The sequence below is a fragment of the Streptomyces sp. NPDC001380 genome (assembly GCF_042895785.1).
In the GTDB taxonomy this organism is placed as follows: domain Bacteria; phylum Actinomycetota; class Actinomycetes; order Streptomycetales; family Streptomycetaceae; genus Peterkaempfera.
Window position 1 is genome coordinate 1 of the sequence record NZ_JBIAWP010000001.1, and the last position, 55,084, is coordinate 55,084.

At 76.8% G+C, this 55,084-nt stretch carries 53 protein-coding genes (1 of these 53 cut by a window edge); 26 read left to right on the top strand and 27 right to left on the bottom strand.

The features are described 5' to 3' along the window. A partial coding sequence (locus ACFY07_RS00005) for an alpha amylase C-terminal domain-containing protein (protein WP_390866598.1) occupies positions 1-271 on the top strand: 271 nt, incomplete at its 5' end. A gap of 83 nt (positions 272-354) precedes the next feature. On the opposite strand, the gene ACFY07_RS00010 is transcribed toward ACFY07_RS00005, so the two are convergent. Genes ACFY07_RS00010 through ACFY07_RS00025 form a run of 4 tightly spaced genes read right to left on the bottom strand, consistent with a single transcriptional unit; the run spans position 355 to position 5,671 of the window. Beyond that, positions 355-2,400, bottom strand: coding sequence for a beta-galactosidase (locus ACFY07_RS00010; RefSeq protein ID WP_390866599.1), 2,046 nt, complete (start codon positions 2,398-2,400; stop codon positions 355-357). Then, complete coding sequence (locus tag ACFY07_RS00015) at positions 2,397-3,308, bottom strand: carbohydrate ABC transporter permease (protein WP_390866600.1); 912 nt, start codon at positions 3,306-3,308, stop codon at positions 2,397-2,399. Before ACFY07_RS00015 ends, ACFY07_RS00010 begins: the two co-directional genes overlap by 4 nt. Next, positions 3,305-4,246, bottom strand: coding sequence for a carbohydrate ABC transporter permease (locus ACFY07_RS00020; RefSeq protein ID WP_390866601.1), 942 nt, complete (start codon positions 4,244-4,246; stop codon positions 3,305-3,307). The genes ACFY07_RS00015 and ACFY07_RS00020 overlap by 4 nt, the downstream gene beginning before the upstream one ends. A 60-nt stretch (positions 4,247-4,306) precedes the next feature. After that, on the bottom strand, positions 4,307-5,671 hold the full coding sequence (locus ACFY07_RS00025; RefSeq protein ID WP_390866602.1) for an ABC transporter substrate-binding protein: 1,365 nt from the start codon (positions 5,669-5,671) through the stop codon (positions 4,307-4,309). A gap of 389 nt (positions 5,672-6,060) precedes the next feature. Here ACFY07_RS00025 and ACFY07_RS00030 point away from each other — a divergent pair, with 389 nt between their 5' ends. Further along, positions 6,061-8,148: an alpha-galactosidase gene (locus ACFY07_RS00030; protein WP_390866603.1), complete on the top strand. Its 2,088-nt coding sequence runs from the start codon at positions 6,061-6,063 to the stop codon at positions 8,146-8,148. A 201-nt stretch (positions 8,149-8,349) separates the two neighbouring features. On the opposite strand, the gene ACFY07_RS00035 is transcribed toward ACFY07_RS00030, so the two are convergent. Beyond that, positions 8,350-8,940, bottom strand: a complete 591-nt coding sequence (locus tag ACFY07_RS00035; RefSeq protein WP_390867035.1) for a TetR/AcrR family transcriptional regulator — start codon at positions 8,938-8,940, stop codon at positions 8,350-8,352. A 361-nt stretch (positions 8,941-9,301) separates the two neighbouring features. Here ACFY07_RS00035 and ACFY07_RS00040 point away from each other — a divergent pair, with 361 nt between their 5' ends. The 4 genes from ACFY07_RS00040 (at position 9,302) to ACFY07_RS00055 (ending at position 12,942) form a co-directional block, all read left to right on the top strand. Then, entirely contained in the window at positions 9,302-9,865 is a 564-nt protein-coding gene (locus ACFY07_RS00040) for an NADPH-dependent FMN reductase (protein WP_390866604.1), read from the top strand. Positions 9,866-10,069: 204 nt separating this feature from the next. Beyond that, positions 10,070-10,696, top strand: a complete 627-nt coding sequence (locus ACFY07_RS00045; RefSeq protein ID WP_390866605.1) for a lipocalin family protein — start codon at positions 10,070-10,072, stop codon at positions 10,694-10,696. Positions 10,697-10,862: 166 nt separating this feature from the next. After that, positions 10,863-11,957, top strand: a complete 1,095-nt coding sequence (locus tag ACFY07_RS00050) for a PP2C family protein-serine/threonine phosphatase (RefSeq protein WP_390867036.1) — start codon at positions 10,863-10,865, stop codon at positions 11,955-11,957. An 82-nt stretch (positions 11,958-12,039) separates the two neighbouring features. Further along, positions 12,040-12,942, top strand: a complete 903-nt coding sequence (locus ACFY07_RS00055; protein WP_390866606.1) for a hypothetical protein — start codon at positions 12,040-12,042, stop codon at positions 12,940-12,942. Positions 12,943-13,018: 76 nt separating this feature from the next. Here ACFY07_RS00055 and ACFY07_RS00060 read toward each other — a convergent pair whose 3' ends face one another. The 3 genes from ACFY07_RS00060 to ACFY07_RS00070 form a co-directional block, all read right to left on the bottom strand. Beyond that, positions 13,019-14,014, bottom strand: coding sequence for a universal stress protein (locus tag ACFY07_RS00060; RefSeq protein WP_390866607.1), 996 nt, complete (start codon positions 14,012-14,014; stop codon positions 13,019-13,021). Positions 14,015-14,237: 223 nt separating this feature from the next. Then, complete coding sequence (locus tag ACFY07_RS00065; RefSeq protein ID WP_230646982.1) at positions 14,238-14,639, bottom strand: pyridoxamine 5'-phosphate oxidase family protein; 402 nt, start codon at positions 14,637-14,639, stop codon at positions 14,238-14,240. A gap of 289 nt (positions 14,640-14,928) precedes the next feature. Continuing rightward, positions 14,929-15,489, bottom strand: coding sequence for a MarR family winged helix-turn-helix transcriptional regulator (locus ACFY07_RS00070; RefSeq protein WP_390866608.1), 561 nt, complete (start codon positions 15,487-15,489; stop codon positions 14,929-14,931). A 106-nt stretch (positions 15,490-15,595) separates the two neighbouring features. Between ACFY07_RS00070 and ACFY07_RS00075 the strand changes: the two genes are divergently transcribed. The 3 genes from ACFY07_RS00075 to ACFY07_RS00085 all read left to right on the top strand — a co-directional run bounded on the left by ACFY07_RS00075 (position 15,596) and on the right by ACFY07_RS00085 (position 19,064). Further along, positions 15,596-17,272, top strand: coding sequence for an MFS transporter (locus tag ACFY07_RS00075; protein ID WP_390866609.1), 1,677 nt, complete (start codon positions 15,596-15,598; stop codon positions 17,270-17,272). Positions 17,273-17,446: 174 nt separating this feature from the next. Further along, positions 17,447-18,076, top strand: coding sequence for a DUF6328 family protein (locus ACFY07_RS00080; protein WP_390866610.1), 630 nt, complete (start codon positions 17,447-17,449; stop codon positions 18,074-18,076). A gap of 292 nt (positions 18,077-18,368) precedes the next feature. Further along, the gene (locus ACFY07_RS00085) at positions 18,369-19,064 is read left to right on the top strand and encodes an NADPH-dependent F420 reductase (RefSeq protein ID WP_230646986.1); all 696 of its coding nucleotides are present in this window, start codon (positions 18,369-18,371) and stop codon (positions 19,062-19,064) included. A 123-nt stretch (positions 19,065-19,187) separates the two neighbouring features. On the opposite strand, the gene ACFY07_RS00090 is transcribed toward ACFY07_RS00085, so the two are convergent. Then, on the bottom strand, positions 19,188-19,472 hold the full coding sequence (locus ACFY07_RS00090) for a DUF427 domain-containing protein (protein WP_390866611.1): 285 nt from the start codon (positions 19,470-19,472) through the stop codon (positions 19,188-19,190). 293 nt (positions 19,473-19,765) lie between these two features. Between ACFY07_RS00090 and ACFY07_RS00095 the strand changes: the two genes are divergently transcribed. Continuing rightward, the gene (locus tag ACFY07_RS00095) at positions 19,766-21,238 is read left to right on the top strand and encodes a hypothetical protein (protein WP_390866612.1); all 1,473 of its coding nucleotides are present in this window, start codon (positions 19,766-19,768) and stop codon (positions 21,236-21,238) included. 266 nt (positions 21,239-21,504) lie between these two features. Further along, positions 21,505-22,503 (top strand): ABC transporter substrate-binding protein, encoded by a 999-nt coding sequence (locus tag ACFY07_RS00100; protein WP_390866613.1) that lies wholly within the window; start codon positions 21,505-21,507, stop codon positions 22,501-22,503. An 81-nt stretch (positions 22,504-22,584) separates the two neighbouring features. Here the strand turns inward: ACFY07_RS00100 and ACFY07_RS00105 are convergent, their stop codons facing one another. The 8 genes from ACFY07_RS00105 to ACFY07_RS00140 all read right to left on the bottom strand — a co-directional run bounded on the left by ACFY07_RS00105 (position 22,585) and on the right by ACFY07_RS00140 (position 30,264). Continuing rightward, positions 22,585-23,460, bottom strand: coding sequence for a MurR/RpiR family transcriptional regulator (locus tag ACFY07_RS00105; RefSeq protein ID WP_230646993.1), 876 nt, complete (start codon positions 23,458-23,460; stop codon positions 22,585-22,587). A 137-nt stretch (positions 23,461-23,597) separates the two neighbouring features. Beyond that, entirely contained in the window at positions 23,598-24,893 is a 1,296-nt protein-coding gene (locus ACFY07_RS00110) for a cyanophycinase (RefSeq protein ID WP_390866614.1), read from the bottom strand. Positions 24,894-25,235: 342 nt separating this feature from the next. Then, positions 25,236-26,468, bottom strand: a complete 1,233-nt coding sequence (locus ACFY07_RS00115; protein WP_390866615.1) for a M20/M25/M40 family metallo-hydrolase — start codon at positions 26,466-26,468, stop codon at positions 25,236-25,238. Further along, positions 26,465-27,229: an amino acid ABC transporter ATP-binding protein gene (locus ACFY07_RS00120; RefSeq protein ID WP_304944741.1), complete on the bottom strand. Its 765-nt coding sequence runs from the start codon at positions 27,227-27,229 to the stop codon at positions 26,465-26,467. The genes ACFY07_RS00115 and ACFY07_RS00120 overlap by 4 nt, the downstream gene beginning before the upstream one ends. Positions 27,230-27,234: 5 nt before the next feature. Next, positions 27,235-28,203, bottom strand: coding sequence for an amino acid ABC transporter permease (locus ACFY07_RS00125; RefSeq protein WP_390866617.1), 969 nt, complete (start codon positions 28,201-28,203; stop codon positions 27,235-27,237). A 1-nt stretch (position 28,204) separates the two neighbouring features. Then, the gene (locus ACFY07_RS00130; RefSeq protein WP_230647001.1) at positions 28,205-29,176 is read right to left on the bottom strand and encodes an ABC transporter substrate-binding protein; all 972 of its coding nucleotides are present in this window, start codon (positions 29,174-29,176) and stop codon (positions 28,205-28,207) included. A 263-nt stretch (positions 29,177-29,439) separates the two neighbouring features. Further along, positions 29,440-29,694: a hypothetical protein gene (locus ACFY07_RS00135; RefSeq protein ID WP_390866618.1), complete on the bottom strand. Its 255-nt coding sequence runs from the start codon at positions 29,692-29,694 to the stop codon at positions 29,440-29,442. 210 nt (positions 29,695-29,904) lie between these two features. Then, the gene (locus ACFY07_RS00140; RefSeq protein WP_230647005.1) at positions 29,905-30,264 is read right to left on the bottom strand and encodes a hypothetical protein; all 360 of its coding nucleotides are present in this window, start codon (positions 30,262-30,264) and stop codon (positions 29,905-29,907) included. Positions 30,265-30,584: 320 nt separating this feature from the next. On the opposite strand from ACFY07_RS00140, the gene ACFY07_RS00145 reads away from it, so the two are divergent. Both ACFY07_RS00145 and ACFY07_RS00150 read left to right on the top strand, forming a co-directional pair. Then, the gene (locus tag ACFY07_RS00145; RefSeq protein WP_390866620.1) at positions 30,585-31,292 is read left to right on the top strand and encodes an SDR family NAD(P)-dependent oxidoreductase; all 708 of its coding nucleotides are present in this window, start codon (positions 30,585-30,587) and stop codon (positions 31,290-31,292) included. Positions 31,293-31,796: 504 nt separating this feature from the next. Beyond that, entirely contained in the window at positions 31,797-32,096 is a 300-nt protein-coding gene (locus ACFY07_RS00150) for a hypothetical protein (RefSeq protein WP_230647009.1), read from the top strand. Positions 32,097-32,211: 115 nt separating this feature from the next. Here the strand turns inward: ACFY07_RS00150 and ACFY07_RS00155 are convergent, their stop codons facing one another. From ACFY07_RS00155 to ACFY07_RS00165, 3 genes are all read right to left on the bottom strand, one after another. Next, positions 32,212-32,607, bottom strand: a complete 396-nt coding sequence (locus tag ACFY07_RS00155) for a hypothetical protein (RefSeq protein ID WP_390866621.1) — start codon at positions 32,605-32,607, stop codon at positions 32,212-32,214. 323 nt (positions 32,608-32,930) lie between these two features. Continuing rightward, entirely contained in the window at positions 32,931-34,595 is a 1,665-nt protein-coding gene (locus ACFY07_RS00160; protein ID WP_390866622.1) for a glycerol-3-phosphate dehydrogenase/oxidase, read from the bottom strand. After that, on the bottom strand, positions 34,592-35,191 hold the full coding sequence (locus tag ACFY07_RS00165) for a TetR/AcrR family transcriptional regulator (RefSeq protein ID WP_390866624.1): 600 nt from the start codon (positions 35,189-35,191) through the stop codon (positions 34,592-34,594). Before ACFY07_RS00165 ends, ACFY07_RS00160 begins: the two co-directional genes overlap by 4 nt. A gap of 215 nt (positions 35,192-35,406) precedes the next feature. Here ACFY07_RS00165 and ACFY07_RS00170 point away from each other — a divergent pair, with 215 nt between their 5' ends. The 5 genes from ACFY07_RS00170 (at position 35,407) to ACFY07_RS00190 (ending at position 40,870) form a co-directional block, all read left to right on the top strand. After that, positions 35,407-36,996 carry an FAD-binding oxidoreductase gene (locus ACFY07_RS00170; protein ID WP_390866625.1) on the top strand — a complete coding sequence of 530 codons (1,590 nt, stop codon included), beginning with the start codon at positions 35,407-35,409 and terminating at the stop codon, positions 36,994-36,996. A gap of 54 nt (positions 36,997-37,050) precedes the next feature. Next, the gene (locus ACFY07_RS00175; RefSeq protein WP_390866626.1) at positions 37,051-37,932 is read left to right on the top strand and encodes a diacylglycerol/lipid kinase family protein; all 882 of its coding nucleotides are present in this window, start codon (positions 37,051-37,053) and stop codon (positions 37,930-37,932) included. A 408-nt stretch (positions 37,933-38,340) separates the two neighbouring features. Then, positions 38,341-39,297: an ABC transporter ATP-binding protein gene (locus tag ACFY07_RS00180; protein ID WP_390866627.1), complete on the top strand. Its 957-nt coding sequence runs from the start codon at positions 38,341-38,343 to the stop codon at positions 39,295-39,297. Then, positions 39,294-40,091 carry a hypothetical protein gene (locus ACFY07_RS00185; protein WP_390866628.1) on the top strand — a complete coding sequence of 266 codons (798 nt, stop codon included), beginning with the start codon at positions 39,294-39,296 and terminating at the stop codon, positions 40,089-40,091. The genes ACFY07_RS00180 and ACFY07_RS00185 overlap by 4 nt, the downstream gene beginning before the upstream one ends. A 182-nt stretch (positions 40,092-40,273) precedes the next feature. Next, positions 40,274-40,870: a TetR/AcrR family transcriptional regulator gene (locus ACFY07_RS00190; RefSeq protein WP_390866630.1), complete on the top strand. Its 597-nt coding sequence runs from the start codon at positions 40,274-40,276 to the stop codon at positions 40,868-40,870. Positions 40,871-40,947: 77 nt separating this feature from the next. Here ACFY07_RS00190 and ACFY07_RS00195 read toward each other — a convergent pair whose 3' ends face one another. From ACFY07_RS00195 to ACFY07_RS00205, 3 genes are all read right to left on the bottom strand, one after another. Further along, positions 40,948-42,186: a hypothetical protein gene (locus ACFY07_RS00195; RefSeq protein ID WP_390866631.1), complete on the bottom strand. Its 1,239-nt coding sequence runs from the start codon at positions 42,184-42,186 to the stop codon at positions 40,948-40,950. 140 nt (positions 42,187-42,326) lie between these two features. Further along, positions 42,327-43,088, bottom strand: a complete 762-nt coding sequence (locus ACFY07_RS00200; protein WP_390866632.1) for a YqjF family protein — start codon at positions 43,086-43,088, stop codon at positions 42,327-42,329. Beyond that, a complete protein-coding gene (locus ACFY07_RS00205) occupies positions 43,085-45,238 on the bottom strand; it encodes a glycosyltransferase family 4 protein (protein WP_390866633.1) in 2,154 nt (717 codons plus the stop codon). The genes ACFY07_RS00200 and ACFY07_RS00205 overlap by 4 nt, the downstream gene beginning before the upstream one ends. 286 nt (positions 45,239-45,524) lie before the next feature. Between ACFY07_RS00205 and ACFY07_RS00210 the strand changes: the two genes are divergently transcribed. Further along, the gene (locus ACFY07_RS00210) at positions 45,525-46,883 is read left to right on the top strand and encodes a glycosyltransferase (protein ID WP_390866634.1); all 1,359 of its coding nucleotides are present in this window, start codon (positions 45,525-45,527) and stop codon (positions 46,881-46,883) included. A gap of 245 nt (positions 46,884-47,128) precedes the next feature. After that, positions 47,129-47,425 (top strand): WhiB family transcriptional regulator, encoded by a 297-nt coding sequence (locus ACFY07_RS00215; protein WP_230647030.1) that lies wholly within the window; start codon positions 47,129-47,131, stop codon positions 47,423-47,425. A gap of 455 nt (positions 47,426-47,880) precedes the next feature. Here the strand turns inward: ACFY07_RS00215 and ACFY07_RS00220 are convergent, their stop codons facing one another. Then, the gene (locus tag ACFY07_RS00220; RefSeq protein WP_390866636.1) at positions 47,881-48,456 is read right to left on the bottom strand and encodes a DUF4383 domain-containing protein; all 576 of its coding nucleotides are present in this window, start codon (positions 48,454-48,456) and stop codon (positions 47,881-47,883) included. A 97-nt stretch (positions 48,457-48,553) separates the two neighbouring features. Continuing rightward, positions 48,554-49,360: an RNA polymerase sigma factor gene (locus tag ACFY07_RS00225; RefSeq protein WP_390866637.1), complete on the bottom strand. Its 807-nt coding sequence runs from the start codon at positions 49,358-49,360 to the stop codon at positions 48,554-48,556. A gap of 141 nt (positions 49,361-49,501) precedes the next feature. Here ACFY07_RS00225 and ACFY07_RS00230 point away from each other — a divergent pair, with 141 nt between their 5' ends. The 3 genes from ACFY07_RS00230 (at position 49,502) to ACFY07_RS00240 (ending at position 51,453) form a co-directional block, all read left to right on the top strand. Then, positions 49,502-50,536 carry a MerR family transcriptional regulator gene (locus ACFY07_RS00230; RefSeq protein ID WP_390866638.1) on the top strand — a complete coding sequence of 345 codons (1,035 nt, stop codon included), beginning with the start codon at positions 49,502-49,504 and terminating at the stop codon, positions 50,534-50,536. A gap of 166 nt (positions 50,537-50,702) precedes the next feature. Next, a complete protein-coding gene (locus tag ACFY07_RS00235) occupies positions 50,703-51,059 on the top strand; it encodes an STAS domain-containing protein (protein ID WP_230647037.1) in 357 nt (118 codons plus the stop codon). Next, a complete protein-coding gene (locus tag ACFY07_RS00240) occupies positions 51,052-51,453 on the top strand; it encodes an ATP-binding protein (protein ID WP_390866639.1) in 402 nt (133 codons plus the stop codon). Before ACFY07_RS00235 ends, ACFY07_RS00240 begins: the two co-directional genes overlap by 8 nt. A gap of 85 nt (positions 51,454-51,538) precedes the next feature. Here the strand turns inward: ACFY07_RS00240 and ACFY07_RS00245 are convergent, their stop codons facing one another. Next, the gene (locus ACFY07_RS00245) at positions 51,539-51,976 is read right to left on the bottom strand and encodes an SRPBCC family protein (RefSeq protein WP_230647041.1); all 438 of its coding nucleotides are present in this window, start codon (positions 51,974-51,976) and stop codon (positions 51,539-51,541) included. Between the two features lie 318 nt (positions 51,977-52,294). Here ACFY07_RS00245 and ACFY07_RS00250 point away from each other — a divergent pair, with 318 nt between their 5' ends. Genes ACFY07_RS00250 through ACFY07_RS00260 form a run of 3 tightly spaced genes read left to right on the top strand, consistent with a single transcriptional unit; the run spans position 52,295 to position 53,558 of the window. After that, positions 52,295-52,507 carry a hypothetical protein gene (locus ACFY07_RS00250; protein ID WP_230647043.1) on the top strand — a complete coding sequence of 71 codons (213 nt, stop codon included), beginning with the start codon at positions 52,295-52,297 and terminating at the stop codon, positions 52,505-52,507. A gap of 56 nt (positions 52,508-52,563) precedes the next feature. Further along, complete coding sequence (locus ACFY07_RS00255) at positions 52,564-53,064, top strand: TspO/MBR family protein (protein WP_230647904.1); 501 nt, start codon at positions 52,564-52,566, stop codon at positions 53,062-53,064. Then, positions 53,061-53,558, top strand: a complete 498-nt coding sequence (locus tag ACFY07_RS00260; RefSeq protein WP_390866640.1) for a DUF427 domain-containing protein — start codon at positions 53,061-53,063, stop codon at positions 53,556-53,558. Before ACFY07_RS00255 ends, ACFY07_RS00260 begins: the two co-directional genes overlap by 4 nt. Before the next feature lie 84 nt (positions 53,559-53,642). Here ACFY07_RS00260 and ACFY07_RS00265 read toward each other — a convergent pair whose 3' ends face one another. After that, a protein-coding gene (locus tag ACFY07_RS00265; protein WP_390866641.1) for a cryptochrome/photolyase family protein crosses the window boundary here: on the bottom strand, positions 53,643-55,084 show its 3' portion. It continues 85 nt past the right edge of the window; the window shows 1,442 of its 1,527 coding nt (coding positions 86-1,527); the start codon falls outside the window, past its right edge; the stop codon is at positions 53,643-53,645.

Below are 55,084 nucleotides of genomic sequence, written 5' to 3' on the forward strand. Positions count from 1 at the left end.
GGTGACCAACTGGTGGTCCAACGGCAACAACGCCATCGCCTTCGGCCGCGGCAGCAAGGGCTACGTCGCCATCAACCACGAGAGCAGCGCGGTCAGCCGCACCTTCCAGACCTCGCTGCCCGCCGGCACCTACTGCGACGTCCAGCACGGCGACCCCACCGCGGGCGGCGGCTGCACCGGCACCACCTACACGGTGGGCTCCACCGGGACCTTCACCGCCACCGTCGGCGCCGGTGACGCGATCGCCCTCTACGTGGGCGCCAAGGGCTGAGGCCCCGGCCCCGGACGTGCCGGACGCCCCTCGCCGAGTCCTGGCGGGGGGCGTCCGTCCGTGCGGTGGGGAACGGCGGGGCGTCAGCCGGCGGCCGGGTCCTCCCGGACGACGAGGACGTCGCCGGCGGGCACCACCGCCGTGCCGTCGACGGGCGTGCCCCGGACCACGTCGGTGCCGCGGGCGGGGACGCGGGCGTCGGCGCCGGTGTGGTTGATCAGGAACAGGTAGCCCGCCCCCGGCCCGGTGCGGCGGACCGCCTCGACGCCCTCGGGCACCTCGGCGACGGGGGCGACCCCGGCCTCCCCGCAGATCCGGCGCAGGATCCGGGCCAGGCCGTCGCGGTCGGGGCGGGTGGCGACGTACCAGGCGGTGCCGTCGCCGTGGGCGTGGCGGGTGACCGCCGGCCCGCCGGGCACCGGCCCGCCCTCCTCGCCCTTGGCGAACGCCACGACCTGCTCGGCGCCGCGCAGCTCGACGGCCTCGGTCCACACGGTGGCCGCGGAGCCGTTGTCGAGCCGCACGGACTCGCCGGCCCGCAGCGGGTGGAACTCGTCGGTGCGCAGCCCGAGCATCTCCCGGTAGGCGCCCGGGTACCCGCCGGACCGCACGTGGTCGTGCACGTCGACCAGGCCGCTGAAGAAGCCGACGGCCGCGTGCCCGCCCCCGGCGACGTACCGCTCCAGCGCCTCGGCGTGGGCGTCGGCGACCAGGTACTGGCTGGGGACGAGCACCAGCCGGTACCCGGACAGGTCGGCGCCGGGGTGGACGACGTCGCACGCGGTGCCGGAGGACCACAGGGCGGCGTACCAGGCGCGGACCAGGTCGAGGTAGCGCACGTCGACCGAGGGGCGGGCGTCGAGCTCCAGGGCCCACCACGCCTCCCAGTCGAAGAGGAGCGCGACGTCGGCGCGGACGCGGGTGCCGCGGACCTCGGCGAGGGCCTGCAGCTCGGCGCCGAGCGCGGCCGTCTCCCGCCAGGTCTTCGTGTCCGTCCCGCCGTGCGGGAGCATCGCCGAGTGCCACTTCTCGGCGCCGGCCCGGGACTGCCGCCACTGGAAGTACATGATGCCGTCGGCGCCGCGGGCGAGGTGGGCCAGGGAGTTGCGGCGCATCTGCCCCGGTGTCTTGGCGACGTTGCGGGGCTGCCAGTTGACGGCCGAGGTGGAGTGCTCCATGAGCAGCCAGGGCGCGCCGCCGCCCATGCCCCGGGCCAGGTCGGCGTCGAAGGAGAGGCCGATGTGGCCCTCGGGGTCGGCCGCGGTGAGGTAGTGGTCGACGGAGACGAAGTCGGTCTCGCGGGCGAAGGCGAAGCCGTCGACCTTCTTCTCCAGCGTGCCCATGAGGTTGGTGGTGAGGGGCGTGTCCGGGGAGAGGCGGCGCAGGACCTCCACCTCGCGGCGGTGGCAGGCCAGCAGCGCGTCGGAGGAGAACCGCCAGTGGTCGAGCTGCTGGGTGGGGTTGCCGATGGCGGGGGTGGCGCGCGGGGGCAGGACCTCCTCCCAGGCGCCGTAGCGCTGGCTCCAGAAGGCGGTGCCCCAGGCGTGGTTGAGGCCGTCGAGCGTGCCGTAGCGCTCGCGCAGCCAGTCGCGGAAGGCCTCGGCGCTGGTGTCGCAGAAGCAGTGGGCGTTGTGGTTGCCCCACTCGTTGTGGACGTGCCACAGCACCACGGCGGGGTGGTCGCGGTACCGCTCGGCGATCCGCTCGACCAGGCGGCCGGCGGCCTCGGCGTACACCGGGCTGCTGGGGCAGAAGCCCTGCCGGGAGCCGTGGGAGAGGCGGACGCCCTCGGCCGTGACCGGCATGGCCTCGGGGTGGCGGGTGGCGAACCACGGCGGGGGCGAGGCGGTGGCGGTGGCGAGGTCGACGGCGATCCCGTGCGCGTGGAGCAGGTCGAGGACCTCGTCGAGGCCGGAGAAGTCCCACTCGCCCGGGGCGGGTTCGACCCAGGCCCAGGAGAAGACGCCGACGGTGACGAGGTTGACGCCGGCCTCCTGCATGAGGCGGGCGTCCTCGCGCCAGGTCTCCCGGGGCCACTGCTCGGGGTTGTAGTCGCCGCCGTAGGCGATGCGGCCGCCGAGGCGGTCGGTGAGGGCGCGCAGGGCCCCGTCCGTGGTGGTGGCGCTCACGACTTCACCGCCCCTGCGGAGAGCCCGGCCCGCCAGTAGCGCTGGAGGGCGAGGAAGGCGATCACGATGGGCACCACCGACACCAGCGAGCCGGTGACGGTGAGGATCTGCAGCTGCGGGTCGCGGCTGACCTGGGACTGCCACGTGAACAGGCCGAGGGTGACCGGGTAGAGCCGCTCGTCCTGGAGCATGACCAGCGGCAGCAGGAAGTTGTTCCAGATGACGACGAACTGGAACAGGAAGATGGTCACCATGGCGGGCGACATCAGCCGCAGCGCGATGGTGAAGAAGGTCCGCATCTCGCCGGCGCCGTCGATGCGGGCCGCCTCGATGACCTCGTCCGGCACCGAGCTCGCCGCGAAGATCCGCGACAGGTAGACGCCGAAGGGGCTGACGATGCTCGGCAGGAAGACGGACCAGAAGGTGTTGGTCGCGTCGAGCTTGGCGAACATCAGGAAGAGCGGCAGTGCGAGGGCGGTGGCGGGCAGCAGCACGCCGCCGAGGATGACGGAGAAGACCAGCTCGCGGCCGCGGAAGGTGTACTTGGCGAGGGCGTAGCCGGCCATGGAGGAGAGCAGGGTGCCGACGGCGGCGCCGAGGCCCGCGTAGAGCAGGCTGTTGAGCAGCCAGTGCAGGTAGACGCCGTCCTGGCGGGTGAAGAGGGCCTTGAGGTTCTCGCCCAGGTGGAAGCCGGAGAACCAGAAGCCGAAGCTGTCGACGAGGTCGCCCTGGCTCTTGGTCGCGGAGACGAGCAGCCAGAAGACCGGCAGCAGCATGTAGACGGCGGCGAGCACGAGGAAGACCGTGGCCATGACGACCGCGGCGCGGTTGTCCCGGGGCCCGCGCGCCCGCCCGTCGGCGGCCGGGCGCGCGGGGTGGGCGCCGGCCGTGTCGGTGAGGATGCTCATGCCTGGGCCTTTCGACTGCTGAGCTTGAGGAAGCCGAAGGAGAGGATGAAGGTGGCGAGGGCCAGGGTCACCGACATGGCGGCGGCCTCGCTGTAGTCGTCCCCGGCGGCCAGCGAGTACGCGGCCAGGTTCGGCGTGTAGGTGCTGGTGACGCTGGTGGAGATGGAGCGGAAGACCTGCGGCTCGGTGAAGAGCTGCAGGGTGCCGATGATGGAGAAGACGCCGGTGAGCACGAGCGCCGGGCGCACGATGGGCACCTTGATCCGCCAGGCGATGGCGGCGCCGGTCGCGCCGTCCATGCGGGCCGCCTCGTAGATGTCGGCGGGGATGGCCTGCAGGGCGGCGTAGATGATCAGCATGTTGTAGCCGGTGTACGTCCAGGTGACGACGTTCGCCATGGACCACAGGATGCTGCCGGATCCGAGGAAGTCCGGGTGGGCGCCGACCTTGTGGAGCACGTCCACGACCGGGGAGAGCCGCGGGTCGTACAGGAAGCCCCACATGAGGGCGGCGATGACGCCGGGGATGCCGTAGGGCACGAAGTAGGCGACGCGGAAGAACCGCTTGAGGCGCGGCACGGTCGAGTCGAGCAGCAGCGCGAGGACCAGGGCGAGCAGCAGCATCACGGGGATCTGGACGATCCCGAACAGCAGCACGCGGCCGACGCTGCGCGTGAAGTCGGGGTCGGACAGGACCTCGCGGTACTGGTGCAGGCCGGCGAAGACGCTCGTGGTGTGCCCGAAGGTGCCGCCGACCCGCTGGGTGCGGAAGAGGCTCTGGTAGGCGGCGTACCCGACCGGCACCACCGTGAAGAGGGTGAAGGGCACGAGGAAGGGCAGCAGGAACAGCCAGTGGCCCCGCTGCCGTCTGGGCTTGGCGGGGGAGGTCCGGGAGGTCGCGGCCGGTGCCGCGGCGGTCCGGGTGGGGACTGCGGTCATGCGGGAACTCCTTGGGGACGGGCGGCTGCACGGCCGGGGCCGCGCAGCCGCCTCGCACTGCTACTCGGCGACCTGCAGGGACTGCTTCTTGAGCGAGTCCACCGTCTTGGCATCGGTGTCGCGCAGGACGTCGGACAGCTTGCCACCGCCGCCCAGGGAGCCGGCGATGCCGTCGCTCATGAAGCGGTAGGTGTCGGTCATGGTCGGGCCCCAGGCCCACTTGGTGTCGACGCCCTTGGACGCCTGGGCGAAGACATCGAAGATCTTCTGCCCGCCGTAGAAGTCCACCGGCTGCTGGAGGGCGGAGAGGCTCAGGCCCTTGGTGGCGGCCGGGTAGAGGCCGCCCTCGCGGTTGAGGATCTCCAGCGCCTTCGGGTCGGAGTTCAGCCAGACGGCGAACTTCGACGCCTCGTAGGGGTGCTTGCTGCCGGCGAGGACGGCGGTGCTGGAGCCGCCCCAGTTGCCGGCCTTCTGCTCGCCCGCGTTCCACTGCGGCATGGGGGCGACGGCCCACTTGCCGGCGGTGGCCTTGGCGTTGTCACGGATGGTGCTGTAGCCCCAGGCGGCGCTGATCCAGGTGGCGACCTCGCCGTCGTTCCACGCCTTGTACAGCGCGGGGGAGAAGCCCTGGAGGTCGGTGGCGACGAGCTTCTCGTCGATCATCTTCTGCCAGTAGTCGGCCACCTTGCGGTTGGCCGGGCTGTCGACGTCGACCTTCCACTTGTCGCCGTCCTGGGAGAACATGCTGGTGCCGCCCTGCCACAGCAGACCGGTGAACCAGTTGGGGTCGGTCTGCGAGAAGTGGGTGATGGAGGCCTTGGGGTCGGCCTTCTTCAGGGCCTTGGCGTCCTGGTAGTACTCGTCCCAGGTCTTCGGCACCGGGATCTTGTACTTGTCGAAGAGGTCCTTGCGGTAGAAGAGCGCCATCGGACCGGTGTCCTCGGGGATGGCCCAGACGCCGTCCTTGCCGTTCGCACCGAAGGTGACCTGGGACCACGTCCAGTCGGCGAAGTCGCCGGAGGCCTGCTTGACCGGGTCGCAGGAGGAGATGTCGGTCAGGCCGTCCTTCAGGCGGAAGCTGGCGAGGGAGTCGTACTCCATCTGCCCGAGGTCGGGCGCCTTGCCGGCCTTCAGGGCGTTGGACATGTTCTGGTAGGTGCCGGCGTTGCCCGCAGGAGTGGTCTTCACCGTCACGTGGATGTCGGGGTTCTGGCGGTTCCACTCGGCGACGGCCTTGTCCATGCCGGGCACCCAGGACCAGAAGGTCAGGTCGACCTTGCCGTTGCTCTTGGTGCACGCCGCGGCCTTGCCGCCGCCGCCGCCGTCACCGCCGCTGCTGCACGCGGCAGCGGAGGCGACGAGCGGGAGGCAGACCAGAGCGGCGGCGAGAGCACGTCTCCGGGAGGGGCGGTGGCGCATGGACATGAGCGACTCCTCGAGTCGTTGCGGCCTGCTTCGTCCCTGCAGGCCGGGATGCGAACACCTTCGACCTACGTTTCGCTAAAGTCAACATCTTCGCGAAGATGAGAACTCAAATGAACATCGGATGTTGCCAAGCTGTGAGGTTCGGAGCCCCGGAGGAGCCGTTGGCGGACTCGCTGCGCGGCGGTAGGCTCACGTTCCGTACGTGCCGGATCGGACGGAGTCGCCCTGAGACCTCCTTTCCCACATGCACGGACGGGCACACCCCCGCCACGGAGGGTCCCCGCGGCGCCGAACGCGGCGAAGTCCCGCGAGCATCGATGTTGGAAATTGTTGATTCACGTTACTAACCCTCGGACCGGCCCTCGGACCGATCCTCGGACGGGAGACCCATGGACGCGGTGACCTTCGACCCCGCCACCCGCACCTGGCTGCTGCGCACGGCGAACAGCTCCTACGCGCTCCGCCTGGACGACGCCGGGCTGCTGCGCCACGTCCACTGGGGGCGGCCCCTCACCCCCGCGCAGGCCGCGGCCGTCCCGCTGCGCGAGGGCCCGGCCAGCAGCTTCGACGGCGCCGTCCGCGAGGAGTACCCGAGCGAGGGGGGCGCCCGCTTCGGCGTGCCCGCGCTGCAGGTCAGGTATGCTGACCGGGGCCGGGGCCTGCAGTGGCGGCACACCGGGCACCGCATCGACGGGGGCACCCTCGCCCTCTCCTTCCACGACGACCACCACCCGCTGGAGCTGGAGCTGCACTACCGGGTCCACCCGGACAGCGACGTGGTGGAACGGTGGGCGTCGCTGCGGCACACCGCCGAGGCCGGCACGGCGCAGGACACCCCCGTGGAGGTCCTGCGCCTGGACTCCGCCTGCTGGACGCTGCCCGTCCTGGACGACTACCGGCTCAGCCACGTCACCGGCGGCTGGTCCGGCGAGTTCCGGCTGCACCGCACGCCGCTGCCCGCCGCCGAGACGACCCTCACCAGCCGCCGCGGCATCACGAGCCACCAGGCCAACCCGTGGCTCATGGTCGACGGCGGGGACGCGGGCGAGGAGCACGGCGAGGTGTGGGGCGCCGCCCTCGCCTGGAGCGGCAGCTGGCGCATCACGGCCTCGCGCAGCCACACCGGGGACGTGGCGGTGACCGGCGGCGCCGGCCACGAGGGGCCGGCCGTCGTGCTGCGGGCGGGCGGGACGTGGGAGACGCCGGTCTTCGCGGGGCTGTACACCGACGGCGGCTTCGGCGCCGCCAGCCGCGCCTGGCACCGGTACACCGCCGGCCACGTCCTGCCGCGGCCCGACGAGCTGCGGCCGGTGGTCTACAACTCCTGGGAGGCCGTGCAGTTCGACGTCACGGAGGAGAAGCAGCGGGAGCTGGCGGCGAGGGCCGCCGCCCTGGGCGTCGAGCTGTTCACCGTGGACGACGGCTGGTTCGGGGCGCGGCGCAGCGACGCGGCCGGGCTCGGCGACTGGACGCCCGCCCCCGACCGGTTCCCCGACGGCCTGGGGCCGCTGGTGGCGGAGGTCCGCCGCCTGGGCATGCGGTTCGGGCTCTGGGTGGAGCCCGAGATGGTCAACCCCGACAGCGACCTGTACCGGGCGCACCCCGACTGGGTGCTGCACACCGCCCACCGCGACCGCACCGAGCTGCGCAACCAGCTCGTGCTGAACTTCGCCCGCCCGGACGTCGCGGAGTGGGCCCTCGGGTGGCTCGACGCCCTCGTCGCCGAGCACCGGATCGACTACCTCAAGTGGGACATGAACCGGGCGTTCACCGAGGCCGGGTGGCCCGGCGCCGCCGACCCCGACCGCCTGTGGCACGACCACGTCCGCGGCGTCCACCGCGTCATGGACCGGCTGCGCGCCGCCCACCCCGACCTGCGGATCGAGGCGTGCGCGGGCGGCGGCGGCCGCGTCGACCTGGGCGTCCTCGCCCGCACCGACCAGGTGTGGACCTCCGACAACACCGACGCCCACGACCGCCTCTCGATCCAGCACGGCTACAGCCAGCTCTACCCGGCCCGCACCATGACGGCCTGGGTCACCGACAGCCCCAACCCGCTGACCGGGCGCCGGCTGCCGCTGGCCTTCCGGTTCCGGGTCGCGATGGCGGGGGCGCTCGGCATCGGCGGCGACCTGCTGCACTGGTCGCCGGAGGAGCTGGCGGAGGCGGCGCGGCTGGTCGAGGAGTACAAGGAGATCCGGCCGGTGGTCCAGCAGGGCGAGCTGCACCGGCTGCGGGACGCCGTGCAGTACACGCTCGGCGACCGGGTCGTGGTCGTCGCCTGGCGGCTCCCGTCCGTGTACGACGGGGCCGTACCCGCCCCGCTGCGGCCGGCCGGCCTGGACCCGCAGCGGCGGTACCGCGACGAGGCGACGGGCGAGGTCCACCACGGCGCGGTGCTGCTCGCGCACGGCCTGCCGGTGCGGCTCGCCGGCGACTGGGCGAGCGCGGTGGTGCGGCTCACCGCGGTGGACTGAGCCGTGCGGGACTGAGCCGTGCGGGACTGAGCCGTCCGGGACGGGGACTCCGGGAGGGGCCCGGTCCCGGACGGCTCCGGCGGCGGGGCAGGGCCCCCCGGGACGGATCCGTCCCGGGGGGCCCTGCGCGTCCTGGGGCGGCCCCTCCGCGCCCCCGGGGGCACCTGGGCGCTCCTGGGCGCTCCTGGGCGCTCCTGGGCGTCAGGCGGCGCGGACGACGCGGGCCACGAGGTCCCGCCAGCCGGCGTCCAGCCGCTCGAACGTCATCCCGCCGCGCCGGCGGAGGTGGTCGACGAGGGCGGGGTCGAGGAAGGCCAGCAGGGCCTCCGCGAGCAGCTCCTCGTCGCCGCCCGCCCCGGCCTCCCGCAGCAGCGCGGAGACGTGGACGAGGCGGACGCGGCGCGGCGCGGCGAAGCGGCGGGCCGGGTCGTGCTCGGCGGCGAGGAGGAGGCCCGCGTGCGCGACGAGGTGGCGCAGGGTGGCCGTCCCGAACGCCTCCAGCCGCTGCACGGGGGGCGCGCCGGGCCCGAGCGGCGGGGGCCCGGCGAGGAAGGACTGCTGGTAGGCGCGCTCGGCGTGGTCCAAAAGGGCGAGCATGAGGCCCGCACGGTCACCGAACCGCCGGAAGACGGTGCCCTTGCCGACGCCGGCCGCCGCGGCGACGGCCTCCATGGTGACGTGCTCGGGCCCGTGCTCGGCGACCAGCCGGGCGGCTGCCTCCAGGAGCCGGAGGCGGTTGCGCACGGCGTCCGCCCGGCACGGCGAGGCCTCGGCCGGGGCCTCGTCGGCCAGGCGCAGGGGCGTCCGGCCGGCCGGGGGGTCCGGGAGGGGCGGCGGGACAGGGAGGCGGACGGGGGCGGCGCCCGGGGAGCCGCCGTCCGGGGAGCCGCCGTCCGGAGGGCAGGTGTCCGGGGGCCCGGGGCGCGGACGGACGCGGTCCGGGTGGTCGGATCCGGGCACCGGCGGGTGCGGCTCGGCGGTGCGGCGGGCGGGTGGGCGTGGTGCGGCCATGCGGCCAGGGTAATGCCAGGCGGGGAGGAAGTGGACCGCGGTCCGCTTGCTGTGCTACATCTGGGAATGCATCCGGACCACGGTCCGTTTGACTGGTCAGGCGTCCTGACCGCCACCGCCGTCCGTACTTTCGGGAGTACCCATGTCCGTCCGCATCCTCGCGCTCGTCGGCAGCCTCCGCGCCGGCTCCCACAACCGCCAGCTCGCCGAGGCCACCGTCAAGCTCGCCCCCGAGGGCACCGACGTCGAGATCTACGAGGGTCTCGCCGACATCCCGTTCTACAACGAGGACATCGACGTCGAGGGCACCCTGCCGGAGGCGGCCGCCCTCCTGCGCGAGGCCGCCGGCCGGGTCGACGCCTTCCTGCTCTTCTCGCCCGAGTACAACGGCACCATCCCCGCCGTGCTGAAGAACGCGATCGACTGGCTGTCCCGCCCGCACGGCGCCGGCGGCTTCATCGGCAAGCCCGCCGCCGTCATCGGCACCGCCTACGGCCAGTTCGGCGGCGTGTGGGCGCAGGACGAGGCCCGCAAGGCCCTGGGCATCGCCGGCGCGACGGTCCTGGAGGACGTGAAGCTGTCCGTCCCCGGCTCCGTCGTGCGCTTCGCCGAGACCCACCCGGTGGACGACGCCGAGGTCACCGACCAGCTCGCCGCCGTGCTGACCCGCCTCTCCGCCGAGGCCGGCCGGTCCGCCGCCGTCTGACCCCCGCTCCTCCCCCGCCGGCCCCGCCGGCGCCGCCCCCCGTGGCGGCGCCGGGGGGGCCGGCCGCGTCGCGGACCACCCGTCCGGGCGCATCCGCCCCCCGCCCCGGCCCCGAAGCACGGGTGCAGGACCGCGCGGCCGCAGCGAGGCGGCCGCGCCGGAAGCGAGGCCCCCGCGACGGGCGGGGGCGGGAGGCAGGTGGACATGTCGAAGGCCACGAGGACCGTCCGCAGGAGCGCCGCCGGTGCGGTCGCGGCCCTGGCCGCGGTCGCCGGGGGACTCACCGGGGCCGGACCCGCCGCGGCCGCGCCCGCCGCGGAGCCGAAGCCGGTCGCGTCGTTCGACGTGCAGCGCTACCTCGGCCACTGGTACCAGGTGGCGGCCGTCCCGGCCCTGTACGAGGTCCAGTGCCTGCGCAACAGCGCCGCCGACTACGGCGCCACGGACCGGGGCACGGTGGCGGTGCGGAACTCCTGCACCTCCCTCTTCGGCCTCACCAGCACCGTCAAGGGGGACGCGAAGCCGCTCGACGCCACGGGCGCGCGGCTCAACGTCTCCTTCGTCAGGCTCGGCGGCACGTGGACCCACACCTCCACCGCGAACTACATCGTGGTCGGGCTGGACCGGGACTACCGGTGGGCGGTGGTCACCGACTCCGCCCGGCGCAGCGGGTTCGTCCTCTCCCGCACCCCTTCGCTGACCGCCGGGCAGACCGGGGCCGCCCGGGACGCGCTGCGGGGTGCCGGCGTCGACCCCTGCTCGCTGCGGACGACCGCCCAGGACGCCACCGCGCAGGGCGCCGGGCAGCGGGGCGGGCAGCCCTTCTGCTGAACCGGCGGACGCGGACGGCCGGGGCCGGCCGGGGTACGTGCCCGGTCCCGGCCGCTCCCGGCCGCCCCGGGCCGCCCCGGGCGCGCCGGTGTGCGGCCGGCGGGCAGCCCGCCGGCCGGACGGCAGCGGATGCACGGGCCGCCGCGGAGGTGTACCCATGATGGGTATGCGGTACCGGCGGCGTGCGAGCGGGGCGGGGCAGCGGCCGCCCGCGGCCCTGGTCGCGGTGCCCGTCGTCCTGGTCGTGCTGATCACCGTCGCCGACATCCTCTCGCCGGACCACATCCACCTGGGACCGCTGCTGGTGGTCGCCCCGGCCCTGACCTCGTCGTTCACCGGGCCCCGGCTGACCGCGGCCGTCGCGGCGCTCGCCGTCGGCGCCCAGATCGTGATCGCCGTCGTCCGCAACAGCATCACCACCTCGAACCACGAGACCCAGATCGCGGCCCTGGTCCTGGTGTCGGCCTTCGTCGTGTTCTTCAGCCGCCTGCAGGAGCGCCGCGACGCGGAGCTGGCACAGGTGCGGTCGGTCTCCGAGACGGCGCAGCAGGTGCTCCTCAGGCCGCTGCCGCGCCGGATCGGCCCGCTGCAGGTCGCCTCCGTCTACCTGGCCGCCGAGGACCACGCGCGGATCGGCGGCGACTTCTACGCGGCGGTCCGCACCCCGGGCGGGACGAGACTGCTGATCGGGGACGTCCGCGGCAAGGGCATGGAGGCCGTGGACCACGCGGCGCTCGTCCTGGGCGCCTTCCGCGCGGCCGCCCACCGCAACCCGGACCTGCCCGCGCTGGCGGCCCACCTGGACGGCGCCGTCAGCTGGAACACCTCCCCGCACACGGGGGAGGCGGGCGAGGCCTTCGCCACGGCGGTCCTGGTCGACATCCCCGACGACGCCCCGGAGGTGCACCTGCTGACCTGCGGGCACCCGCCGCCCCTGCTGCTCCGGCACGGCACCGCCGTCAGCCTCGACGCCCGGCGGCCCGACCCGCCGCTCGGCCTCGGCTCCCTGCTGCCGGACACGGGCGCGGTCGACGTCTACCCCTTCCGCAAGGGGGACGTGCTGCTCCTGTACACCGACGGCGTGGTCGAGGCGCGGGACGCGCGCGGCTCCTTCTACCCGCTCGCGGAGCGCGTCGCCTCCTGGCGCCACACCTGGTCGCCCGACCACCTCGTCGACCGCATCCACGGCGAGCTCACCGCCCACACCGACGGCGCGCTCGACGACGACGTGGCGCTCCTCGCCGTGCGCCGGACGGCCTGACCGGGGCGGTCCCCGCCCGGGCCGGTCCCGGTCAGGGCCGGACACGGCCAGGGCCGGACACGGTCGCGGTAGCCTGTCGGCCATGCTGCTGCCGGGACGACGGGGGCGCGGACGGCGCCGGGCACGGCACCCCGTGGACGGCTGGCGCGCCACCGTGGTGGAGCGGCGCACCGTCAGGGGCGGGGCGCCGTGGGACGACGGCCCCGCCGACGGGCCCCGCACCCTGGTCCGCACGGCGGACGGCCTCACCGTCGCCGCGGACGGCCGGGAGGTGCTCTGCACGGGCCCGGACGGACGGACCCGCTGGTCGCACGCCTGCGCCGGCCCGCCCCGGGAGGCGTACGCCTCCGGCGGGCGGCTGCTCGTCGCGACGGACTCCCCCGACTACCACCCCTGGGGCCACCTCGGCCCCGCGCTGCTGCTGGACCTCGGCACCGGGGCGGCCGTCGCGGAGCTGCGCGGCGAGCACGGCGCGGCCCTGGACGGCGGGCGGTTCCTGCTCGGACTGGCCGGGTACGACGTGTTCGACACCTGGCGGCACGGCCCGGACGGCGCCCTGGAGGACGCCTGGCGCAGCTTCGGCCACTACGTGGCGGGCCCTGGCGGCGACGTGCGGGTGGTGGAGCGGACGTCCCCGCCGGACCGCCCCTGCCGGGTGGTGCGGCTGCTGCCCGGCGGGACGGTGGAGGAGGGTCCCGTCCTGGCCGGCAGCCAGGTGCCCGCTCCGGCGGTCCTGCCGGACGGGACGCTGGTCGTGCTGGACGCGGGGGTGCTGCGGGCCGTCGACGGGACGCTGCACGACGCGGCGCTCGCCCGGCTGCTGCCCCACCCGGCGGGGGAGGCGTGGCGGTTCGACGGCCGGCTGGCCCTCGACGGGGACCGGATCGGCGTCCGGATCGACGAGCGCGACCGGGAGGACCGCACCGGGCGGACCACGCACCTCTGGACGGTCGCGCTGCGCCACGACGGCCGGACGGCCGGCTGAGGCGCCCCGGAACGGCGGGGCGGGCATCCGGGGGCAGGAGCCCCCGGGGCGTCCGCGGGACCTCCGCGGGCGGCTCTCAGGGCAGGACGAGATGGGTGGTGTCGTCCCACTGCGGGCCGCCGGTGCTGCTGTCCCAGTCGCGCTCCTCGTCGAGGCGCTCCTCGCGGTCCCACGGGTACGCCGGCTCCGGGGCGGCGGGCACGACCACCACGTGCGAGGAGGCCCGGTGCACCGCGTGCCCCGCGACCGAGCCGAGGCCGGCGGCCGAGCGGACGATCGAGGACGACACCTCGCCGGAGGCCCGCCCCACGGACCCGCAGACCAGCAGGTCGGCGTGGGCGGCCCGCTCCACCAGGGTCCGGACCGGGTCCGACCGGCGCACCACCTCCACCACGGCCGTCAGCCCGCGTCCGCTGGGGGTGGGGGGCAGCTGCTCCACGGTGAAGCGCATCATCCGCCGCGCGGCGGCGGCGGTCTCGTCCTCGGAGTGGCCGGGCCACTGCCAGGGCCAGACGACGTGCACGACGCGGAGCCGGGCGCGGTGCAGGTCCGCCTCGCGGAACGCCCAGAGCAGGGCGGCGCGCCCGGCCGCCGAGTCGTCGATCCCGACCAGGACCTCGCGGACGTGGTGCGGCAGGTCCCGGACGAGGACGGTGGGGCACGCGGCGGAGACCGCGCAGCGCAGGGCGGTGGCGCCCAGGAGCTGCTCGCGCAGGCCGCTGGTGCCGGCGGCGCCGAGGACGAGCAGCGCGGCCGTCCGCGCCGCCCCGACCAGGTCGGACGCGGGACCGGCCAGAGCGGACTCGGCGGGTACGGCGGAGCGCTCCACGGCGACGGCCGGGTCGGGCGGGACGGGCAGGTGCCGGTCCACGTCGGCGAGCACCGCGTCGTCCTCCGCCCTCGCGTCCCCGGCGGCGCCGAACCAGCGGCGCAGGGGGTGCCCGACGCCCGTCACATGGACGGCGTGCAGCCCGGTGCGGCGGCGGGACGCCTCCCGGTACGCCCAGTCGAACGCGGCCCACGAGAGGTCCGAGCCGTCGATGCCGACGACCACCCCGCCCGGCGTGTCCATCCATCCGCTCCCGCGTGCTCGTCCCGTCCGCCGGCTCCGCGCGGCGCCTCCCTCCAGCAGAGCCCGGCGGCGGGCGGGGCGCGACCGGTCGGGCGCATCGGGGTGACGGGCGGCCGCCGGGCGGAGCCGGTGGCGGGGGTCCGGTGACGCTGCGGCCGGGCGGCGGGGCCGCCGGGGCACAGGGTGGCCGGGTCGCCCGACCGCCGGGCCGCCGGGAGGTCCGTCAGACGCGGCCCATGGTGCGGGTGACGCGGATCTCCAGGACGACCCGCTCGGGGTTGGCGCGCGGCACGCGGTACCGCTCGGTGTAGCGGCGCACGGCGTCGGCGACGGCCTCCGGCTCGTCGCGGACGACGGCCATGCCCTCCAGGGTGGCCCAGCGGGCGCCGTCGACCTGGCAGACGGCGACGCGTGCGCCGCCGGGGCCGGCGGCCAGGACGTTGCGGGCCTTGCGGCTGCCCCTGCCGGTGATGACCCGGGCCAGACCGGCGTCGGCGTCGTAGGTCACGCCGACGGGGACGAGGTGGGGCGTGCCGTCCGGCCGGGGGGTGCAGAGGGTGCAGAGGTGTCGCTCGCGCCAGAAGTCCAGGTAGGCGTCGTCGGTGCGGAGCGGGGCGGTCGTCATGGGGGTCGTCCTCCGGTACGGGAGCGCGCGGCGGGGCCGCGGCGGGGCTGCGGCCCGCGGTCGCTCGGGGCCATCCTCCCGCGTTCGGAGGCGGGGTCGGGCCCGACCCGGGGCACGGCGCGCCACAGGCGGGGTGCGCCACAGGCGGGGTGCGCCACGGGCGGGGTGCGCCAGGGGCGGGGTGCGCCAGGGGCGGGGTGCGCCACGGGCGGGGCCCGGCGCGGGCAGGCCCCACCCCCGGGCGGGACGGCCGGGCGGGACCCACGGCCGGGCGGCCGGGCGGCCGGGCTCAGCCCGGCGCGCCGGGGCCGCCGCGCGGCGCGGCGCCGGCCGCGGGGTCCGCCCCGGCCTCCGCCGCGGAGGCGGCGCGCACCGCGGCGGCGGCCCCGGAGAGGAAGCGGGCGACCGCGTCGCGCTCGTCCGGGCCGAGGGCGGCGACCACGCCGTCCACCGCGTCGATCAGCGGCTGGAGGGCCCCGGCGAGCTCCTGCCGGGCGTGGGCGGTGGTGTGGACGACCTGGCGGCGGCGGTCGGTGGGGTGCGGCGCGCGCGTGACGTGGCCGGCGGCCTGGAGCCGGTCGACCAGCGCCGTCGCGGAGGCGGAGCGGATGCCGAGCCGGTCGCCGAGCTCGACGGGCCCGAGGCCGCCGCCCTCGGCCAGGCGCTCCCCCTCGATCAGGTGCTCCAGGGCGCCGAGGTCGGTGGCCCCCATGCCCAGGCGGCGGGCGAGGGCGTGCTCGGCCTCGCGGTTGGCCCGCAGGAGTTCGCGCAGCGCCCAGGCCACCTCGCTGCCGCTGACCGGCACGGCGGCCCGGGGCTCCCCGGGCGCAGGGGTGTGCTCGCCCGCCATCGCGTTGACTCCTCCCGCATTTCGCTAGAAAATCTAGCTACCAGCTTTCCGAACCATCCTGTCGGTCCGAGGCCGATTGTCGCGCACGGGCCGCGAAGGAGCCATCGTGAGCAGCCTGTCCGAAAGGACACCGCCCGCCCGGCCCGCCGCCGGACCCGACCGCCACCGGTGGTGGGGCCTGGTGGCGATCAGCCTCGGCGTCTCCCTGATCATCGTCGACTCGACCATCGTCAACGTCGCCGTGCCCAGCATCATCGACGACCTGGGCATCACCTCCGGCGACGCCCAGTGGGTCCAGGAGTCCTACACCCTCGTCTTCGCGGCGCTGCTGCTCCTGGCGGGCCGGACGGCGGACCGGCTGGGACGCCGGCGGGTCTTCCTCACCGGCGTGCTGGTCTTCATGGCCGCCAGCGTCCTCGCCGCCACGGCGGGCTCGGGTCCGGCGCTGATCGGCAGCCGCCTGCTGCAGGGCGTCGGCGGCGCGATGATCCTGCCGACCTCCCTCTCCCTGATCAACGCCACCTTCCGCGGGGGCGACCGCGGCAAGGCCTTCGCGATCTGGGGCTCCACGATCGGCGGCACCGCCGCGCTCGGCCCGCTGCTCGGCGGCTGGCTGACGGCCGACTTCTCCTGGCGCTGGGCGTTCGGCATCAACATCCCCTTCGGCCTGCTGGTGCTCGGCGGCGCCCTGGCCTTCCTGCCGGAGAGCCGGGACCGCAGCGGGGACGGCGGCGTCGACCTGCCCGGCGCCCTGCTGTCGGTGGTCGGCTTCACCGGCATCGTCTTCGGACTCATCGAGGGGCGCACCTACGGCTGGTGGCGGCTGGAGCAGCCGTTCCACGCGCTGGGCCTGGAGCTGACGGGGGGCCTGTCGCCGGTGCCCGTCGCCTTCGCCGCGGGGGCGGTCGCGCTCGCCGCCTTCGCCGCGGTGGAGGTCCGCCGCAACCGGGCGGGGCGGCCCGCCATGCTCGACCTGCGCCTCTTCCGCATCCCCACGTTCCGCAACGGCAACGTGGTGGCGGGCGTGGTGAGCCTGGGCGAGTTCGGCCTGCTCTTCTCGCTGCCGCTGTGGCTGCAGAACGTCCTCGGGTACTCCGCGCTCCAGGCGGGCGTCGCCCTGCTGCCGCTGGCGATCGGCAGCTTCGTGGCGAGCGGCCTGGGCGCGGTGCTGGGGCAGCGCGTCGGCACGGTCAACGTGGTGATCGCGGGCATCGCCCTGGAACTGGTGGGCGTGGCCGGGGTCGGCGTGGTCGCCGGGCCGGACACCAGCGGCTGGGCGGTGGCGCCGTTCCTCTTCCTGTACGGGGCGGGCGTGGGCTGGGCCACGGCGCAGATCACCGGCATCACGCTCTCCGACGTGCCGGTGGAGCAGTCGGGCCAGGGGTCGGGCATCCAGAGCACCGCCCGCCAGATCGGCTCGGCGCTCGGCATCGCCGTCCTCGGCACCGTGCTCTTCACCTCCCTGGAGAGCGGGCTGTCGGACTCCCTGACCTCCTCGGGCACGCCGGCCCCGCAGGCGCACGCGACCGCCCGGCTCGTCCGCGACACCGCGGGCAGCGCCATCCCCGCGCTGGAGCGGAGCCCGGAGACCCGGCCGGCGGCCGACCGGGCGCGGACGGCGCTGTCCGACGCGACGTCATGGGCCGCGTACAGCGCGGCGGCGGCCCTGGGCCTCGGCCTGGCGGCGGCGCTGCGGCTGCGCAGCACCCTGCCGGACCACGGCCGCCCCCAGCGGCCGGGCGGGGCGCCCGCACCGTCCCCGGAGGCCGCGGGGAGGGCGTGACCCGCGCGGCGTGCGGACGGGCCCCCGGCCGGGAGCGGATCCCGGCCGGGGGCCCGCGCGCCCCCGGGGCCGGATGCGGCGCGCGGGGCCGCGGACGGACGTGCGCGGCGGTGGCATGCACCGGGCGCCGGGCGGGCAGTGGCGGAGCACACCGCTGTGCAAAGGAGAGGTCAAATGAGCGTACCCACCAGGGCGGGGAGTCAGGACGCGGAGGACCGCGACGGCTCCGGGAGGGCCCGGGCCGCCGCGGACCGCGACGCCGGGGGCGCCCCCGCGGGGGGAGCCGCCGGCGGGGGCACCCGGGCCGCGGCGGGCGACGACGAGGAGACGCCCAAGGAGCGGGCCGACCGGCGGTGGAACGAGCTCATCCAGGAGGTGCGGGTGGCCCAGACCGGGGTGCAGATCCTGCTCGGCTTCCTGCTGAGCGTGGCGTTCACCCCGCGCTTCGCCGAACTGGGCGGCGCGGACCGCACGGTGTACGTCGTCACCGTGGTGCTCGGCGCCGCGACCACCGGCGCCCTCATAGCCCCCGTGGCACTGCACCGGATGCTGAGCGGCCTGCGGCTGAAGTCCGAGGTGGTCGACGTGGCCGCGCGGCTGACGGCGCTCGGCATGGCCCTGCTGGCCGTCACGCTCGTCTCGGCCCTGCTGCTCCTGCTGCACGTGGCCACCGGCTCGGCCGCGGCGGAGTGGATCGTGGCGGGCGTGGCGGCGTGGTTCGGCATCTGCTGGTACGCGCTCCCCGCGTGGCTGCGCCGCCGGGGCGAGCGCCGCAGCGGTGCGGCGGAGCGGGCCGCCGGGTGACCGGGAGGCCGGGTGACCGGGAGCCCGGCCGAGGGGCCCGCAGGGCTCGCCACGGAAGGACGGCCCCCGCGGGCAGTCCGCGGCGGCCGCGGCGGCGAATCCCCTGGGGCGCCGCTGCGGGGACACGTGCGGCGCCTGCCCCCGCCGGGCGCCCTGACCGGCCCGGCGGGGGCGTCCTCCCCTCGGCGGTGAGCCGCGTGGGACGCCGCCGCCCGGGGAGGGCGGCACCGCCGGGCGGGTGAACCCGGGGCGGGCAGGAATCAGCGGCCCGCAGAGGGGCGTTGGCCCCGTCATGACGACTCTCGGACTCATCGGCAGCGGCAACATCGGCGGCACCCTGGCCCGGCTGGCCGTGGACGCCGGCCTCGACGTGGTGCTCAGCAACTCGCGCGGCCCGGAGACCCTCGCGGACCTGGTGGCGGAGCTCGGCCCGCGGGCCCGGGCGGCCACCCCGGCGGAGGCCGCCGCCGCGGGCGACTGGGTGGTGGTGACCGTCCCCCTGAAGGCCTACGGCGCGATGCCCCGCGAGGAGCTGGCGGGGCGGACGGTGATCGACACCACCAACTACTACCCGGAGCGCGACGGGCGGATCGAGGAGCTCGACAGCGGCTCCACCACCGCCAGTGAGCTGGTGCAGCGGCACCTGGACGGCTCGCACGTGGTCAAGGCGTTCAACAACATCTACTTCCGGCACCTCGGGTCGCTGGCCCGCCCGTCGGGCGCGGCGGACCGCACGGCGCTGCCGATCGCCGGCGACGACGCGGACGCCCGGAAGCGGGTCGCGGACCTGCTGGACGTCCTCGGCTTCGACACGGTGGACGCGGGCCCGCTGGCCGAGGGGTGGCGCTTCGAGCCCGGCACGCCCGCCTACGGGCTGCCGTACCTGGTGGACCCCTCGCTCCCCTTCACCGAGGACCCGGGCAGCCCCGCGGACGCGGCGTCCGTGCGCGCCGCCCTGGAGGCGGCGCGGCGCGGCGACGCCGGCTGACCCGGCGGACCGGCCGACCGGCCCCTGCGGTCCGCCCGCCCCGTGCGGGGCGGGCGGACCGCAGGGGCCGCGGTGCGTGCGGGCCCGTCCCGGCCGACGCGGCCGGGACGGGCGGCGCCGCCGTCAGCCGGTGACCTCGACGCCGCGCCAGAAGGCGATCCGCCCGGCGATGTGGGCGGCCTCCGGCTTGGGGTCGGCGTAGTACCAGGCGGCGTCCGGGTTGTCCCGGCCGTCGACGTGCACGGTGTGGTAGTTCGCCGTGCCCTTCCACGGGCACTGGGTGGTGGTGTCGGAGGGCCGGAGGCAGTCGGCGTCGACCGACTCCGGCGGGAAGTAGTGGTTGCCCTCGACGAGCACGGTGTCCGCGCTCTCCGCGATGACCTTGCCGTTCCAGCGTGCAGTTGCCATGGTCCCAGTGTGTCCCCTTCCAGGGGGTCGTCGCCCGCACGACGCGACAGGGGCAGGGAAGCACGCCTCTGTGTAATTCCGGTTACGGACGTGTCAACGGCGGCATCCTGTGCGCCAGTTCAGGTGCGTACACGCATAAGTGCAGTTCATCCTGTCTTTGCCATGAGTTGACCGAGGGCAATCAGCCGTACATCTTCCGCTCGCCGGAAGACATCTGTAGCTTCCGTTTCACCCGATGCACCACGGCCTGTCGCCCCCCGGCGGGCCGCTCCGCGCTGTCCCTGGAGGCACCCGTGCGCACCCCCGCGCTCTTCCGCCCCGCCGTCCGCCCGCCCGCGAGGCGGGCGCTCACCGTCGCGCTGTCCGCCCTGCTGGCGGTCGGCACCGCCACCGTCGAGGCCGCCCCGGCCCACGCCGCGGCGACCCGCGTCCGCCTCGGCAGCTCCTCCGACGTCAGCCGGGCCTCCTGGAACGGCCCGGCGTTCACCATGAACGGCGACGGCGCGATCGTCCCCGCCACCATGACGAAGGCGATCGACGCCATCCGCGGCGGCACCGGCAGCATCGACGTCGTCGTCCTCGCCGGGTCCGCCCCCACCTCGGGCAGCAGCACGCCCGAGTGCGACACCGTCATGGGCCTCAGCGGCGTCAACTCCTGTACGACGTGGACGCTGACGGCCGCGAGCGACGGCAACAACTCCCAGGTCAACACCGACATCCGCAACGCGGAGTTCGTGTACTTCGCCGGCGGCGACCAGTGCCGGTACGCGGCCTGGAAGGGCACCGCGCTCCAGGCGTCCGTGCAGTCCGTGGTCGCCAAGGGCGGCGGCTCCGGCGGCGGCAGCGCCGGCACCCACATCAACAGCGACATCGTCTACGACGCCTGCAACGGCGGCACCGACTCCCCCACCGCGCTGGCCAACCCGTACGACAGCACCGTCACGTTCACCACCGGCATGTTCCGGTGGCCGAACTACCAGGACACCATCAACGACTCGCACTTCGTCACCCGCGACCGGATGGGCCGCACCATGGCCTTCGTGGCGCGCGCCATCAAGGACGGCCTGACCAGCGGCGGCAAGGCCTGGGGCGTGGGCGTCGAGCAGGGCGGCGGCTCGCTCTTCGTCGACAGGAACGGGCTCGCCACGCTCAGCGGCTCGGACGCGTACGTGGTCCTGGGCGACCACCAGCCCGAGCAGGCCGTCTCCGGCAGGCCGCTGACCTTCTCCAACTACAAGATCTGGCACCTGACGTCCGGCCAGACCTTCGACTTCGGCAACCGGCCCACCTGCGGCTACTACCTGCGCAGCGTCACCAACGGCGTCGCCGACGCCAACCTGTACAGCGGCACCCCGGTGACCGACTGCTCCGGCGGCGGCGGGGGCGGCGGCACCGGCAGCACCCTCGCGGAGACCGAGCCCAACGACAGCCGCAGCGCCGCGAACGACGCGAGCGCCCTGACCTACCCGGCCGCGCTCACCGGCAGCATGGGCGCCACCTCCGACCGGGACTACTTCAGGACCTCGCTGGCGAGCGGCCAGACCATGACCGTGAACTGCACCATCCCCTCCGCCTACGACGCGGACGTGTACTTCATGGACGCCAACGGCAGCACCCTGACCCGGTCGGTCAACAACGGCAAGGGCGTCGCGGAGTCGCTGAGCTACAAGCGGACGGCCTCGGGCAGCGCGACCTACTACCTCGACCTCGAGGCCTACAGCGGCTCCGGGAGCGCCACCTACAGCTGCAGCGTCGCCAAGAGCTGAGCAGCCCCGCCCCCGCTCCCCCTCTCCCCCGGGGAACGGGACGGGCGGGACCGGCCGCCGGGACCGGAGCCGACGCGCTCCGGCCCCGGCGGCCACCGCGTTACGTGAACGTAACTGCAATTACACTTCCGCCACCTGTCACATCATCTGTAATTTCTGGGGCAGCCGGATCGGCGCCTCGGCGCAGCCCGCCGGCCCCTTCCCGCACGCACTGCCGCATGCACTCCCGCACACACCCACGCCCCTCGCCCGGAGAGGTCACACCCATGAAGTCCAGCCTGCCCGCACGGAGAACCGCCGCCGCGGCGGCCGCCCTCGGCCTCGGCGTCCTCGCCCTGACCGGATGCGGTTCCGACGGAGGGAAGGGCGCCGACGCGGCACCCGCGGCGCAGTCCGCCTCCTCCCCCTCGAAGGCCGCCGCGGCCCCGGTCACCGTCACCGACGGAGTGGACGTCAGCGCCGACGCCGCCCTCAACGCAGCCCTCCCCGAGGCCGTGCGCAAGGCCGGCGTCATCCGGGCGGCGACCGACGTGCCCTACCCGCCGTACGAGATGTTCAAGACCGAGGGCAGCCAGGAGATCGTCGGTCTGGACGTCGACATCGCGCACGCGATCGGCGCCAAGCTCGGCGTGAAGGTGGAGTTCTCCCCCGCCAAGTTCGACGGCCTGCTCCCCGCCGTCCAGGCCGGGAAGTTCGACATCGTGCTCGCGGGCATGACGGACAAGAAGGAGCGCGAGCAGGCCGTCGACTTCGTCGACTACGTCAACTCCAACAGCGGCCTGCTGGTCGCCCACGGCAACCCCGCCCACCTGGCCGTCGCCGCGGACCTGTGCGGCAAGGCCGTCGCCGTGCAGTCCGGCACCAACCAGCTGAAGCTGCTCCAGGACCGCTCGAAGGACTGCACGGCGGGCTCGCAGAAGCCGATCGACATCAAGACCTTCCCCAAGGACTCCGACGCCCAGCTCGCGCTCCGCAGCGGCCAGGTCGTCGCCGACGTCCTCAACTCGGTGACCGCCGCCTGGGCCGCGAAGACCGCCGACGGCGGGAAGACCTTCGACGTCGTCGCCGGGCCCGAGGTGCTGGGCGCGCAGGGGAAGTCGCCGATGGGCATCGCCGTCTCCAAGGACCTGCCGCAGCTGAGCGACGCCATGGTCCAGGCGCTGCAGGCGCTCATGGACGACGGCAGCTACAAGAAGATCCTCGACAAGTACGGCGTGCCCTTCATCGCCATCCCGAAGGCGGAGAAGAACCAGGCCGTCGACTGATCCCCGGCCCCGTACGGCTGCGGCCCCGGCACCTGTCCAGGTGCCGGGGCCGCAGCCGTCGGGCGGTCGGAGGAGGGGGGGTCAGTGCAGCCCGGCACGGCGCGCGGTCTGCTCGCCGCGCTGCATGTGGCGGTGGGCGTCGTCCCCCAGCTCGGCGAGGACGCCCGCGACGACGGTCTCCACCACGGCCAGCGTCGGCACCAGGCTGTCGTACGGGGACGGGGCGCCGACCCTGCTCGGCAGCACCACCTCGGCGTGCGCGGTCACCGGGGAGAGCCAGGTGTCGGTGAAGAGCACCACCCGGCCGCCCTGCTCCTCGCAGAGCCCGGCCCACTCCAGGGAGGCGGCCTCGTAGCGGCGGTAGTCGAAGACCACCAGCACGTCCCGGCGGCCCAGCGCGGCGAGGACGGCCGTGCGCTCCACGTCGCGGTCGGGCAGGAAGTGCACCTCGTCGCGCATCTGCATGAGGTGCAGGCCCAGGTAGCGGGCGAGCAGGTGGGTGAAGCGGCCGCCGGCGAGGGTGACGCGGCGCTTGCGGTCGGCGAGGAGGTCCACCGCCCGCTTGAGGTCGTGCGGCGGAAGCTCGCCGAGGGTGCGCTCGACCTCGGCGCTGAACATCCCGCTGCCGCGGCGCAGCAGCGCCTCCCCCGGCGCCTCGCCCTCCTCGCCCCCGGCGCTGCGCCCGTCCGCCGCGTACAGCGACAGCGGGGAGGCGTTCCGCTCGTCGAGCTCGGCCCGCAGCACGGCCTGGAAGTCGGGGAAGCCCCGGAAGCCCAGCCGGTTGACGAAGCGGATGACGGTGGGGGCGCTGACGCCGGCGCGCTCGGCGAGCCGGGCGACCGTCTCGAAGCCGGCCGACGGGTACCCCGCCAGCAGCACCCGGCCGACCTTGCGCTCGGCGGGACTGCACTCCCCCAGACGCTGCCGGATCGTCTCCGCGACGGATGCGGACGCCATCGGATCATGGTCCTTTCATCGGGCCGGCCGGGCGCACGGAGGTGCGCCGCAGCCGAGACTAGTCCTTCCCCGGCAACGGCCGAGCCGGCCGGGCTGATGCCCGGCCGGCTGCGGCGCTGCGCGGTGCCCCGGCGGGGCTACTCCGCGTGGAGGTCGACCGTGAGGCCGGTGAGGGTGCGCGCGGTGGCGCCGTCCTCGGAGTAGGCGTGGTAGTGGCGGCCCTTGGTGAAGTCCACCTCGAAGGCGGGGCCGGTCTCGAAGGTGCGGGCGGTGGCGGTGCGCTGGGCGTCGGTGGCGGCCAGGGCCCGCGCGGTGCCGGAGAAGGAGTAGGGGGTGCCGTCGGGGTTGTCGATCGAGTAGAAGACGTCGCCGTTGGCGGGCACGGCGTCGTGGGAGGCCGGGGTGAGCGGCTCCTTGCCCTCGGCCGGGTAGGCGCGCCAGCGCTTCGGGTCGTAGCGGTCGCCGTCGGTGAGGTAGCTGTAGCGGACGCCCTCGATCGACCACCGGCCGTGGAAGGTGCCGGTGCGGGCGGCGCGCAGGTCGAGGACGGCCACGCCGTGGGTGCCGAGCACGCGGACCTGCTCGCGGGCCGTGCCGGCCTCGGTGACCTCGATGGCGGTGTCCTCGTCCATGGCGAAGACGCGGTCCTGGCCGGTGTCGGCGGCCAGGCGGATCGAGCGGCCCTCGCGGCCGTAGGTGCCGGTGTGGGTGTCGATCAGGCCGGAGCGCAGGAAGCCGAAGCCGCCCTCGGGCAGGTAGCCGAGGCGGGTGGCGTCGTCGAAGTAGCCGGGGCTGCTGCCGTCGCGCAGGGCCGGGTAGCTGTCGCCGCCGGTGACCATGTCGGGGCCGGAGGCGATCTGGGCGCCCGCGCTGGAGCCGGCGACGACCGCGCCGGCGGCGAGCTTGGCGCGGATCGCGGCGAGCACCTTGGAGTCGGTGTGGGCGTCGCCGTGGAGCAGGCTGGTGACGTACCGGTACTGGTCGCCGCCGCCGAAGAAGAAGCCGGTCATGGACTCGACCTGGCGCACGACCTCGTCGGAGTCGGCGGCGGAGACGTGCTCGATGTCGATCGGGATCCACTGGGCGTCGGCGGCGCCGTACTTCTTGAACAGGTCCGCGTAGTACAGGCCGTTGCACACGGAGTTGGAGCAGCGGTCCGGGTCGTTCGCGTCCGGGTCCTGGCTCTGAGGCACGGAGGCGGCGGTGAGGACGCCGATGCGGGCCTTCCCGGCGCCGCCGGCGCGGTCCACGATCTCGTTGTAGACCTCGGCGTTGCCGTCCTTGAGGCCGCCGCCGACGAGGATGAGGGTGCCGCCGGGGCGGTGGCCGTGCGCGGCGGCGGGGGACGCGGTCGCGGCGCCCGTGCCGAGGGCGACGGCGGCGGCCGCGGCCAGGGCGAGGGCCCGGCGGCCGTTCGTGGTGGCTCTGTTCATGGGTGCGGTACCTCCCGTGCGATGGGGTGACGTGCGGAGGTGGTGCGGGTGGTGCGGGTGGTGCGAGGGGTGGTGCGGGCGGTGCGGCACGGCTGCGGGCTGCTGCGGCGCGGCCGTGCGGGAGGGGGCGGTACGGGGTGCGGCGGGGAGGGGAGGGAGCGGCGGGGGGGGGGGGGCCCCCCCCGCCGGGGGGGGGGGGGCGGCGGGCCGGCGCGCCCCCCCCCCCCCCCCCCCCCCCCGGCCCGCGCCCGCGGGGGCGGGCCGCCCCGCCGGGTGGGGGGACGGGCCGCGGCCGCGGCGGCACCGCCCGTCCCGCCGGACGGGCGGTGCCACGCAGGGGTGTCAGCCCGCGGCGGCGGGCGGGCGGCCGCCGAGGGCGGCGACCAGGGCCGCCAGCAAGGCGATCCGGGGCGCGACGGTGGTGGTGTCCAGCCACTCCTCGGGGCTGTGGTCGGCGCCGCCGACCGGCCCGAGGCCGTCCAGGGTGGGGACGCCGACGCCGGAGATGATGTTGGCGTCGCCGACCCCGCCGGTGGCGGCCGCGCCCAGCGGGATGCCGAGCTGCGCGGCCGCCTCGCGGGCGAGGGCGAGCATGCCGTGCACGGCGGGGCTCTCCTCCATGGGCGGGCACAGGTCGAGCTGCTCGACGCGGGCGGCGGTGCCGGGGACGCCGGTGGCGGCGGCGGCCTCCTCCAGGGCGGCGTGCGCCTCGCGGAGACCCGCGGTGGTGGTGGCGCGCACCTCGACGTTGAGCTCCGCCTCCGGGCAGACGATGTTGGTCCGGGTGCCGGCCCGCACCACCCCCACGTTGACGGTGACGCCGGGCCAGCGGCCGTTGAGCGCCTGGAGCGCCACCACGAGGTGGGCGGCGGCCAGGGCGGCGTTCGCCCCGCGCTCCGGCTCGATCCCGGCGTGGGCGGCGCGGCCGGTGACGGTGATCCGGAAGTCCGCGACGCCCTTGCGGGCGAGGACGAGGTCGCCGTTCTCCCGGGCGCACTCCAGGCAGAGGGCGTAGTCGGCGCCGGCCGCGACGGCCTCGGTGACCGGGCGGGACGCCGGGGAGCCGACCTCCTCGTCGGAGGTGGCGAGGAAGACCAGCTCGGCGAAGTCCTCCCGGCCGGTGTCGAGCAGGATCTGAAGTGCCGTCAGACCGGCCAGCAGGCCGCCCTTGTCGTCGCTGACGCCGGGGCCGTGGGCCAGCGGGCCGTCGGTCCGGAAGGGGCGGGCGGCGGCGGTGCCGTCCTCGAAGACCGTGTCCATGTGGGCGACGAGCAGGATGCGCTGCCCGCCCTCCTCGGGGGCGAGGCGCCCGCGGCGGCGTCCCAGCAGGACGTCGCCGACGGGGCGTCCGCCCGGACCGGTGTCGACGGGGAGGCGCTCGGTGGCGAAGCCGAGAGCCCCCAGCCGCTCGGCGCACCAGTCCGCGACCCGGTTGACGCCGGCGGGGCTCCAGGAACCCGAGTCGACGGCCACCAGGGCGGCCAGCTCGGCGAGGTACTGCTCGCGCCGGGCCTCGGCGTGCGGCAGCAGCGCGGCGGCGTCCACCGCCGCGTGCTGCCGCGAGGCGGCGGTCACAGCACCTTGGACAGGAACGCCTTGGTGCGCTCCTGCCGGGGGTCGACCAGCACCTGCCGGGGGTCGCCGGCCTCGACCACGACGCCGCCGTCCATGAAGACGGCCGTGTCGCCGACCTCGCGGGCGAAGCCGATCTCGTGGGTGACCACGACCATCGTCATGCCGTCCGCGGCGAGCTGCCGCATGACGTCGAGGACGTCGCCGACGAGCTCCGGGTCGAGCGCCGAGGTGGGCTCGTCGAAGAGCATCAGCTTCGGCTTCATGGCCAGCGCGCGGGCGATGGCGACGCGCTGCTGCTGGCCGCCGGAGAGCTGGGAGGGGTAGTTCGCGGCCTTGTCGCCGAGCCCGACCCGGTCCAGCAGGCGCTGCGCGTCGGCGCGGGCCTCGGCCTTGGACACGCCGGCCACCCGGACCGGCGCCTCCATGACGTTCTCGATCGCCGTCATGTGCGGGAAGAGGTTGAACCGCTGGAAGACCATGCCGATCTCGCGGCGGCGCTCGGCGACCTCCTTCTCCCGCAGCTCGTGCAGGCGTCCGCCGTGCTCGCGGTAGCCGACCAGGGCGCCGTCGACGGACAGCCGCCCGCCGTCGAGCTTCTCCAGGTGGTTGATGCAGCGCAGGAAGGTGGACTTGCCGGAGCCGGACGGGCCGAGCAGGCAGCAGACCTGGCCGCGCTCGACCGTGAGGTCGATGCCCTGGAGGACCTCCAGCCGGCCGAAGCTCTTGCGCACGCCCTCGGCGTGCACCATGGGGGTGCCCATCGGGCTCATCCCTTCTGGTGGTTCGGGCCGGAGCCGCGGACGGGGAGGCGCAGCGCGGTGCCGGCGAGCATCCGCTGCAGCGGCGAGACGTGGCCGTTGCGCGAGGCGCCGCGCCCGTAGCGGCGCTCGAGGCGGCTCTGCGGGATGCTGAGGAGGGTGACGAGCAGCAGGTACCAGAGGCTGGCGACCACGAGCATCGGGATGATCTGGTAGTTCTGCGCGTACACGGCCTGGATGTTGGACATCAGGTCCTTCGCGCCGATCACCGAGACCAGCGCGGTGGTCTTCAGCATGTTGATGGTCTCGTTGCCCATCGGCGGGATGATGACCCGCATGGCCTGCGGCAGGACGATGCGGCGCATCGTCAGTGTGGGCGACATGCCGAGGGAGTGGGCCGCCTCGGCCTGGCCCTCGTCGACGGACTGGATGCCGGCGCGCACGATCTCCGAGGCGTAGGCGGCCTCGTTGAGCCCGAGGGCGAGCAGGGCGGCGACGCTGCCGCTCACCAGCGAGTTCGTCTCGGTCTCGAAGAACGTGATGTGCGTGAACGGGATGCCGATCATCACATGCTTGTAGAGCGCGCCGCAGTAGCCCCAGAAGATGATCTGGACGAGCAGCGGGGTGCCGCGGAAGGCCCACACGAAGAGCGAGGAGACCGCGTACAGCACCGGGTTGGGCGACAGCCGCATGACGGCGACCACGGTGCCCAGGGCGAGGCCGAGGACCATGGCGGCGACGGTGAGCCAGAGGGTGGTGAAGAGGCCCTCGAAGACGAGCCGGGCGAAGAGGTAGTGCCCGATGACGTCCCAGTGGAGGTTCTGGTTCTTCGCCAGCGAGCCGATGAGCCCGATGCCGGAGAGGATCGCCAGGACGGCGGCGACCCAGCGGCCCCAGTGGCGGACCGGCACGGCCTCCAGCCGGTCCGCCGGCCGCCGCTCCTCCGCGGCGGCGGCGGGCAGGGTGTCGGAGGCCATGTCAGCTCTCCCCGGCGTTCTTGGTGGCCTTGGTGACGGCGATCGACTCGACGCCGTACTCGGCGCAGATGCGCTTGAGGACGCCCTCGTCGACCAGCTGCTGGAGCGCCTTCTGCACGGCGTCGGTCAGCTGCGGCAGGCTCTTGGAGACGGCGATGCCGTTGGGGGTGGCGTCGTAGCCGCCGATCGCGGCCGGGTCGTCGACGACCTCGAAGGTGGCGCCGTTGTCGGCGGTCTTGGCGGTCCAGCCGGCGGCGGGCTTGGTGGCGACCTCGGCGACGACCTTGCCGCTGCGCAGGGCGAGCTGGGCGTCGGAGTCCTTCGGGAAGGTCTGGAGCTTCGCCTCGGGCTTCCCCGCCTTCCTGCAGGCGTCCTGGTGCTTCTTGAGGAGGTCCTCCTGGTGGGTCGCGGCCTGGACGGCCACGGCCTTCCCGCACAGGTCGTCGAGGGAGGTGATCTTCTCCGGGTTGCCCTTGGCGACCATGATGCCGGAGCCGGAGACCGAGTAGTCGACGAAGTCGACGACCTTCTGGCGGTCCTTGTTGTCGGTCATGGCGGAGATGGCGGCGTCGAACTTGCCGGCCTGGATGGCGGGCACGATGCCGTCGAACTTGGTCGGGGTGAACTCGAAGGCCACGCCCAGCTTGGCGCCGACCGCCTGGCCGACCTCGTAGTCCAGGCCGGTGATCTCCTGGCCGCCCTCGGTCTTGAACATCTCGAAGGGCGCGTAGGGGACGTCGGTGGCGACGCGGACCTTGCCCGCCTTCTTGATCGCGTCCGGCAGCGCGTCGTGCAGCGCGGCGACCCGGGTGATCTTCGCGCCCGCGACGGTGACGCCGTCGGCGGCGGAGCCGGCCTTCGCGGGGGCGCTGCCGCTGCCGCCGTCACTGCCGCAGGCGGCGAGCGTCAGCGCGCTCACGGCTGCCACCACGGCAGCGGCCGCGGCCCGGCGGGAGAAGAGCTGGTGCGTCACGGTGGTGCCTCTCTAGGACTGTGGCCCGGCAGAGCCGGACGGCCGCCGAACGGTGCAGCCCAGAAGTTACACATGACAGCAACAGATGAACAGATGTAATGCCAGTTACATTCAGATAACGCGCCGGAAGCACGCCGGGCACAGGCGCGCCGTACGGTGCGGAAGGACCGTACGGCGCGCCTGTGCCCGGGGGTCGCGGACCGGGCGGATCCGGGGAGGGGCGGGTGCCCGCGGGCCGGAGGGACCGCGGGACCGCGCGGCGCCTACCGGCCGCCGGTGGGGCCGGCCGGTTCGGCGGGGCCCTCCTCGCGGACCAGGGTGGCCAGGTCGTCGAGGCTCCAGCCGGTGCGGGCCGACACCTGCTCGGGCGGCACCCCGTCCCGCAGGGCCTGGGCGGCCTCGATGCGCAGGTCGGCGAGGGCCGCGTCGAAGGCCGCGCGGGCGTCGCGGTAGCGCTGGGCCACGAGGTCGAGCGCTGCGGTGTCCACGGTGTCCACGGTGTTCTCCAGGGGTCTCAAGGGTGTCGGGGGTTCGGGGGGGTCGGGGAGCGGGAGGGGGCCGGGCCGGTGCGGGGCCCGGACGGGACCCGGCAGGCAGGGAGGCCGCCGGGACCGGGACGCGCAGGCCGCGGCCGGAGGGCGGGCCGGAACACCGGGGCCGGGAGGCCGGGACCGCGGAGTCACGGGACCGCAGGAGCCCGGGGCACCGGAGCCCCGGGCCCGAGGGCCTCAGGGCCGGTCGTCGCTGTAGCCGCACAGCCAGGCGAGGGCGTCGTGGGCGCCCTGGACGAAGTCCCGGGCGCCGCCCGGCAGCGCCGCCCCGGCCACCTCCAGCTGCACCACGGCGGCGTCGACCTCGGCCGTCATCGCCCCCACCCCGGGGCCGTCCGGACCGGCCGGGGCCCCGGTCACGGGCCCCGCCGGGGTCCGGCCCAGCGCCCAGGCGCACGCCGCCGAGACGCCCTGCAGGAAGCGCCGCCGCCTGCCGGACCCGGCCTCCGCGTCCGCGCGGGCCAGGACCCGCTCCACCTCGTCGCGGGTGCGGGAGCCGATGAGGTGGCCGTGGGGGTTCACGAGTGGTGCTGCCATGGCCTACGCCTTTCCAGTCCGGCCGGACGAATTCCCCACGGCGCCGTCCGGTCTCCGCACCTCCGGGCGCGTTTCGCCCGGGCCGTTCTCCCGGGCCGTTTCATCCGGGCCGTTTCCGCCCGGACCTGTCGCGCCAGGGCCGGGTGCGCCGGGACCGCGCCCGGACGGCGCCGGGCGCGGCGCGCCCGCGCCCGCGGGCGGGCCGGCAGGGCGATGATGGGAGGACGGAGCAGTGCTCCGGCAGGCCGCCCCGCCGTCGCGGGGCGGGTGCCGGGGAGGTGCGCGCCGGCGGGTGCCGGCCGGACGGCGGGAGGAACGGCGTGGAGGTCCGGGGTGCGCGGGTCCTGGTGGTCGGCGCGACGGGGGTGATCGGCGGGGCGGTCGCCGCGGCACTCGCGGCGCGGGGCGCCTCGCTCGCCGTGGCGGGCCGGGACGAGGCGCGGCTGGCGCGGGCCGCGGAGCGGTTCGGGGGCTGCCCGGCCCGGCGCTGCGAGGCATACGACCTGGACGGCTGCGCCGCCCTCGGGGCCTGGGCGGCCGAGGGGCTGTCCGGGCTGGACGGGGTGGTGGTGACCGTCGGCAGTGCCGCCTTCGGGAAGGCCGCGCAGACCCCGGACGCCGTCGCGGAGCACCTGGCGACCGTCAACGCCCTGGCGCCGATGGCGGTCCTGCGCGGCGCGCTGGACGTCCTCGGGCCGGGGTCGGCCGTCGGCGCGGTCACCGGGGTGGTCGCGGAGCGGCCGCAGCCCGGCATGGCCGACTACAGCGCCAGCAAGGCGATGCTCAGCGCCTGGCTGGACGCGGTGCGGCGCGAGCAGCGTGCGCGGACCAGCGTCCTGGACGCGCGGCTGCCGCACCTCGACACCGGCTTCGCCGGCCGGGCCGTGGCCGGCGAGCCCCCGCGGATGCCGGCGGGTGCGGACCTGGACGCCGTGGTCGCCGCGGTGGTCCGGGGGCTGGAGACCGGCGCGGGTGTGTGCCGGCCGGGTCCCGGCGGCCGGATGCTGCTGGACGACCGCGAGGTCTGAGGCGGGGGGCGTCCGGGACGGGTCGGGGCGCCGGGGCGGGCCCGGCTCGGCCCGGGGGCGGGGCGGCACAGGGCCGGGGCGGGAGGCGACGGCGGGCTGCGGGCCGCGGGCTGCGGGCCGCGGTGGGACCACCCGGGTGCCGACCGGTGCAGGCCGCCGGGTGCACGGCGCCGCGCGCAGAAGTGTGTCCCCGCCGCGGCCCCCGGAGGCCGCGGCGGGGCGGGGTGCCATGAGGTCCGGCAGCGGCACCGGACGGTGTTCGGGGCGGCCCCCGGTCCCGGATGTCGCCCGTTCGGGTGAACACTGGAGACCGCAGGCCCCGGACGCGGGCGGGACGGGCCCGGCAGGGCTCCGCGCCCGCGGCTCCGCCGCCCCCTCGGGACCCGGACGGCCCCACGGGTGGCAGGCCGCCGGGGCCTCTGTGTCGAATGTGCGTACGACGCCCGGCCGCGGCCCTGGTCCGCCGGATGCGGCCGGTCCCGGCTCGGAAGGAGGTGCGGGTCCATGACGGCAGAGCGCGTGATCCGGTCGTTCGCGGTGGCGGTGGCCGCCGTACTGCTGGCGGGAGGGACCGGGGTGGCCGCCGCGGGCACCGCCTCGGCCGCCCCGCGGTCCGCGGGTCCGGCAGTCTCGGCGCACCCGGGCGACGGCCGCGCCAGGTGCATCTGGCACGACGGCTACTGGACCAGGGAGTGGCGGCCGGGCCACTGGGAGCGGATCCAGGAGAACGGGCAGTGGACCCAGCAGTGGCGGCCCGGCCACTGGCAGAAGCAGTGGCACGACGGCTGGTGGGAGTGCACCTGACACCACCGGCGTCCGCCCGCGCCGCGCGGTCCCGCCCGGGGCCGCGCGGCGCCGTGCCCGGCCGGGGCGGGGACGGGGACGGGCACGGCCCGCAGCCGGGAGGCGCCGGGAGGGGTCACGCCGGGGTCCGGCGGCGCACCTCCACGGTCAGGACCGAGGCCACCGACTCCGCCTCGCGGACCAGCCCGGCCAGGCGTCCCCCCTCCTCCTCCAGCATGCGCACCACCCGGTCGGCCAGGGCGGGCACGGGCAGGACGTCGGGATGCTCGCGGACCACGGCGGCGGCGCGGGCCGCCGCCTCCCGCGAGGCGTCGGCCTCGTGCACCGCGAGGAGGGCGAGGAGGACGGGCTGCTCGTGGAGCACGTCGTGGCGGCGGTAGCCGGCCGGGACGAACTGCCACAGCCAGCGGACCGCGGTCCGCTGCCAGCCGGTGGTCCCGGGCGGGTACACGTCGGCGGGCCAGTGGGCGGGGACGGGCGGCGGGGAAGCCGGGGGCGGGGATGCGCTCACCCGTCCAGCGTGGCCCGGGGCGGCGCGGTCCGCGCGCCGGGCCGCCCGCAGGCCCCGAGCCGGGGCCCGGAGCCGGATCCCGAGCCGGACCCGGCGGGCGCCTCCGTGCCGGGCCCGCCGGGCGGCGGGAGCGGCGCGCGGGCGCCCGGCAGGGGCGGGACGGCACGGGGACGGGGATCAGGCACCGGGTGCGCCGGCCCGGGGCCGGACCCGGGCGGGCCGGGGCCCTCACGGGTGCCGGGGAGCGGGTCCGGGCGGACCGGGCGGACCGGGCGGACCGGGCGGACCGGCCGGACCGGCCGGACCGGCCGGACCCGGCGGGCTCAGCCGCGGGCGAGGGCGGCCCGGGCGGCGTCCAGGGCGGCCTGCCGGTCCTCGGGGACCAGCCCGATGCGGGTGCGCCGGTCCAGCAGGTCGGACTCGTCCAGCGCGCCCTCGTGCCGCACCGCCCAGACGAGTTCCGCGAGCGTCGCGGGGTGGCCGGGGGCGGCCGGTTCGCGCAGGGCCGGGTCGGCGGCGCCGAGGGCGTGGACGGCGGGCGCCTCGGTGCCGTACAGGTCCACCAGGCGGCGCGGGGCGTCCAGCGCGGCGAGGGCGCCGGGCGGGGCGGCCCCGACGAGGGGGGTGCGGGCCGTGCGGCAGGGGCCGGCGGGGAGGCCGCGGGCGGCCACGGCGGCGTCGACGGCGTCCTCGGCCATCCGCCGGTAGGTGGTGAGCTTGCCGCCGACGACGGTGACGACGCCGTCGGCGGAGGTGAGCACGGCGTGCCGCCGGGAGAGGTCGGCGGTGCTCCCCCCGGCGCCGGTGTCGAGGAGCGGCCGCAGACCGGCGAAGGCGCCGGCCACGTCGGAGCGGTGCAGCGGGACGTCCAGGGCGGAGCCGAGGACGTCGAGGAGGAAGCCGATGTCGCTCTCGGGCGCCTCGGGGACGTCCGGTACGGGCCCGTCGACCGGCTCGTCGGTGAGGCCCGCGTAGACGCGTCCGTCGGCCTGCGGCAGGACGAGGACGAAGCGGTTCGACTCACCCGGGACCGGGATGTGCATCCCGGCGGCGGGGACCCCGGGTCCGGCGGGCCCGCCGGACCCGGCGAGGAGCCCCGGGCGCAGCACCAGGTGGGTGCCGCGCGAGGGGCGCAGGCGCACGTCGCCGGTGAGGCCGCCCGCCCACACGCCCGCCGCGTTGACCACGGCCCGGGCCCGGATCCGCAGCTCCTCCCCCGTCAGCCCGTCGCGGGCGAGGGCGCCGTCGCCGCCGAGCTCCAGGGCGCGGACCCGGGTGAGGATCCGCGCCCCGTGGGCGGCGGCGGTGCGGGCGAGGGCGGTCACCAGGCGGGCGTCGTCGGTGAGCCGCCCGTCCCAGGAGAGCAGGCCGCCGCGCAGTCCGTACGGGCGCAGCGCGGGTGCGAGCCGGAGGGTCTCCACGGCGGACAGGTGCCGGGGGGCGGGGAGGGTGGTGCGGGCGGTGCGGGCGGAGGCCCGCAGCAGGTCGCCGGCGTGCAGTCCGGCCAGGGCGAGGGCGCCCTGGCGGCGCGGGACGAGGGGGGTGAGGGGCAGGACGAAGGGCTGGGCGCGGACCAGGTGGGGGGCGGTGCGCTCCATGAGGACGCCGCGTTCCACCGCGCTCTCGCGGGCGACGCCGAGCTGTCCGGAGGCGAGGTAGCGCAGGCCGCCGTGGACGAGCTTGGAGCTCCAGCGGGAGGTGCCGAAGGCCAGGTCGTGGGCGTCGACGGCGGCGACCGTGAGCCCGCGGGCGGCGGCGTCGAGGGCGGCCCCGGCGCCGGTGGCGCCCAGGCCGACGACGAGCACGTCGACGCGTTCGCCCGCGGCGAGGGCCGCGAGCTCGCGCTCCCGGCGGGCGGCGTTGAGGGAGGGGTCCCCGGCCGCGGACGGGCGGGACGGCCGGGAGGGCGCGTGCCGCCGGGAGGGCGCGGACGGCCGGGGGTGGCCGGGTGCGGCCGGGGTGGCGCCGGGGTTCGCGTCGCGGGTCACGGGGCGAGGGTCCTCTCCAGGATGTGCCGCAGCTCGCCGAGGAGGGCGTCCTCCGCGAGCCCGGGGTCGGCGTCGTCCGCCATGGTCCGCAGGGAGAGCGTGAAGGACTGCAGGAGGAGGAGCAGCGCGCGGGCCTGACGGGCGGCGGACCCGGGGCGCACCGTGCCGTCGGCGTGCCCGGCGCGCAGCGCCTCGTCGAGGAGGGCGAGCAGGGCGTCCTGGCTGGCGCCGCGGCGGTCGAGGACGTAGGGCAGCAGGAGTTCGGGGTCGACGTCGAGGATCTTGCGGAAGAGGGGGTGGGCGCGGAAGGCGCGGACCCCCTCGACCAGGCCGTCGACCAGCGCCCCGCGGACGGGGCGGGTGCCGCCGGGGTCGGGGGCGGCCGCGACGGCGACGGCGGTCCACTCACGGGTCATCAGGTCGCCGACGAGGGTGCGGACGTCGGGCCAGCGGCGGTAGAGGGTCATCCGGGAGACCCCGGCGCGGCGGGCGACGTCGGTGAGGGTCGTGCGCCGGACGCCGACGGCCAGGACGCAGTCGCGGGCCGCGTCGAGCACGGCGTCGTCGCCCGAGCGGTTGTGACGGTTAAGCGTCATGTGTCACAGTGTAACGCACCAGGACGGACCGGCGAGGGAGAGGGGCTCCGGTGGGGACTCCGGCGGGCACTCCGGCAGACGCGGACACTCCGGCAGGTCCGGGCCCGCACGCGGACCCGGGCGCGGGCACGGGCGCGGACGCGGGCGGACCGGCGGGCACCGGCCCCCGGGGCGCCCGGGGGCGGCAAGGCGGGCACGCGGGCGGCCCGCCCGCCATGGCCTGGAACGGCTGGGGCGACCCCTCCCGGGCCGCGCCGCTGCCCGACGCCGCCGTCGGCCTGCTGCGGGACCTCCTCGGCGTGCGGCCCGCCGCCGCTCCCCCGCTGCCGCTCGACGGGGTCGCCGTCGCCCCGACCCGGCTGACCGGCGAGGCCCTGGAGGCGTTCGCGCGGGCGGCGGGCGGCGCGGAGCACGTCCGCACGGACGACGAGAGCCGCATCCGGCACACCCGCGGCCGGTCCACCCCCGACCTGCTGCGCATCCGCCGCGGCGACACCGCCGACGCGCCGGACGCGGTGGTGCTCCCCGGCGGCCACGACGAGGTGCTCGCCGTGCTGCGCGCCTGCACCGCCCTCGGCGTCGCCGCCGTCCCGTTCGGCGGGGGCACCTCCGTGGTCGGCGGCCTGGCCCCGCGGACGGCCGGGCCCTTCGTCGCCGTCGACCTGCGGCGGCTGGACCGGATGGTCTCCCTCGACCCGGTCTCGCGGACCGCCGTCCTGGAGGCCGGGCTGCGCGCCCCCGCCGCGGAGGCCCTGCTGAACGCGGAGGGCTTCACCCTCGGCCACTTCCCGCAGTCCTTCGAGTGGGCGAGCATCGGCGGCTTCGCGGCCGCCCGCTCCAGCGGCCAGGCGTCCGCCGGCTACGGCCGGTTCGACGAGATGGTCGTGGGCCTGACCGTCGCCACGCCCCGCGGCACGCTGGAGCTCGGCCGGGCGCCGCGCTCGGCCGCCGGACCGGACCTGCGGCAGCTCGTCCTCGGCTCCGAGGGGGCGTTCGGCGTCGTCACCTCGGTGCGGGTGCAGGTGCGGCCCGTCCCGAAGACGCGGCTGTACGAGGGATGGCGGTTCGCCTCCTTCGCGGCCGGCACCGCCGCCCTGCGCCGCCTGGCGCAGGACGGGCCGCGGCCCACCGTGCTGCGGCTGTCCGACGAGGCCGAGACGGCGGTGGGCCTGGCGGAGCCGGACGCGGTGGGCGGCGGCGGCGCGGCCCCCGGCGGCTGCCTGGCGGTCCTCGGGTACGAGGGCACCGCGCAGGAGGCCGCCCGGCGGCGGGCGGAGGCCGCCGAGGTGCTGCGGGCCTGCGGCGGCGAGCCGCTGGGCGAGGGGCCCGGGCGCGGCTGGGAGCACGGCCGGTACGCGGCGCCCTACCTGCGCGACGCGCTGCTGGACGCCGGGGCGTTCGCCGAGACCCTGGAGACCGCCGGGTTCTGGGCCGGGCTGCCCGCCCTGTACGACGCCGTGCGCACCGCCCTCACCACGGCCCTCGCCGGCGCCGGCACCCCGCCGCTGGTGATGTGCCACGTCTCGCACGTGTACCCGGCGGGCGCCTCGCTGTACTTCACCGTCGTCTCGGCCCAGGGGGCGGACGACCCGGTCGCCCACTGGGCGCCGGCCAAGCGCGCCGCGTGCGACGCGATCGCGGCGGCGGGCGGCACCATCAGCCACCACCACGGCGTGGGGACCGACCACCTCGCCTGGTACGCGGAGGAGGTGGGGCCGCTCGGTGTCGAGGTGCTGCGGGCGGTGAAGGACCGGCTGGACCCCGCCGGGATCCTCAACCCGGGCGTCCTCGTACCCTCCTCCTGACCCGCCGCCCGCCGACCCGCCGCCCGCCCGTCACCCGCCCAGGAGGCGCCGCCCATGCGACCGTTCACCGCCGTCGTCAACCCCGCCGCGGGAGGCTCCGCGGGGGCGTCCGTCCTGCTCCCGCTGGCCGGGCTGCTGCGGGCGGCCGGGGCGGAGGTGGAGACGGAGTACAGCCGCGGCCTGGACCACGCCCGCGAGGTCGCCCGGCGGGCCGCGGAGCGGGGCCGGACCGTCCTCGCGGTCGGCGGCGACGGGATGGCGGGCTGCGTCGGGGGCGCCCTCGCGGGCACCGGCGCGGTACTCGGCCTCGTCCCGGCGGGGCGGGGCAACGACTTCGCCCGCGCGCTCGGCCTGCCGTCCGACCCGGCGGCGCTGGCGGAGCTGCTGCTGCACGGGGAGCCCCGGCGGGTGGACGCGGTCGGGGTGGAGTCCGCGGTCCACCGGGGGACGGCCGTGCTGGGCAGCGTGTACGCGGGCGTCGACGCGCTGGCCAACCGGTACGCCAACGAGTCCCGGCTGCTGGGCGGCGCGGCGTCGTACTACGCGGGCGCGCTGCGGGCGGTGCTCGGCTGGCGGCCGGCCGGCTACCGGATCACCGTGGACGGGCAGGTCCACGAGCGGCGCTGCTGGACGGTGGTGGCGGCCAACTCGGCGTTCTACGGCTTCGGCCGCCGCATCGCCCCCGACGCCCGGCTCGACGACGGGCTGCTGGACGTCGTGGTGGTCCGGGACGTGCCCCGGCGGCTCTTCTTCGCCGTGATGAACGAGCTCGCGTCGGGCACCCACGTGCGCCGCCCCGAGGTGGAGGTGCTGCGCGGCCGCGAGGTCCGCATCGAGGCCGACCGCCCGGTGCCGTACGGCGCCGACGGCGAGGTGGAGGCCGTACTGCCCGTCACCGTCCGCGCCCTGCCGGGGGCGCTGGCCGTCCTGGCGTGACGGCCGGGACGGCGTCGTGACCCCGAGGTGACCGCGCCGCGGCCGGTGCGGCCGCGGAGCGCGGCGCGGCCGTGCGCAGGTGAAGGCCCTGCCCGCCCGGAGCCGCGGCGCAGTGCCGCGCGGCTCTCCGCAGCGGGCCGGGGCGCCCGTCAGCGGTTCCGATCGTCCCGCCCTCTCCACGGCGGCCTCCGGCTGCGGCCCGGACGGCGTGAGCCGGGCCCTGCCACCGGAGGAGGCCCGGCATCCGCATGCAGCCCGGCCTGCCCCTCCTCACCGGAGCCGCCTCGGCCGCCCGGTCGGCTGTCCGGGTCGTCCCGTCCCCGCCGGGACCGGCAGCCGGCCGGCCCCTTTTGACAAGCGGACCCCTCCGGCCCACTATGTGAGTGAGCGCTCACACGCTTTGGAGGAATGATGAGTGTGGTCAGGACGGCCGGGCTCACCCGCCGTTTCGGCGGGGTCACGGCCCTGGAGGATCTGACGCTGGAGCTGCCGCGGGCGGGGGTGATCGGCCTGGTGGGCCCGAACGGGTCGGGCAAGTCGACCCTCATCCGCATGCTGCTCGGGCTGATCTCCCCGACGTCGGGGACGGCCGAGGTGCTGGACGAGCCGATCAGCGCACCCGGCCGCTACCTGGACCGGGTGGGGGCCCTGGTGGAGAACCCGGCGTTCGTCCCCGGCCTGTCGGCCCGCGCGAACCTCATGTCGCTGGCCCGGCTCCGGGGCCTGCCCCCGTCGCGGGTGGACGAGGTGCTCCGGACCGTCGGCCTGACCGGACGGGACACCGAGCCCGTCAAGCGCTTCTCCCTGGGCATGAAGCAGCGCCTGGGCATCGCCGCGGCGCTGCTGCCGGACCCGGAACTGCTGATCCTGGACGAGCCCACCAACGGGCTCGACCCCTCGGGCATCGTGGAGATCCGCGGGCTTCTCGCGGACCTGGCCCGGGCGGGGCGGACCGTCGTCGTCTCCTCCCACCTCCTCGCCGAGATCGAGACCGTCTGCGACTTCCTGGTGGTCGTCCGCTTCGGCCGCCTGGTCTACTCCGGCCCCGTCACCGACCTGCTCGCCCGCACGCGGCAGCGGATCGAGATCGCGGCGGAGCACGCGCAGGACACCGCACCCCTGCACGCGCTGCTGTCGGCCGACGGCTGGCAGGTCGAGCGCGTCCCCGGGGGGCGGCTCAGCGTCGCGGCCGACGAACGCCAGGGCGCCGAACTCAACCGGAGCGCCGCCCGCGGCGGCATCACCCTCAGGTCGATGACCCCGGTCCGCGGCAGTCTGGAGGAGATCTTCCTGGAGATGACCGGCAGCAGCGACCAGGACCTCACGGCAGCCCGCGCCGCGGCTGCGGAACGGAAGGCGTCATGATCAACGCAGTGCGCAGCGAGCTCCTGCGGACCCGCCGCAAGGGCATCGTGCTGGGCTGGTCCGGCCTGACGGTCCTCTTCACCGTCATGATCAACATGGTCATGGCGCAGGTGGTCGGCTCCTCCTCCACCGGGCCCACGGCGGGTCCCGGGGTCTCCTTCCCGACGCTCGACCAGTGGCAGGCGGCCGACGGCATCACCGCAGGACTGTCCTCGGCCGCCGGCATGTACGGGGTGGTCGCCCTGTCGTTCTGGGCGATCGTGACGGCCGGCGACTACAGCAGCGGCCTGATCCGGCTGACCGCCTCCGCCCAGCCCGACCGCGTCCGGCTCCTGCTGGGCAAGGCCGGGGCGCTGGCCCTGTGGACGGCCGCCGTCACCACGGTGGCGCTCGTCGCCGACCTGGTCATCGCCCCCGTGGCCGCACAGAGCGCGGACATCGACGCCTCCGCCTGGGGCCGGAACATCGTCCCGACCCTGGCGGGCGCGTGGTTCAACCTGTTCGCCACCCTGCTCGTCTGGGGCGTCATCGGACTGGCGCTGGCCCTGGTCACCCGCTCCGCGGCCGTCTCCATCTCCGTCGGCGTCGGCTACGTCCTGGTCGTCGAAGCGGTCGTCACCGCCGCCCTCGACGCCATCGCCGACTGGACCCCCGGAGCCACCCTCGGCGCACTCGCCCGGGGCGGCACCGGCGACATCCCCTACGGCACCGCCCTGGCCCTCGGCGCCCTCTACACCCTTCTGGGCCTGGGCGTCGCACTCACCGTGTTCAGGCGCCGCGACATCACCGACTGACAGGGATGATGTACGTGATGGCGCTGCCGGTGGGTCCGACCCTCCGAACGACTGACGTTCCGACCGTCCTGTCGGGGATGTGCCGGCCCACCGGGAGCATCATCACGCACGCGGCCGGACGGGCGCTCGTGACCTCACAGGAGCATCCGCAGCCCGCCACTCACCTCGAAGGGGAACGCGCCATGGCCTCCCGCGGCACCACCACACGGGCCAAGCTCGTCGACGCCACCATCCGGCTCGTCGGCGAACTCGGCTACGCGAAGACCACCACCCGGGCCATCGCCCAGGCCGCCGGCGTCGCAGAAGGCACCCTCTACCGGCACTTCCCCGACAAGGCCGCCCTCTTCGCCGAAGCCGTCCTGCAGCAGAACCAGCACGTCGTCGACCGGATCGAAACCCTGCCCGCACGCGCCGGCACCGCCACCGTCAAGGCCAACCTCACCGACTGCCTCACCCACCTCGCCGCTCTGCGCGCCGACATCCTCCCCCTCGAACTGGCCGTCCTCACCGACCCCGAACTCGCCCGCGTCGCCCCGCCCCCCGGCGCCCTGCCGGGCCCCCCGGGACGGCTCGCCGAGTACCTGCGCGCCGAACAGGGCCTCGGCCGGCTGCGCGCCGACGCCGACCCCGAGCACAGCGCCGTCGTCCTGCTCGCCCTGCTGTTCGGCATGGCCATGAATCCGCCCGGGCCGCCCGACCGGGACGCCCCCACCGCGCTGCCCGGCATCGCCGACGCGGTGGACATCGTCCTCCAAGGCCTGGAACCCCGCACACCGTGAAGCCGGCCGCCCGGCCCTCGGCCGGGACACGGCCCCGACGACGTGCTGCGCACCGCGCGACGGTCCCGGACGGACCGTCAGCCGCCGGCGCGCCGGGCGGGCGGCCCCTCCGCACCGAGGGCGCGGGCGCGGACGACGAAGGGCCGGGAGGCGACGGTGACGGCGACGGAGGCCGCGGCGACGGCGGCGATCGCCGTACCGGGTGCGAGGTGCTGGGCGAGGCCGCCGGCGATCGCGGCGCCGAGGCCCTGCCAGGCCATCCGCCCGGCGGACTCGACACCCTGGACCTGGCCCCGGACCGGGGCGCCGGTCAGGGCGAGGAGCCGCTCCTGCAGGGGCAGGGTGGCGGAGAAGCCGGTACCGGCGGCGAACACCGCGGCCGCCGCGGCCGGGACGGGCGGGTGGGCCGCGAACAGCAGGTAGGGGGCCGCGAGCAGCAGCCGCAGCGGGAACGCGCAGCGGCGGCGCCGGTCGGCGGTGAGCAGCCGGCCGACGGCCAGGTCCCCGAGCAGCATCCCCGCCGATCCGGCGGCCAGGAGCACGCCGGCGTGGCCCGGGTCGTAGGGGAGGAGCAGGGCCTCGCAGCCGACGACCAGGCCGTTGGGGACCCACAGGTTCAGCAGGAGCGCCCGCGGGCCGGGCCGGGAGAGGAGCGCGGTGTTCGCCGTCCAGGTCTGCCGCAGCCCGGGGCGGCGGTCGAGCCGGACCGGTCGCTCGCGGACGGTGGCCGCCAGCACGAGCGGCCCGGGTCCGCCGAGGACCGCGGCGGCCAGGAAGAGCCCCTGCGGGCCCAGGTGCCGCAGCAGCAGGGCGCCGAGCGCGTAGCCGAGGACGGCGGTGCCGCCCGAGGTGATGTTCATCAGGGAGCGTGCGGGCGCGTAGGCGGAGGCCGGCAGGGCCTCGGCGAGCAGTCCCATCCGCGTGCCGGTCCCCAGGGACTGGAAGAACCCGAGCACCAGCAGCAGCCCGAACCGGGCGGCGAGCGGCAGCCCGGGGACCGCCTGCGCGGCGGCGCCCGCCAGCGCGACGCACTGGAGCGCGACGAGGGTGCGGCGGGGGCGGCCCCCGTCCGCGACCGACATCAGCGTCAGCGCGCCGAGCACCGTCGCGAACGTGGCGCCGTACATGCTCACGGCCGTCAGGAACGGCGAGCGGGTCCGGTGGTCGACGAGGGTGCCGAGCGCGAGGCCCGACAGGGTGCTCGCGGCGACCGTCGACGTGAAGGAGGCGTACAGGCCGGCGAACTCGCGGTTGCGGAGCAGGCCGAGGTAGCCGGTGGTGGCGGGCGCGGGGGGAGCCGATGGGTCGGAGGTCATGAAAAAAGCCTCCGGGCGCACGGACGGGCCGGGCCGAAGGCTGACGTGTCCATTCTAGCAGCCGGCCCCCGGGGGCCGGCCCGGAACCGTCCGGTCCCGGCCGCGGCCGGGACCGGGCCGGGACCGGGGCCGACGGTCCGTCAGACCTCCAGCGGCGGCCCGAAGCGGACGGGCACGCCCGGCGAGTACAGGACGCTCGCGGGCGGGCCGTCGGGCCGGGGCAGGCCGCAGGCGGCGACCAGGTCCTCGTCGCACTCCAGCAGCCGGGCCCGGTGCAGCGGCCACTCGGGGTGGCGGTTGGGCAGGTAGCGGGTGCGGCCGTACCAGTCGGTGTGCAGGCCCCAGCGGGCGGTGAGGAAGGTCTCCAGCGGCCCGGGCCGCCCGATCCGCTCCCCCACCGCGACGCGGACCCGGGCCGACGCGCCGCCGCCGATGCGGCGGCTGGTCCACGCCACCTCGCCGCCGTCGGTCTCCAGCCGCATGGACGCCCAGCGGTACGGCAGCCGGAAGACGAGCTGCGCGACGGCCACCGGGAGCAGCCGGGTGCAGTCCAGGGTGCGGAAGACCACCCCGCGGCGCCCGCGGCGGTCGACGCTGTAGAGGCGGACGTTGATCTCGCCGAAGGTGCCGAGCAGGGGGACGGGCGGGCCGCCGCCGAAGCCCAGCCGCTCCATGCGGAACGGCACCAGGCCGACGTACGTCACCCCGTCGAGCACGTCCGGGCGGGTGCCCGGGGGCAGCAGCGGCGCGACGGCCCGCGGCTCCACCGGCCAGTGCACGAAGACCAGGTGGCGCCACCACTGGGTGAGGAGCGTGCGGCGCAGCCCGCGCGGCGGGAGGGCGGTGACCGGTTCGGGGGGCGGCGGCGCGCCGGGGGCCGGCGGCCGGGGCGGGGCCGTCACGACACGGCCTCCCGGGACTCCTCGGCAAGGCGCAGGTACTCCCCGGCGAGCCGGTCGGCCATGGCGGTGATCGAGTAGTCGCGGCGCACGGTCCGCCGGCCCTCCTCGGCCAGGGCCCGCAGCCGTGCCGCGGGCAGGGCGAGCAGGTCCTCCAGGCCGTCGGCCAGCGTGCGCACGGAGGAGGTGTCCAGCAGCCAGCCGTTGGCGCCGTGGCGCAGGTAGTGGGGCACGCCGCCGCGGAGCGGCCCGGCGGCCGCGAGCCCGGCGTCCATGGCCTCCAGGACGGCCAGGCCGAACTCCTCCTTGGCGCTGGGGCAGACGTACACGGCCGGGGCGGGGCGTGCGGGCGAGGCGAGGGCCCGTTCCAGCAGCCGCACCGAGCGGTTGGGCAGGGCGGGCAGCAGGGCGCAGCGGCGGCGGGCGCCGGGGACGGCCTCGAGGAGGTCGGCGATCCGCCGCCGCATCGCGGACTCGGCCTCGGAGGGGCGCTCGGCGGCGCCGCCGACGAGGACGAGCGCGGTGCGGCGGTGCAGGCCGGCGGCGAGCCACGCCTCGACCAGCAGGTGCTGCTGCTTGACGGGGTGCAGGCGCCCGACGCTGAGCAGCAGCGGCAGGTCGCGGGCCTGCGGGTCCAGGCACTCGGGGGCGAGGCCGCCCGCGTACAGGCGGGCCAGCAGGGCGCGCTGCTCCTCGGCGTCGCCGGGGGCGGGGCGGTGCGGGGCGATGCCCTCGGGGGGCGAGGCCGGGAGGCGTCCGCGGTGGCCGTCGGCGAGCTGCGGGAAGTACCGCAGCAGCTCCTCGGGGCCGCCGGCGCGGCCCCCTATGCCGACGACGGCGTCGGCGCGCTCCACGAGCCGGTCGGCGGCGAAGACCCGGTGCAGGTCCTGGCGGAGGGCCGCGGCGGCCTGCGGGTCGGAGTCCGCGGCGCGGCCGTGGCGGGCGGCGAGGAAGCGGTGCGGGTCGGGGGTGGCGGTGAAGACGACGCGGCTGCCGAGGCGGCGGGCGGCCTCGGCGACGGCGAGCGAGCCGTCGTCGGCGTACCGGACGTGCACCACGTCGGGGACGGCCCCGGCCAGGCCGAGGAGCTGCTCGGCCCACCAGGCGAGCGCGGCGCGGTGCTCGGGCATGGCCTCCTGGACGAGCGGCCCGTCGGTGTCGACGGGCAGCCGCAGCACCCGGTGGCCGGGCTCGGCGGCGGTCCGCAGCAGGACGGGGTCGGCGGCGAGGGCGGTCCGGTCGGCGGCCACCAGGGTGAGGGCGAGGCCGATGCCGGGGGTGCGGGCGAGGGTGTCCCCGAGGGAGGAGAGCAGCACGCTGAGGCCGCCGCTGAGGCCCTGACCGGGCGTGTCGAGGCGGCCGAGCAGCATGGACTGGGCGACCACGGCCCCGCCGGCGGGCGGCGGCGCGGCGGGCAGGGCCGTGCGCAGGGCGGACCCGGGCGCGCCGGGGCGGGCCGCGCGGCGGCACGCGGCGGCGGCGAGCAGCAGCCGCTCGTACGGGTCGTCCTCGTGGAGGGCCGGGTCGGGGAGGTGGGCGGCTCCGGCGGGCAGGCCGGAGAGGTAGCGCCACACGGCGTGGCGCAGCGCCCGGTCGGCGGGCGTACCGCCCTGCGCGGGGGCGAGCAGCCGGGCCTCGGCGGGACCGAGGGGCCGCAGGCGCCAGGCGTCGGCCAGGTCGAGGGCCTCGGCCGCGCCGGGGCCGGGGCCGGCCAGGAGGCGGCGGCGCAGGGCCGCGGCGCCGGCGTGGGAGCCGTGGGCGGCGAGGGCGGCGGGCCACGCCTCGGCGGCGGCGGTGCGCAGCGGGGGCGGCCCCTGGAGGTGGGCGGCGAGCTCGGCGGGGTGCAGGGGCCGCCGGGTGCGGCAGGCGCGGCGCACACGCGCGGCGGCGGCGTCGTCGGAGGCGTCCGGCGTGTCGCGGGGGTCCTCCGGGGCCTCGTACTCGGGGCGGGCCAGGCGCAGCAGCGGCCCCTCGCACCCGTCCGCCCGGCGGGGGGCGGGGGCGGCCGCGGGCCGGTAGAAGCGGGCGCGCAGTGCGGCCAGCGGGTCCGGGTCGGCGGCCGGCGCGGGGGCGGGGCGCGCGGGCGCCGGGAGGCGGCCGGGCGGGACGGGCGGGACGGGCCGGACGGCGGCGGCGGCGGATGCGTCGGGCACGGCGGCTCCCGGGGAGGTGGGGTGAGGGCTGCATCCGGTCTTCTTTCCGTCGGGGTCGGGCGGATGCACGCGGCGCGGCGGGGAATGTCACAGCGCGGGGTGCGCGGCGCGGACGGCGGCGGGCCGTAGCATGCCGACTCCCGTCGGAGGCCGCTGCCGGCGGTTCCCGCCGGGCGCCGGTCCCCGGTTCCGGTGGGCGACGGTCCCCGCCGGGGCCGCCGGCCCCCGCCCCCGGTGCCGTGGCCGGTGCCGTCATCCGTCCCGTCAGCGCCCGAGGAGGCCGCCGGTGCCGAAGGTCGTCGTGGTCAGTCCCCCGTTCCGGTCCCACGCCCAGCCGCTGGCGGTGCTGGCGGCCGCCCTGCGGGCGGCGGGGGCGGAGGCGGTGTTCGCCTGCGCGCCGGGCTTCGAGGTCCTGGCGGAGGAGGCGGGGGCGGGGTTCGCGCCGCTGACGGTGACGCGGAACGCCAACACCGGGATCGCCGAGACCACGCAGCAGGGGGCGGGCGAGGCGGCGCGGCTGGCGGAGTTCCTGGAGGCGACACGGGCGGGCGCGGTGCCGGCGCTGCTCACCCAGGCCCGCCACCGGCGGGCGGACATGCTGGCGGACCCGGCCGGGGTGCGCGCGGCGCTGGCGGGGCTGGACGCCCGGCTGCGGCCCGACTGGTACGTGGTGGACCAGCTGAGCTACCCGGTGACGCTCGCCCTGCACTGCCTGGGCCTGCGGTACGCGACCTTCTGCCCGGGGCACCCCGGGTACATCCCGACCGGTCCGGACGCGTACTTCGGCGTCCCGGCGGCGTGGCCGCGGGCGGTGCGGCCGCCGGCGGAGGAGCTGGCGGCGCTGACGGCCGCCGCACGGGGGAACGACGCGGCGTTCACCGCGCTCTTCGCCGAGGAGGCGGCCCGCGCGGCGCCGGACCGCCCGGCCCCGGGCCGGGCGTTCGCCCTGGCCTCGCCGGAGGCGGTGCTGTACAACTACCCGCCGCTGCCGTGGCTGCCCGAGCCGCCGAAGGGCCCCGAGGCCCTGTACCTGGGCCACTGCAGCACGGCCGGCGAGGCGGCGCCCGCGCTGCCCGGGGACTGGCGGGCGGAGGCGGACCGGCTGCGGGCGGGCGGGCGGCGCCTGGTGCTGGTGGCGCTCGGGACCTTCCTGTCGGCGCGCGACGACGTGCTGCGGACGGTCGTGGAGGGCGTGCTGCGGCACTGTCCGCAGGCGGCGGTGGTCGCGGCGGCGGGGGGCAGGACGGCGTCCCTCGCGGACCTCGCCGCACCGGGCGGCGCCGGTGAGGGGCGGCTGGCGGTCGCACCGGAGGTGCCGCAGCGGGCGCTGCTGCCGCTGGCCGACGCGATGGTGCACCACGGCGGCAACAACTCCTTCACCGAGTGCCTGTACGCGGGGGTGCCGGCGCTGGTCCTGCCGTTCTCCAGCGACCAGTTCGCCATCGCGCACGACGCGGAGCGGGCGGGCGCCGGGGTCTGCCTGGACCCGAACGCGCTGACGCCGGAGGCGGCGGGACGGGCCGTGGCCGGGCTCCTGGCGGCGCCTCCGGCGGGCCTGGCGGCGCTGGGCGCGGCGGTGCGGGGGCGCGGGCCCGCCTGGGCGGCGCCGCGGCTGCTGGCGGCCATGGGGGCGCCGCGGGGCTGACGCCGGGCCGGCACGGCACGGCCGGGGCACGGCCGGGGCCACGCCGTGCCGCGGGCCGGCCGCGCCGGGGACGCCGCCCGCAGGGCTCCCCGATTCACACCCCTGCGCGCATCCGAGGGGGACGATCCGGGCGAATCAACCTGGGGAGGGGGTGCGCGGGCGGTCTGCCTGCTCCGTCCGCGCCATCGGGGCCCCGGCCACCGGGGCCCGCAGCGGGACGGCCGGGCCGGCGGAAGGAGGCGGAGATGTGGTGGTGGCGGACGGCGGCATGCGTGGACAAGGACCCCGACCTGTTCTTCCCGGTGGGGAGCGCCGGGCCCGCCCTGGTCCAACTGGCCGAGGCGAAGGCCGTGTGCGCCGGCTGCCCCGTGGCCCGGGACTGCCTGGAGTGGGCTTTGCGGACCGGGCAGGAGGACGGCGTGTGGGGCGGCATGACGGCGGATGAGCGGCGCGGCCTGCGCAACCGGCGGCTGCGCAGGCTGACGGGCCGGACCGTGGCGGCGGAGCACGTCGGGACGGGACGCGGGGAGCCCGCGCCGTGACCGGCGGTGCGGGCCGCGGTGCGTCCGGCGGTGCCGCCGGACGCACGGACGGCGGTGCGGCGTCCGGCGGTGCGGCGGGTTACGGCCGTGCGGCGGGCGGCGGCACGCCGGGCGGGCCCGCACCGGTGGGCGGCCCGCCGCAGGACCCGGACGGGGGCGGGAAGGGGGCGCACGTCAGGGGCGGTACGGGTGCCCGGGGGCTGATCGGCCCCCGCCCGCGGCGGCAGAGCAGCGGGCGAGGGCCTGGAGCGGACGGCCGGTGTGACGCCGAAGCCGTCGCTCGTCACCGGGTATTCGGCGCGGGGTGTGCATTCGGATGCACTGCGTTCCACCCGCGCCCGCTCCGCACACGTCCGGCTCCGTGTGCCGGACCGGCTCCGGAGGGCACGGGCCGGGGACCGCACGCGGAGCCGGTACCAGCGGCGGACGGCCCCCTCCCGGCGGCGGCGGACGCGTCAGCGCGCCCGGTCCGGCCGGGGGCCGCGCGCCTGCAGGACGGGGGCGGGTGCGGCGGCGGTGAGGACGGCGGCGCGGGCGGCGCGCTCCCGGGCCTCCTGCTCGCGCGACACGCGGTCCGGGTGGCGGCTGCGCCAGTAGGGGTTGTCGTGGGGCAGCCCGCCGCTGACCCTCCCGTACATGCCGAAGGTGGCGATCAGCAGGCCCATGACGAAGCTGAAGAGCACGTTCGGCATGCGGAAGGCGAGGATGTTGGCGGAGCTGTCCAGGACGGCGAGGTTCGCGAAGCCGCTGAGGACGAAGGCGCCGCCGACCGCCATGTTGAGGGTGGAGGCGGCGTTGCCGCCGACCGCCGCGCCGGCGACCAGGGCGCAGCCGACGACGACGGAGACCAGGCTGAGCAGGCCGTTGGTCGACATGCCCATGAGGGGCGAGCCCTGGGTGTCGAAGAAGGAGAGGTGGTCGGCGAATCCGAGCGAACCGAAGACGAGCAGGACGACGCCGCTCGCCCCGGCGCCGTACCGGTAGACGGTGGCGAGCCGGTGGTCGACGGGCATCTCGTCGCGGAGTTTCATGGCACCTCCTCGGGGGGCGGGCCGTCCGGCCCGCGTCTCCACGGTCGGTCGGCTGCGGCGGGAGGGCAACTTGCGTCGTTCGCGCGTCGGATCGTGCTCACGCGCCGGAGCGGACGGCCTCCTCCGCGAGGCGCCGCCGCAGCCGCATCAGGCCCCGCCGGGCGTGGCTCTTGACGGTGCCCAGGGGCAGGCCGGTGCGCTCGGCTATCTGCGTGTGGGTCAGGTCGCCCCAGTAGGCGAGCACCAGGACGGTCCGCTCCGCGGGCGGCAGGAGGGCGAGCTCTCCGTCGATGAGGACGCGGTCCACGACGCCCTCGACGCGGGGGCCCTCGGCGGCCCAGGACGCGGCCAGGGCGGCGGCCCGGGCCTGCCGGTCCCGTCGCGCCCGCGCGGCCTGCACGTCGGCGATCTTCTTGCGGGTGATGCCGATCAGCCAGGACTGGAGGCTGCCGCGGTCCGGACGGTAGCCGGCGCGTCCGCGCCAGGCGGCGACGAAGACGAGCTGGGTGACGTCGTCCGCGTCGGAGGGGTCCCCGAGGGCGCGCAGGGCGACGGCGCGGACGACGGGGGACCAGAGCCGGTAGGCGGCCTTGAGCCACCAGTCGTCGCCGTCGGGGCAGCCGTCGGAGGCGTCGTCCCCGCACAGGCCGGGGCAGCACGGGTCCGCACAGCAGAGGTGGTCGCAGCAGGGGTCGGCGCCGCAGAGGTCGGCGCTGCAGGGGTCGTGTACGTGCCGGTCGGGTCCGTGCGGGTCGGCCCGGGACCCGCCGGGCGCGTACCGGTCCTCCTCCCGCAGGTCGCCGCCGGGCGCGCCCGCCGCGCAGGCGCTCGCGGCGTCCCCCTGGATGCGGACCCCCTGTGCCAGGTCCGGCGTCGCCGTGGTGGCGAGGTCGCACGGTGCCATCGGTGGCGCTCCTTGCCGCGGCCCGGTCGGCTGGAGTCCGGCGGCCGCCTCCGGGCACGGCAGCACCGCCGACGCGCCCAGCATCGTCAGGCCTGCGCGCCGGAGGCAACTTGCGTCGTTGTTGCGTCGTATGGTGAGGGCATGGACGCATCCGCAGGCGCCGGACTCACCACGGGCGCGGCCGCCCAGCAGCTGGGCGTGGCCCCGACGACGCTGCGCTCCTGGGACCGGCGCTACGGCCTCGGGCCCGCCGCGCGGGAGGGGGGCCACCACCGCCGGTGGACCGAGGAGGACATGGCCCGCCTGCGGCGCATGTGCCGCCTGACCGCGTCCGGGGTGGCCCCCGCGGAGGCCGCCCGCCTGGTCCGCACGGGTCCGGCGGACGGGGCCCCCGGCGCACCCGCGGCCCCCGGGGCGGAGGAGGAGGCGGCCGGGGCGGCGGGGACCGCCGGGCGGGAGGGGCGGCGGCCGGGTCCGCCGCCCGGCCCCCGGCGGCCGGGCGGGCGCACCGCGCTGCCGCTGGGCGAGGCCCGCGAGGAGTGCCGGGGCCTCGCACGGGCCGCCGTCCGGCTGGACGGTCCGACGATCGACGAGATCCTGGACCTGGCCGTGGCCGAGCAGGGCCTCGTCGCCGCCTGGGAGGACGTGGTCATGCCCGCGCTGCGGGCGGTGGGGCGCAAGTGGGCGCGGTCCGGCGAGCGGTTCGTGGAGGTGGAGCACCTGCTGTCGTGGCACGTCTCCTCGCTGCTGCGGCGCGTCGCCGCGGCGCCCTCCGGCCGCGTCCAGGGACCGCCCGTCCTGCTCGCCTGCACCCCCGGCGAGATGCACACGCTGCCGCTGGAGGCCGTCGCGGCGGGGCTCGCCGAACGGGGGCTGCCGCTGCGCATGTTCGGCGCCTCCGTGCCGCCGGACGCGCTGGCGCACGCCGTGCAGCGGACCGGTCCGGTCGCGGTGGTGCTGTGGTCGCAGACGCGGCCCACGGCCGGCCTGGAGGTCGTCCGGGAGCTGCAGGACGTCGCGTGGGGCGTGCGCGGGGCGCGGTGGAGCCCGGCCCTGGTGCTGGCGGGTCCGGGCTGGGCAGGGCGGCGGAGCCCGGCGCGTGCGTTCCGGCCGCGCGGGCTGCGGGAGGCCCTGGACCTGCTGGAGGCCCTCTGCGGGCGCGCCGACCGCCTCTGACCGGCGGCGCAGCACCCGGCGGGCGCGGAGGCGGGCCGGTCCTCTCCACCGGTACCGGGCCGTGTCGTACTACCCTGGTGGCCCTGCCGGGTCGTACGCAGGGCCCGGTCCGTACCGCGGCTTCCCGACGGGGGCAGGCTGCTGTGGCATCTGGAGGTGTGCTGCATTGCAGCAGGCGTGGGAGGGCGATCTCGAGGTCGAGGCGCGGGCTCATGGCGCGTGCGCGCTGCTCGTGCTGAGGGGCGAGATCGACCACGACAACGTCGACGAGCTGGAGGGCGCGCTGGACAGCGCGCTGCGCGACGGCGCCCGGTACGTCGTCCTCGACGTGAGCGGCGTGGGCTTCGGCGACTCCTCGATGGTCAACGCCCTGCTCGGGGCGTGGCGCTCCCTCTCGGCCCGGAGCGGCGGGGTGCGGCTGGTGGGCGTGAGCCCGGCCGTCGACCAGCTCCTGGCCACCCTCGGCATCCGCGACCGCCTGCCCCAGTACCCCACCGTCGACGACGCACTGCGCGATGCGTGACGCCGCGGCGGGCCGGGACCGCGTCGGCACCCGCCACCGGTGGCACGTGCCCCGGGAGCGCGGGGCCCTCGCGGAGGCCCGCCGCAGGGTCCGGCAGGTGCTGGCCGGCTGGCAGTGCCCGCGGGAGCAGACGGACGCGGTGCTGCTCCTGGTCTCCGAACTGGTGACCAACGCCCACCGGCACGCCGGGGGCCCCGCCGAGCTGGAGGTGCGGGCGCTGCCCGGCGGGGTGCGGGTCGTCGTGGGCGACGGGAACGCCTCCGCGGTGCCGGCGCAGCGCGAGCCCGGCATAGGCGGCGGCTACGGGATGCACCTCGTGGAGCGGCTGGGCAGCCGGTGGGGCGTGGAGGTGCTGTCCGGCGGCAAGCGCATCTGGGTGGAGGTGCCCGGCTGACCGGGCGCCGGGCGGCCCCGCGGCGGAGGGCGCCGGGGGCGCGGCCGGACCGGTCGGGGGCGGGGCAGCTCAGCGGCGGGTCAGGTCAGCGGCGGGCCAGGACCTCGGGCAGCTGCCGGGCGACCTCGTCGCCGAGGCGTTCGATGTCGCGCCGCAGGAACGGCGCGGCGAGCCTGGCCAGACCCTTGAACCGCAGGTCGGCACGGTAGGTGAGGGTGGTCGAGGAGCCGTCGGCGGCGGGCCGGAAGGTGAGGTCGTCGACCGAGGTCACGGTCTTGTTCTCGCCGACGAAGGTGAGCCGCTGCGCCTCCAGGCGGACCAGCCGGTAGGTGAGCTCGGTGGTGCGCCCGCGGAACCGGGAGACGTTGCGCCAGGTCGCCCCCTCCCGGACCTCCCCCTCGTCGAGCCGGGTGCAGGAGACGGTGCCGGGGTCCCACTCCTCGGTGCGGGAGAAGTCCTGGAGGTAGCGGACCACCTCCTCCACCGGACCGGCGACGGTGAGCGTCCTCTCCACGGCGACCATGGGCATCCTTCCGTACGCGTGTGCCTCCGCGGCCCCGGCGGCGCCGGAGGCGGGTGCAGGCGACCCTACCCCCCGTCAGTCCGCGCCACTCCCCCGCCCTTCCCCTCCCCCTTCCCCTCCCCCGCCCGTCACCCGCGCCCGCCTCGCGCGCCCGTCCCGGACGGCACCCGCGGCCCGGGCCCGGCCCGGCACGGTCCCGGTGGCACGACCGGGCAGCGCGGTCACGGCGGCGCGGTCACGGCGGCGCCGTCACGGCGGTGCGGTCCGGGCGGCGCAGTCCCGGTGGAGGAGGCGGCCGGGTGCCGCGAGGCTGGGGGCATGACGAAGAAGACGTGGGCGAAGGCCGTCATGTACTGCCGCAAGGGCGAGACGGTGGGGCCCGACGCAGCCGTGACCCACCTCGTGGGCGAGGCGTGGGTCGAGGGGCACTGGGTGCACTTCCGCCCCGAGGGCGGGGGACGCGAGATGTCGGTGGGGGCGCACGTGGTCCAGCGGATCGAGTGGCTGGACGGCGACGGCGGCCCGGGGTGAGGTGGCGGCGGGGCGGGGGCCGGGTAGGAGCAGGGTCCGAGTCGAGGAGGGATCCCTTGCACACGACGACACGGCTGCTGCCCGCAGCGGCGGTCGCGGCCACGGCCGCGGCCGGCGCGGCGGCGACCACGCCGGACGACGCCTGGTACCGGCGCCTGGAGAAGCCGTCCTGGCAGCCGCCGCCGCAGGCGTTCGGCCTGGTCTGGACGCCGGTGTACACGCTGATCGCCTACTCGGCGTACCGCGTCCTGCCGCGTCTGGACGGGCCGGCGCGGCGCCGGTACGCGGCCGCGTTCGCCGGGAACATGCTGCTCAACGCGGGGTGGACGTGGGTGTTCTTCCGCGCCCGCCGGCCCCGCGCGGCGGTGGCCGAGATCGCGGCCCTCCAGGCGTCCAACGCCGACCTGCTGCGGCGCTCCTGGGCGGCCGACCGGCGGGCGGGCGCCGCCCTGCTGCCGTACGTGGCGTGGACCGGCTTCGCCACGGCGCTCAACACCGCGATCGCCCGGCGCAACCCGGGCGCGGACGGCCGGGGACGGCGCGGAGGTGCCCGGTGAGCGCCCGGTCGGGGGAGCCGCAGGAGCGCCGGCCGGAGTCGGTGTGGGACTACCCGCGCCCCCCGGCGGTCCGGCCCTCGCCCGAGCGGGTGACGGTGGAGTTCGCGGGCGTCACCGTGGCGGACACCCGCAGCGCCCTGCGGGTGCTGGAGACCAGCCATCCGCCCGTCTTCTACATCCCCCGGGAGGACGTGGCGGCGCGGCTGCTGCGACCGTCGCGGCGGCGCAGCTGGTGCGAGTGGAAGGGGCAGGCCGTCTACTGGGACCTGGTCGCGGGCGGCGAGGAGTCCGCCGACGCGGCGTGGAGCTACCCCGACCCCTCCCGCGGTTTCGAGGCGATCCGGGACCACCTGGCCTTCTACCCGTCACGGGTGGGCCGCTGCACGGTGGCCGGCGAGGAGGTCGTCCCCCAGGAGGGCGACTTCTACGGCGGCTGGATCACCTCCGAGGTCACCGGCCCCTTCAAGGGCGCGCCGGGCACCGCGGGCTGGTAGGCCCGGGCACCGCGGGCTGGTGGGCGGGGCCGCACGGGCGGGACACGCAGGACGGGGGCGTGCGCGCGGGCGCGTGCCGCAGGATCAGGGCGCGGCGTCCCCGCGGCGCGCCTCCGCGTCGAGCAGCTCGGGCAGGTCGGCGAGGCGGTCCAGACCGTGCACGGCCCGCGCGGTGCGGTGGTTGCGGGCCAGCCGCTCGCGGTGGCGGTGCAGGAACGCCCAGTACCCGGCGGTGTACGGGCAGGCCCGCTCGCCGGTGCGCTCCTGCGGCCGGTACGGGCACGGGCGGCACAGGTCGCTCATCCGGTTGATGTAGGCGCCGCCGGAGGTGTACGGCTTGGTCGTCATCAGGCCGCCGTCGGCGTACTGCGACATGCCGACGACGTTCGGCAGCATCACCCAGTCGTAGCCGTCGACGAAGCAGCGGTGGAACCAGTCGGTGACCGCGGCCGGGTCCCAGCCGCGCTGGAGGGCGAGGCTGCCGAGGACCATCAGCCGCGGGATGTGGTGGGTCCAGCCGGTGTCGCGGACCTGCGCGAGGACGGTGGACAGGCAGCGGGCCCCGACGGCGTCCGCGTCCAGGTCGAGGAACCACTGCGGGAGCGGCGCGCCGTGCCCCAGCTCGTTGCGGCCGCGGTAGTCCTCACCGAAGTGCCAGTACAGGTGCCAGACGTACTCGCGCCAGCCGGCGACCTGCCGGACGAAGCCCTCGACGCTGTTGAGCGGCGCGGTGCCGTCGTGCAGCGCCCGCTCGGCGCGGCCGACCACCTCGGCGGGGTGGAGCAGCCCGAGGTTGAGCGGCGCGGACAGCAGGCTGTGGCTCATCACGGGGTCGGCGGCCAGGACGGCGTCCTCCCAGCGGCCGAAGGAGGGCAGCCGGTGCTCGGCGAAGTGCTCCAGCGCGGCCAGCGCCTCGCTCCGGGTGGCGGCGAACCGGCGCGGTCCGTCGCGGCCGACGAAGCGGACCTCGCCCGCGCGCTCCCAGCGGTCCAGGTCGCGGCGGACCTCCTCGTCGACCGCGTCCTCGGCCGGCTCCCAGGGGGCGGGGACGCCGAGCACGGCGCGGCCGCGGGGCGGGGGCTCGCGGTTGTCGGCGTCGAGGTTCCAGCGGCCGCCGACCGGCCGGTCGGCGTCCATGAGCAGGTCGTGGGACTGCCGCACCCAGCGGTAGAAGTCCTCCAGCAGCAGGCGGCGGCCGCCCCGGTCCGCCCAGGCGGCGAAGTCGGCGTGCGGCACCAGGAAGCCCCGGTCGGGCAGGACGCGGACCTGCGGCAGGGACTCCACCAGGCCGAGCGCCCGGCGCGACGTGGGGTGGCAGACCGTCACCTCGGCGTCGCCGACGGCCTTGCGCAGCCCCTCGCGGTAGGTGTCGGCCTGCACGTACCGGACCCGGTCGCCGAGTTCCGCGGCCCGGTGGCGCATGGCGGAGAGCACCAGGTGGGCCTTGGCCCGGTGGAAGCGGCGGCGCCGCAGGACGGAGAGGGCCTCGATCATGACGAGCGGCGCGTCCGGGTCCGGGCCCGCCG

Bases quoted from the DNA above. Each gene is read 5' to 3' on its own strand.
- ACFY07_RS00015 (WP_390866600.1), bottom strand. From the start codon at position 3,308: ATGAGCATCCTCACCGACACGGCCGGCGCCCACCCCGCGCGCCCGGCC.
- ACFY07_RS00020 (WP_390866601.1), bottom strand. From the start codon at position 4,246: ATGACCGCAGTCCCCACCCGGACCGCCGCGGCACCGGCCGCGACCTCC.
- ACFY07_RS00025 (WP_390866602.1), bottom strand. From the start codon at position 5,671: ATGTCCATGCGCCACCGCCCCTCCCGGAGACGTGCTCTCGCCGCCGCT.
- ACFY07_RS00030 (WP_390866603.1), top strand. From the start codon at position 6,061: ATGGACGCGGTGACCTTCGACCCCGCCACCCGCACCTGGCTGCTGCGC.
- ACFY07_RS00040 (WP_390866604.1), top strand. From the start codon at position 9,302: ATGTCCGTCCGCATCCTCGCGCTCGTCGGCAGCCTCCGCGCCGGCTCC.
- ACFY07_RS00045 (WP_390866605.1), top strand. From the start codon at position 10,070: ATGTCGAAGGCCACGAGGACCGTCCGCAGGAGCGCCGCCGGTGCGGTC.
- ACFY07_RS00050 (WP_390867036.1), top strand. From the start codon at position 10,863: ATGCGGTACCGGCGGCGTGCGAGCGGGGCGGGGCAGCGGCCGCCCGCG.
- ACFY07_RS00055 (WP_390866606.1), top strand. From the start codon at position 12,040: ATGCTGCTGCCGGGACGACGGGGGCGCGGACGGCGCCGGGCACGGCAC.
- ACFY07_RS00060 (WP_390866607.1), bottom strand. From the start codon at position 14,014: ATGGACACGCCGGGCGGGGTGGTCGTCGGCATCGACGGCTCGGACCTC.
- ACFY07_RS00065 (WP_230646982.1), bottom strand. From the start codon at position 14,639: ATGACGACCGCCCCGCTCCGCACCGACGACGCCTACCTGGACTTCTGG.
- ACFY07_RS00070 (WP_390866608.1), bottom strand. From the start codon at position 15,489: ATGGCGGGCGAGCACACCCCTGCGCCCGGGGAGCCCCGGGCCGCCGTG.
- ACFY07_RS00080 (WP_390866610.1), top strand. From the start codon at position 17,447: ATGAGCGTACCCACCAGGGCGGGGAGTCAGGACGCGGAGGACCGCGAC.
- ACFY07_RS00085 (WP_230646986.1), top strand. From the start codon at position 18,369: ATGACGACTCTCGGACTCATCGGCAGCGGCAACATCGGCGGCACCCTG.
- ACFY07_RS00090 (WP_390866611.1), bottom strand. From the start codon at position 19,472: ATGGCAACTGCACGCTGGAACGGCAAGGTCATCGCGGAGAGCGCGGAC.
- ACFY07_RS00100 (WP_390866613.1), top strand. From the start codon at position 21,505: ATGAAGTCCAGCCTGCCCGCACGGAGAACCGCCGCCGCGGCGGCCGCC.
- ACFY07_RS00105 (WP_230646993.1), bottom strand. From the start codon at position 23,460: ATGGCGTCCGCATCCGTCGCGGAGACGATCCGGCAGCGTCTGGGGGAG.
- ACFY07_RS00110 (WP_390866614.1), bottom strand. From the start codon at position 24,893: ATGAACAGAGCCACCACGAACGGCCGCCGGGCCCTCGCCCTGGCCGCG.
- ACFY07_RS00120 (WP_304944741.1), bottom strand. From the start codon at position 27,229: ATGGGCACCCCCATGGTGCACGCCGAGGGCGTGCGCAAGAGCTTCGGC.
- ACFY07_RS00125 (WP_390866617.1), bottom strand. From the start codon at position 28,203: ATGGCCTCCGACACCCTGCCCGCCGCCGCCGCGGAGGAGCGGCGGCCG.
- ACFY07_RS00140 (WP_230647005.1), bottom strand. From the start codon at position 30,264: ATGGCAGCACCACTCGTGAACCCCCACGGCCACCTCATCGGCTCCCGC.
- ACFY07_RS00150 (WP_230647009.1), top strand. From the start codon at position 31,797: ATGACGGCAGAGCGCGTGATCCGGTCGTTCGCGGTGGCGGTGGCCGCC.
- ACFY07_RS00165 (WP_390866624.1), bottom strand. From the start codon at position 35,191: ATGACGCTTAACCGTCACAACCGCTCGGGCGACGACGCCGTGCTCGAC.
- ACFY07_RS00170 (WP_390866625.1), top strand. From the start codon at position 35,407: ATGGCCTGGAACGGCTGGGGCGACCCCTCCCGGGCCGCGCCGCTGCCC.
- ACFY07_RS00175 (WP_390866626.1), top strand. From the start codon at position 37,051: ATGCGACCGTTCACCGCCGTCGTCAACCCCGCCGCGGGAGGCTCCGCG.
- ACFY07_RS00180 (WP_390866627.1), top strand. From the start codon at position 38,341: ATGATGAGTGTGGTCAGGACGGCCGGGCTCACCCGCCGTTTCGGCGGG.
- ACFY07_RS00185 (WP_390866628.1), top strand. From the start codon at position 39,294: ATGATCAACGCAGTGCGCAGCGAGCTCCTGCGGACCCGCCGCAAGGGC.
- ACFY07_RS00190 (WP_390866630.1), top strand. From the start codon at position 40,274: ATGGCCTCCCGCGGCACCACCACACGGGCCAAGCTCGTCGACGCCACC.
- ACFY07_RS00195 (WP_390866631.1), bottom strand. From the start codon at position 42,186: ATGACCTCCGACCCATCGGCTCCCCCCGCGCCCGCCACCACCGGCTAC.
- ACFY07_RS00215 (WP_230647030.1), top strand. From the start codon at position 47,129: ATGTGGTGGTGGCGGACGGCGGCATGCGTGGACAAGGACCCCGACCTG.
- ACFY07_RS00220 (WP_390866636.1), bottom strand. From the start codon at position 48,456: ATGAAACTCCGCGACGAGATGCCCGTCGACCACCGGCTCGCCACCGTC.
- ACFY07_RS00225 (WP_390866637.1), bottom strand. From the start codon at position 49,360: ATGGCACCGTGCGACCTCGCCACCACGGCGACGCCGGACCTGGCACAG.
- ACFY07_RS00230 (WP_390866638.1), top strand. From the start codon at position 49,502: ATGGACGCATCCGCAGGCGCCGGACTCACCACGGGCGCGGCCGCCCAG.
- ACFY07_RS00240 (WP_390866639.1), top strand. From the start codon at position 51,052: ATGCGTGACGCCGCGGCGGGCCGGGACCGCGTCGGCACCCGCCACCGG.
- ACFY07_RS00245 (WP_230647041.1), bottom strand. From the start codon at position 51,976: ATGGTCGCCGTGGAGAGGACGCTCACCGTCGCCGGTCCGGTGGAGGAG.
- ACFY07_RS00250 (WP_230647043.1), top strand. From the start codon at position 52,295: ATGACGAAGAAGACGTGGGCGAAGGCCGTCATGTACTGCCGCAAGGGC.